50 protein-coding genes and 1 tRNA gene (2 of these 51 cut by a window edge) are annotated in these 57,671 nt (G+C 62.7%); 30 read left to right on the top strand and 21 right to left on the bottom strand.

Translation table 11 applies throughout. The features are described from left to right. The 4 genes in view from hmgA to FJ950_RS13345 are tightly spaced (at most 21 nt apart) and all read left to right on the top strand, a layout consistent with a single transcriptional unit that may run on beyond the window. A protein-coding gene (gene hmgA / locus FJ950_RS13360) for a homogentisate 1,2-dioxygenase (protein ID WP_140617108.1) crosses the window boundary here: on the top strand, positions 1–937 show its 3' portion. The gene continues 377 nt to the left of window position 1, outside the view; only the last 937 of its 1,314 coding nucleotides appear in the window; its start codon lies beyond the left edge, outside the window; the stop codon is at positions 935–937. An 11-nt stretch (positions 938–948) separates the two neighbouring features. Further along, a complete protein-coding gene (locus FJ950_RS13355) occupies positions 949–1,836 on the top strand; it encodes an MBL fold metallo-hydrolase (RefSeq protein WP_015318323.1) in 888 nt (295 codons plus the stop codon). Further along, positions 1,833–2,846, top strand: a complete 1,014-nt coding sequence (locus FJ950_RS13350) for a fumarylacetoacetate hydrolase family protein (RefSeq protein WP_015318322.1) — start codon at positions 1,833–1,835, stop codon at positions 2,844–2,846. The genes FJ950_RS13355 and FJ950_RS13350 overlap by 4 nt, the downstream gene beginning before the upstream one ends. A 21-nt stretch (positions 2,847–2,867) precedes the next feature. Then, positions 2,868–3,404 (top strand): DinB family protein, encoded by a 537-nt coding sequence (locus FJ950_RS13345; protein WP_015318321.1) that lies wholly within the window; start codon positions 2,868–2,870, stop codon positions 3,402–3,404. Positions 3,405–3,408: 4 nt separating this feature from the next. Here the strand turns inward: FJ950_RS13345 and FJ950_RS13340 are convergent, their stop codons facing one another. The 3 genes from FJ950_RS13340 to hppD form a co-directional block, all read right to left on the bottom strand. Then, positions 3,409–3,786 (bottom strand): type II toxin-antitoxin system VapC family toxin, encoded by a 378-nt coding sequence (locus FJ950_RS13340; protein ID WP_015318320.1) that lies wholly within the window; start codon positions 3,784–3,786, stop codon positions 3,409–3,411. After that, positions 3,783–4,007: a type II toxin-antitoxin system prevent-host-death family antitoxin gene (locus FJ950_RS13335; RefSeq protein WP_015318319.1), complete on the bottom strand. Its 225-nt coding sequence runs from the start codon at positions 4,005–4,007 to the stop codon at positions 3,783–3,785. The genes FJ950_RS13340 and FJ950_RS13335 overlap by 4 nt, the downstream gene beginning before the upstream one ends. A gap of 66 nt (positions 4,008–4,073) precedes the next feature. Further along, entirely contained in the window at positions 4,074–5,186 is a 1,113-nt protein-coding gene (gene hppD, locus FJ950_RS13330; protein ID WP_015318318.1) for a 4-hydroxyphenylpyruvate dioxygenase, read from the bottom strand. Positions 5,187–5,321: 135 nt separating this feature from the next. Between hppD and FJ950_RS13325 the strand changes: the two genes are divergently transcribed. Further along, entirely contained in the window at positions 5,322–5,789 is a 468-nt protein-coding gene (locus FJ950_RS13325) for an Lrp/AsnC family transcriptional regulator (RefSeq protein ID WP_041163864.1), read from the top strand. On the opposite strand, the gene FJ950_RS13320 is transcribed toward FJ950_RS13325, so the two are convergent. From FJ950_RS13320 to aztA, 4 genes are all read right to left on the bottom strand, one after another. Next, positions 5,786–6,124: a TIGR01244 family sulfur transferase gene (locus tag FJ950_RS13320; RefSeq protein WP_015318316.1), complete on the bottom strand. Its 339-nt coding sequence runs from the start codon at positions 6,122–6,124 to the stop codon at positions 5,786–5,788. The genes FJ950_RS13325 and FJ950_RS13320 overlap by 4 nt on opposite strands. 149 nt (positions 6,125–6,273) lie before the next feature. Continuing rightward, a complete protein-coding gene (gene aztC, locus FJ950_RS13315) occupies positions 6,274–7,209 on the bottom strand; it encodes a zinc ABC transporter substrate-binding protein AztC (RefSeq protein ID WP_015318315.1) in 936 nt (311 codons plus the stop codon). A 31-nt stretch (positions 7,210–7,240) separates the two neighbouring features. After that, entirely contained in the window at positions 7,241–8,116 is an 876-nt protein-coding gene (gene aztB / locus FJ950_RS13310; RefSeq protein WP_015318314.1) for a zinc ABC transporter permease AztB, read from the bottom strand. Beyond that, a complete protein-coding gene (gene aztA / locus FJ950_RS13305) occupies positions 8,116–8,928 on the bottom strand; it encodes a zinc ABC transporter ATP-binding protein AztA (protein ID WP_015318313.1) in 813 nt (270 codons plus the stop codon). The genes aztB and aztA overlap by 1 nt, the downstream gene beginning before the upstream one ends. Positions 8,929–9,148: 220 nt before the next feature. Here aztA and FJ950_RS13300 point away from each other — a divergent pair, with 220 nt between their 5' ends. Then, positions 9,149–9,493, top strand: coding sequence for a RidA family protein (locus FJ950_RS13300; RefSeq protein ID WP_023773346.1), 345 nt, complete (start codon positions 9,149–9,151; stop codon positions 9,491–9,493). A gap of 41 nt (positions 9,494–9,534) precedes the next feature. Here the strand turns inward: FJ950_RS13300 and hutC are convergent, their stop codons facing one another. Beyond that, positions 9,535–10,281: a histidine utilization repressor gene (gene hutC / locus FJ950_RS13295; protein WP_181171201.1), complete on the bottom strand. Its 747-nt coding sequence runs from the start codon at positions 10,279–10,281 to the stop codon at positions 9,535–9,537. 5 nt (positions 10,282–10,286) lie between these two features. Continuing rightward, a complete protein-coding gene (locus FJ950_RS13290) occupies positions 10,287–11,642 on the bottom strand; it encodes a formimidoylglutamate deiminase (RefSeq protein ID WP_015318310.1) in 1,356 nt (451 codons plus the stop codon). 98 nt (positions 11,643–11,740) lie between these two features. Here FJ950_RS13290 and hutI point away from each other — a divergent pair, with 98 nt between their 5' ends. The 8 genes from hutI (at position 11,741) to FJ950_RS13250 (ending at position 29,505) form a co-directional block, all read left to right on the top strand. Beyond that, complete coding sequence (gene hutI / locus FJ950_RS13285) at positions 11,741–12,976, top strand: imidazolonepropionase (RefSeq protein ID WP_140617106.1); 1,236 nt, start codon at positions 11,741–11,743, stop codon at positions 12,974–12,976. Further along, positions 12,973–14,514, top strand: a complete 1,542-nt coding sequence (gene hutH, locus FJ950_RS13280; protein WP_140617105.1) for a histidine ammonia-lyase — start codon at positions 12,973–12,975, stop codon at positions 14,512–14,514. Before hutI ends, hutH begins: the two co-directional genes overlap by 4 nt. Further along, complete coding sequence (gene hutG / locus FJ950_RS13275; protein ID WP_015318307.1) at positions 14,514–15,332, top strand: N-formylglutamate deformylase; 819 nt, start codon at positions 14,514–14,516, stop codon at positions 15,330–15,332. Before hutH ends, hutG begins: the two co-directional genes overlap by 1 nt. A 25-nt stretch (positions 15,333–15,357) precedes the next feature. Next, positions 15,358–17,031: a urocanate hydratase gene (hutU, locus tag FJ950_RS13270; protein WP_181171199.1), complete on the top strand. Its 1,674-nt coding sequence runs from the start codon at positions 15,358–15,360 to the stop codon at positions 17,029–17,031. 10 nt (positions 17,032–17,041) lie between these two features. Continuing rightward, on the top strand, positions 17,042–17,620 hold the full coding sequence (locus tag FJ950_RS13265; RefSeq protein ID WP_140617103.1) for a HutD family protein: 579 nt from the start codon (positions 17,042–17,044) through the stop codon (positions 17,618–17,620). Between the two features lie 288 nt (positions 17,621–17,908). Continuing rightward, positions 17,909–26,497 carry a glucoamylase family protein gene (locus FJ950_RS13260; RefSeq protein WP_140617102.1) on the top strand — a complete coding sequence of 2,863 codons (8,589 nt, stop codon included), beginning with the start codon at positions 17,909–17,911 and terminating at the stop codon, positions 26,495–26,497. Positions 26,498–26,867: 370 nt separating this feature from the next. Beyond that, entirely contained in the window at positions 26,868–28,640 is a 1,773-nt protein-coding gene (locus FJ950_RS13255) for a glucan ABC transporter ATP-binding protein/ permease (RefSeq protein WP_015318303.1), read from the top strand. 103 nt (positions 28,641–28,743) lie between these two features. Further along, positions 28,744–29,505 carry a heme ABC transporter permease gene (locus tag FJ950_RS13250; protein ID WP_140617101.1) on the top strand — a complete coding sequence of 254 codons (762 nt, stop codon included), beginning with the start codon at positions 28,744–28,746 and terminating at the stop codon, positions 29,503–29,505. Between the two features lie 4 nt (positions 29,506–29,509). Here the strand turns inward: FJ950_RS13250 and FJ950_RS13245 are convergent, their stop codons facing one another. After that, positions 29,510–30,568 (bottom strand): D-TA family PLP-dependent enzyme, encoded by a 1,059-nt coding sequence (locus tag FJ950_RS13245; protein ID WP_140617100.1) that lies wholly within the window; start codon positions 30,566–30,568, stop codon positions 29,510–29,512. A gap of 198 nt (positions 30,569–30,766) precedes the next feature. On the opposite strand from FJ950_RS13245, the gene FJ950_RS13240 reads away from it, so the two are divergent. Both FJ950_RS13240 and FJ950_RS13235 read left to right on the top strand, forming a co-directional pair. Next, entirely contained in the window at positions 30,767–31,453 is a 687-nt protein-coding gene (locus FJ950_RS13240; RefSeq protein ID WP_015318300.1) for a D-lyxose/D-mannose family sugar isomerase, read from the top strand. Positions 31,454–31,524: 71 nt separating this feature from the next. Further along, positions 31,525–31,926: a hypothetical protein gene (locus tag FJ950_RS13235; protein ID WP_140617099.1), complete on the top strand. Its 402-nt coding sequence runs from the start codon at positions 31,525–31,527 to the stop codon at positions 31,924–31,926. A 30-nt stretch (positions 31,927–31,956) separates the two neighbouring features. On the opposite strand, the gene FJ950_RS13230 is transcribed toward FJ950_RS13235, so the two are convergent. Both FJ950_RS13230 and FJ950_RS13225 read right to left on the bottom strand, forming a co-directional pair. Continuing rightward, positions 31,957–33,642, bottom strand: coding sequence for a hypothetical protein (locus tag FJ950_RS13230; protein ID WP_140617098.1), 1,686 nt, complete (start codon positions 33,640–33,642; stop codon positions 31,957–31,959). A gap of 134 nt (positions 33,643–33,776) precedes the next feature. Beyond that, positions 33,777–34,409 (bottom strand): hypothetical protein, encoded by a 633-nt coding sequence (locus FJ950_RS13225; RefSeq protein WP_140617097.1) that lies wholly within the window; start codon positions 34,407–34,409, stop codon positions 33,777–33,779. 352 nt (positions 34,410–34,761) lie between these two features. On the opposite strand from FJ950_RS13225, the gene FJ950_RS13220 reads away from it, so the two are divergent. The 3 genes from FJ950_RS13220 (at position 34,762) to FJ950_RS13210 (ending at position 36,474) form a co-directional block, all read left to right on the top strand. After that, entirely contained in the window at positions 34,762–35,244 is a 483-nt protein-coding gene (locus tag FJ950_RS13220; RefSeq protein WP_140617096.1) for a YidB family protein, read from the top strand. Positions 35,245–35,253: 9 nt separating this feature from the next. After that, the gene (locus FJ950_RS13215; RefSeq protein WP_140617095.1) at positions 35,254–35,730 is read left to right on the top strand and encodes a hypothetical protein; all 477 of its coding nucleotides are present in this window, start codon (positions 35,254–35,256) and stop codon (positions 35,728–35,730) included. 519 nt (positions 35,731–36,249) lie between these two features. Next, positions 36,250–36,474, top strand: a complete 225-nt coding sequence (locus FJ950_RS13210) for a hypothetical protein (RefSeq protein ID WP_140617094.1) — start codon at positions 36,250–36,252, stop codon at positions 36,472–36,474. 365 nt (positions 36,475–36,839) lie between these two features. On the opposite strand, the gene FJ950_RS13205 is transcribed toward FJ950_RS13210, so the two are convergent. Continuing rightward, the gene (locus FJ950_RS13205) at positions 36,840–37,400 is read right to left on the bottom strand and encodes an EF-hand domain-containing protein (protein ID WP_140617093.1); all 561 of its coding nucleotides are present in this window, start codon (positions 37,398–37,400) and stop codon (positions 36,840–36,842) included. A gap of 576 nt (positions 37,401–37,976) precedes the next feature. Here FJ950_RS13205 and FJ950_RS13195 point away from each other — a divergent pair. Next, positions 37,977–38,252, top strand: a complete 276-nt coding sequence (locus FJ950_RS13195) for a hypothetical protein (RefSeq protein ID WP_140617092.1) — start codon at positions 37,977–37,979, stop codon at positions 38,250–38,252. 88 nt (positions 38,253–38,340) lie between these two features. Here the strand turns inward: FJ950_RS13195 and FJ950_RS13190 are convergent. From FJ950_RS13190 to FJ950_RS13185, 3 genes are all read right to left on the bottom strand, one after another. Further along, positions 38,341–38,414, bottom strand: a tRNA-Gln gene (locus FJ950_RS13190). Positions 38,415–38,427: 13 nt separating this feature from the next. Then, complete coding sequence (locus FJ950_RS29505; RefSeq protein WP_181171197.1) at positions 38,428–38,589, bottom strand: hypothetical protein; 162 nt, start codon at positions 38,587–38,589, stop codon at positions 38,428–38,430. Between the two features lie 3 nt (positions 38,590–38,592). Next, the gene (locus tag FJ950_RS13185) at positions 38,593–39,525 is read right to left on the bottom strand and encodes a lysylphosphatidylglycerol synthase domain-containing protein (RefSeq protein ID WP_140617091.1); all 933 of its coding nucleotides are present in this window, start codon (positions 39,523–39,525) and stop codon (positions 38,593–38,595) included. A 352-nt stretch (positions 39,526–39,877) separates the two neighbouring features. Here FJ950_RS13185 and FJ950_RS13180 point away from each other — a divergent pair, with 352 nt between their 5' ends. Next, complete coding sequence (locus tag FJ950_RS13180; protein WP_140617255.1) at positions 39,878–41,239, top strand: Ppx/GppA phosphatase family protein; 1,362 nt, start codon at positions 39,878–39,880, stop codon at positions 41,237–41,239. A gap of 25 nt (positions 41,240–41,264) precedes the next feature. Then, positions 41,265–42,062: an RlmE family RNA methyltransferase gene (locus tag FJ950_RS13175; RefSeq protein ID WP_015318290.1), complete on the top strand. Its 798-nt coding sequence runs from the start codon at positions 41,265–41,267 to the stop codon at positions 42,060–42,062. 132 nt (positions 42,063–42,194) lie between these two features. On the opposite strand, the gene FJ950_RS13170 is transcribed toward FJ950_RS13175, so the two are convergent. Further along, the gene (locus FJ950_RS13170; RefSeq protein ID WP_140617090.1) at positions 42,195–43,616 is read right to left on the bottom strand and encodes an MFS transporter; all 1,422 of its coding nucleotides are present in this window, start codon (positions 43,614–43,616) and stop codon (positions 42,195–42,197) included. A 239-nt stretch (positions 43,617–43,855) separates the two neighbouring features. On the opposite strand from FJ950_RS13170, the gene FJ950_RS13165 reads away from it, so the two are divergent. The 5 genes from FJ950_RS13165 to FJ950_RS13145 all read left to right on the top strand — a co-directional run bounded on the left by FJ950_RS13165 (position 43,856) and on the right by FJ950_RS13145 (position 47,210). Beyond that, on the top strand, positions 43,856–44,101 hold the full coding sequence (locus FJ950_RS13165) for a type II toxin-antitoxin system prevent-host-death family antitoxin (RefSeq protein WP_140617089.1): 246 nt from the start codon (positions 43,856–43,858) through the stop codon (positions 44,099–44,101). Beyond that, the gene (locus tag FJ950_RS13160) at positions 44,098–44,553 is read left to right on the top strand and encodes a PIN domain-containing protein (RefSeq protein ID WP_140617088.1); all 456 of its coding nucleotides are present in this window, start codon (positions 44,098–44,100) and stop codon (positions 44,551–44,553) included. The genes FJ950_RS13165 and FJ950_RS13160 overlap by 4 nt, the downstream gene beginning before the upstream one ends. A gap of 135 nt (positions 44,554–44,688) precedes the next feature. Beyond that, on the top strand, positions 44,689–46,191 hold the full coding sequence (gene guaB / locus FJ950_RS13155; protein WP_015318286.1) for an IMP dehydrogenase: 1,503 nt from the start codon (positions 44,689–44,691) through the stop codon (positions 46,189–46,191). Between the two features lie 31 nt (positions 46,192–46,222). Further along, positions 46,223–46,765, top strand: a complete 543-nt coding sequence (locus FJ950_RS13150; RefSeq protein WP_181171195.1) for a hypothetical protein — start codon at positions 46,223–46,225, stop codon at positions 46,763–46,765. A gap of 25 nt (positions 46,766–46,790) precedes the next feature. Continuing rightward, complete coding sequence (locus FJ950_RS13145) at positions 46,791–47,210, top strand: MAPEG family protein (protein ID WP_140617086.1); 420 nt, start codon at positions 46,791–46,793, stop codon at positions 47,208–47,210. Positions 47,211–47,257: 47 nt separating this feature from the next. Here FJ950_RS13145 and rnd read toward each other — a convergent pair whose 3' ends face one another. From rnd to FJ950_RS13130, 3 genes are all read right to left on the bottom strand, one after another. Beyond that, the gene (rnd, locus tag FJ950_RS13140) at positions 47,258–48,409 is read right to left on the bottom strand and encodes a ribonuclease D (protein WP_140617085.1); all 1,152 of its coding nucleotides are present in this window, start codon (positions 48,407–48,409) and stop codon (positions 47,258–47,260) included. 75 nt (positions 48,410–48,484) lie between these two features. Further along, complete coding sequence (locus FJ950_RS13135; RefSeq protein ID WP_140617084.1) at positions 48,485–49,729, bottom strand: MFS transporter; 1,245 nt, start codon at positions 49,727–49,729, stop codon at positions 48,485–48,487. A gap of 163 nt (positions 49,730–49,892) precedes the next feature. Next, entirely contained in the window at positions 49,893–50,459 is a 567-nt protein-coding gene (locus FJ950_RS13130; protein ID WP_224642249.1) for an avidin/streptavidin family protein, read from the bottom strand. Between the two features lie 29 nt (positions 50,460–50,488). Here FJ950_RS13130 and aspS point away from each other — a divergent pair, with 29 nt between their 5' ends. Next, the gene (aspS, locus tag FJ950_RS13125) at positions 50,489–52,276 is read left to right on the top strand and encodes an aspartate--tRNA ligase (protein WP_181171233.1); all 1,788 of its coding nucleotides are present in this window, start codon (positions 50,489–50,491) and stop codon (positions 52,274–52,276) included. Between the two features lie 228 nt (positions 52,277–52,504). On the opposite strand, the gene FJ950_RS13120 is transcribed toward aspS, so the two are convergent. Next, positions 52,505–53,695, bottom strand: coding sequence for a hypothetical protein (locus FJ950_RS13120; RefSeq protein ID WP_140617082.1), 1,191 nt, complete (start codon positions 53,693–53,695; stop codon positions 52,505–52,507). 331 nt (positions 53,696–54,026) lie between these two features. Here FJ950_RS13120 and parC point away from each other — a divergent pair, with 331 nt between their 5' ends. Together parC and FJ950_RS13110 are read left to right on the top strand one after the other, a co-directional pair. Further along, positions 54,027–56,279, top strand: coding sequence for a DNA topoisomerase IV subunit A (gene parC, locus FJ950_RS13115; protein ID WP_140617081.1), 2,253 nt, complete (start codon positions 54,027–54,029; stop codon positions 56,277–56,279). Positions 56,280–56,545: 266 nt separating this feature from the next. Then, positions 56,546–57,671, top strand: partial view of an AI-2E family transporter gene (locus FJ950_RS13110; RefSeq protein WP_015318277.1) — the 5' portion only. The gene runs 83 nt beyond the window's last position; 1,126 of the gene's 1,209 nt are visible here — the first part of the coding sequence; its start codon is at positions 56,546–56,548; its stop codon lies beyond the right edge, outside the window.

The following is a 57,671-nucleotide window of genomic DNA, read 5'->3' as shown; positions in this document are numbered from 1 at the left end:
CGGCATGGCTGCCCATGTCTATGTCGCCAACCGCTCGATGACCGACGATCATTTCTTCAACGCCGACGGCGAGCTGCTGATCGTGCCGCAGGTGGGCAGCTTGCGCTTCATCACCGAGATGGGCGTCATCGAGCTTCGGCCCGGTGAAATCGCCGTGCTGCCGCGCGGCCTCGTCTTCAAGGTCGAACTGGTCGACGCCGAAGTGCGCGGCTATGTCTGCGAGAATTACGGCGCCAAGCTGACGCTGCCTGACCGCGGCCCGATCGGCGCCAATTGCCTGGCCAACCCGCGCGACTTCAAGACGCCTTGCGCCTGGTTCGAGGAGAAGGAGACGCCGTGCCGGCTGATCGTGAAATGGTGCGGCAATTTTCACGCCACCGAGATCGGCCATTCGCCGCTCGACGTCGTTGCCTGGCATGGCAACTACGCGCCCTATAAATATGATCTGGCGACCTTTTCGCCGGTCGGTGCGCTGCTGTTCGATCACCCCGATCCGTCGATCTTCACCGTGCTGACGGCGCCGAGCGGCGAGGAAGGCACCGCCAACATCGATTTCGTCATCTTCCCGCCGCGCTGGCTGGTGGCGGAAAATACGTTCCGGCCGCCCTGGTACCATCGCAACATCATGAGCGAGTTCATGGGCCTGATCCATGGCCAGTACGACGCCAAGGAGGAAGGTTTTGTCCCCGGCGGTATCAGCCTGCACAATCTGATGCTGGCCCATGGCCCGGATGCGCCTGGCTTCGAAAAAGCCTCGCGCGCGGACCTGAAACCGGTCAAGCTCGACAACACCATGGCCTTCATGTTCGAAACCCGCTTTCCGCAGATGCTGACCCGCTACGGCGCCGAACTCGAAACCCGGCAGGACAATTACATCGATTGCTGGGCCGACCTGAAGAAGCGGTTCAATGGCACGCCCGAGGGCGACTGGTCTTGAGCGGCAAGCCAATGCCGGACCGGCTGGTGCTGCTCGGGTCGAAAGGCGGTCCGGCACTGCGGCCGGGCGGGCCGTGGCCGAGCTCGACGCTGCTCGAAATCGGCGGGCGAGCCATCGTCGTCGATTGCGGGCTCGGCGTGACGCGCGGTCTGGTCGATGCCGGTGTCAGCCTGAAGGCACTCGACCTGATCTTCATCACGCATCTGCATTCCGACCATGTGCTGGAACTCGGGCCGCTGATCCACACCGCATGGACGGCTGGCTTGGCGACGCCGGTCACCGTGTTCGGGCCGCCTGGGCTTGGCCACTACTGGCGGCGCTTTTGTCAGGCGATGGAATTCGACATCGAGATCCGCATCGCCGACGAGGGCCGCCCCGATATTCGCGAGTTGGTTTCTGTCGACGAATTCGGCCAAGGGCATGTGGTCGAGCAGCGCGGACTGAAGGTGACGGCACTGCGCGTCGACCATCCGCCTGTGACCGATTGCTTCGCCTTGCGCTTCGAGCATGGGGGAAACAGCGTGGTGTTCTCGGCCGATACTGCTTTCTTTCCGCCGCTGGCCGATTTTGCCGATGGCGCTGCTATCCTCGTCCATGAAGCCATGCTGGAAGAAGGCATCGAGCGGCTGGTTGCCAGAACCGGCAATGGCGCGCGGCTCAGGGAACATCTGCTCGCCAGTCACAGCTTTGCCGAGGAGGCAGGCCGTATCGCCAGCGATGCCGGCGTCAAAAGATTGGTGCTCAATCACCTCATTCCAGCCGACGATACCGAGATCGGCGAGGTCGACTGGATAGCCGCTGTCAGGAAAACATGGGCTGGCGACTTGACGATCGCTCGCGACGGCCTTGTTGTGGAGTTAAGCGGCGCCAAGGCCGCATCAGGAGAGGGAACCGCATGAAGCTTGCCACGCTGAAGGACGGAACACGCGACGGAAAACTCGTCGTCGTTTCGCGCGACCTGACGCAATACACCGACGCCTCGTTCCTGGCGCGCACGCTGCAGGCCGCACTCGACGACTGGCGCAGGATCTCGCCGCATCTCGCGACCATAGCGGAATCGCTGGAGAACAATGCGTTGCCGGCGGCTCGTTTTCACGAGCATGACGCGCATTCGCCGCTGCCGCGCGCCTATCAATGGGCCGACGGCTCGGCCTATGTGAACCATGTCGAACTGGTGCGGAAGGCGCGCGGCGTCGAGATGCCGGCAAGCTTCTGGACCGACCCGCTGATCTACCAGGGTGGCTCGGATTCCTTCGTTGCCCCGCGCGATCCGATCCGTCTAGCGGACGAGGCCTTCGGCATCGACATGGAAGCCGAGATCGCCGTCATCGTCGACGATGTGCCGATGGGCGCCAGCCTCGAGGAAGCGCGCGCCGCGATCCGGCTGGTCATGCTGGTCAACGATGTCACGCTGCGCGCGCTGACCGGGCCGGAACTGGCCAAGGGATTCGGCTTCTTCCAGTCGAAACCGTCCTCCGCCTTCTCTCCGGTCGCGGTGACGCCGGATGAGCTGGGCGATGCCTGGGACGGCGGCAAGGTCAATCTGCCGCTGCTTGCCGACATCAACGGCAAGCCGTTCGGCCGCGCCGATGCCGGTGTCGACATGACCTTCGATTTTCCGGCGCTGATGGCTCACGCCGCCCGCACAAGGCCGCTGGTGTCAGGCACCATCATCGGCTCGGGTACGGTGTCCAACAAACTCGACGGCGGCCCGGGCAAGCCGGTCTCTGCGGGCGGAGCCGGTTATTCCTGCATCGCCGAACAGCGCATGATCGAGACCATTGTGTCAGGCGAGCCCAAGACACCTTTCCTGCGCTTCGGCGACACCGTGCGCATCGAGATGAAGGACAGATCAGGGCATTCGATCTTCGGCGCCATCGAGCAGAAGGTCGAGAAATACCAGCGGTAGGCACAATGAGAGGTTTGAGTGATGGACCTGCTGGATCATCTGCGTCGCATGGCGAAGAACAATCTCTGGTCGAACGACCGGCTCTATCGCGCCGTGCTTGCGCTGAAGCCCGGTGAATTCGAGGCCGAGCGCACCAACTTTTTCCCGTCGATCAAGGCAACGCTCAACCATGTCCTCGCGGTCGATCATCTCTATCTCGATTTTCTCGAAGACGGCCGCCTCGGTGCGGCTGCCTACGATGACTTCGTGCCTTTCGATGCCGCGCCCGAGCTTTACCTGGCTCAGCTTGCGGCCGACCGGCGGCTGATCGCCTTCTGCGATGGCCTGTCGAAGGCCGATCTCGATCGCAGCGTCGTCACCGACCGGCGCGAGGACGGCATGATCCCGGAAAAGACCGGCGATATCCTGGCGCACGTCTTCCTGCACGACATCCACCATCGGGGCCAGGTGCATGCCATGCTCGCGGGTACCTCCGTAGCACCGCCGCAGCTCGACGAGTTCCTGCTCGATTATGACGTTAAGTTGAGAACAGCGGAGGTCGAACGGCTGGGATTATGAAACGTCATGCCAGCGCGACGTCATAGAGAGCAAATTGCTTGTCCGCTGTCAGGATGGTGAGATTCTCGACCTGCGCTTGGGCGATCAGCAGCCGGTCGAACGGATCGCCATGGTGGCGGGGAAGGCGGCCGACAACATGCGCATGCTGAAACGTGATGGTCAGCGGCTGGAATTGCATTCTCGGGAGTAACGCCGGCAGGTCGTCCGGAACGTCGAGTTTGCCGATCGATCGCTTGATCGCGATTTCCCAAACGCTTGCCGCGCTGGCGTAAACGGTCGCGTCCGATGCAAGGACAGCCCGGTGCTCCTCGCTGAGTCGAGGGTCGTCCTTAATAGACCAAAGGATAATTTGCGTATCGGCAAGAAAGGAGCCGGCAGTCATTTGACGTATTCGTCCCATTCGGGACCGAGTTCGTCAAAATCGTCCGCTATCCAAATCTTGCCCTTTAAGGCGCCAATACGGGGCAGGAGATTTTCGCCGAGCGGTGGCACCAGCCGAGCCGCGATCTTGCCGTGACGTGTAAGCACGATCTCTTCGCCAGCTTGCGCACGGCTGATCAGTTCCGACAGTTTTGCCTTGGCTTCTGCAATGGAAACATTCATGGGCTCGACCTCTTATGACCAAAATTTAGGTCATAATTAGTCGAGCCGCAAGCGGAGCCGGAGAAATTACTCTGCCGCCTGAACCTTGATCACACCGCGCTTGATCTGGTCCTGCTCGATCGATTCGAACAGCGCGCGGAAATTGCCTTCGCCAAAGCCTTCGTCGCCCTTGCGCTGGATGAACTCGAAGAAGATCGGCCCGATCACGGTCTTCGAAAAGATCTGCAAAAGAATCTTGGTCATGCCGCCGTCGACCACACCTTCGCCGTCGATCAGGATGCCATGCTTCTTCATCCGCTCGATCGGCTCGTCATGGCCGTTCACGCGGTCATACGACATGTCGTAGTAGGTCTCGGGCGGGCCGGGCATGAATTTCAGCCCGTTCTCCGCGAGCTTGTCGGTGGCGGCGTAGATCTCGTCGGTTCCCACCGCGATGTGCTGGATGCCTTCGCCATTGTACTTCTTCAGATATTCGGCGATCTGGCTGGTTTCATCCTTGGACTCGTTGAGCGGAATGCGGATCTTGCCGCAGGGCGAGGTGATCGCCCGGCTGACCAGGCCCGTGATCTTGCCGTCGATGTCGAAGAAATGGATCTGCTTGAAACCGAACAAATTGCGGTAGAAATCCCACCATTTGTCCATCTGGCCGCGATAGACGTTGTGGGTCAGGTGGTCGAGGAAATAGAAGCCGACGCCTTGCGGCTTGGGGTCGCGTTCGCCGAGCCACTCGAATTCAGCGTCGTAGGCCGAGCCCTTCTTGCCATAGCTGTCGATGAAATAGAGCAGCGAGCCGCCGATGCCGACGATAGCAGGCACGTCGAGCGCCTTGTCGTCGCCTTCGTAAGGCATGGCGCCCTTCGAGACGGCATGCTCGAAAGCGTGCTTGGCATCGACCATCCGCCAGGCCATCGAGGCAGCACAGGGGCCGTGCTTGTCGGCGAATTTCATCGCATGCGAGCCGGGCTCGGCATTGACGACATAGTTGATGTCGCCCTGGCGCCAGACGGTGATGTCCTTGGTGCGATGCCTGGCTACCGCGACATAACCCATGCGGGTGAACAGCTCGGCCAGCTTCTGCGGCTCCGGATGCGCGAATTCGACGAACTCGAAACCGTCGGTGCCAGCGGGGTTGTCTTTGCTGATCGTGGCGGGCGGGGCGTCGTGCGGGAAAGGACCCATGATATCCTCCGGAAGCTGCTCGGCCTGAAAAGCCGTTCGAAACCATAATAGCGCGGAGCCCACGCACGGTGCTTGCATTCAAACGCTTGAAATGGTGATGTCATGCGCGAACCGTGCATGGTGAAGGCAAAAATCGTGGATGACGCGCGCATTGATCAGTTCGACCGCAAGATAATGGCGCTTTTGCAAGGCGACGCGCGGCTCACCAACAACGATCTCTCCGAGCGGGTGAACCTCTCTGCTTCGCAATGCTCGCGCCGCCGCCAACGGTTGGAGGAGGACGGCTACATCAAGGGCTATCGAGCGGTGCTCGACCGCGACAAGCTCGGTTTCTCGCTGGTCAACGTCATCTCGGTGACACTGGCCACCCACAATCGCGACAATGCGCGCCGCTTCGGCGAATTGGTGGCACGGCTGCCCGAGGTGCAGGAGGCTCACGCACTGACCGGCGAGATGGATTACATCCTGAAGGTCGTAACGCCAGACCTCAAATCACTGTCGGAATTCGTCAACGGCGTGCTCCTGCCGCACGAATCCGTGCAGCATGTGAAGACGGCGATCGTGCTGGAGACGCTGAAGGAGACCGGCGCGCTGCCGATTTAACCCTTCGACTGCTGGATCAGCCCGTACAGATTGGTACAGCGGGCTCCGGAGCGGCAATAGGCGAACACCGGGCCGTCGAGCTCATCGAGCGCCTCGGCCTGGTCGTCGACATTCTCTCGCGTGATCTGGCCGCTGATCACCGGAATGTAGCGAAAGGCGAGGCCAGCGGCCTCGACCGCGGCCTTGAGCGTGTCCGCCGAAGGCTGTCCCGGCTGCTCATCATCAGGCCGGTTGCAGATCACGCTCTTGAAGCCGGCTTCCTTGATGGCGGCAACGTCCTCGGGCTGGATCTGGCCCGAGACCGAATAGTCTTCACTGATCTGGCGGTATTCCATGGCTCGTATCCTCGCGATCTCTTTGACGGCAGTCTTGCCACTCCGGGAGGGGGGCGGCAATCCGCATCGAAGGAATTCTCTGCCAAATAGACATCGCGCGCCAGAAAATCCAACCGGGCCGATACGGCCCGGCTGGCCGCAGATCAAACTCAGCTGCCGAGAATGGCGCCTTTGATCTGGCGGATGTTGTTGTGCATCATGTCGATATAGGTCGAGCCGGGGCCGTCGGGCTGCGACAGCGCGTCCGAGTAAAGCGTGCCGCCGACCTTGATGCCGGTCTCGCTGGCAATCTGCTCGATCAGGCGAGTGTTGGTGATGTTCTCGACGAAGATGGCCGCAGCCTTGTCCTGCTTGACCTGCTCGACCAACTTGGCGACATCGGCGGCCGACGGCTCGGAATCGGTCGAGATACCTTGCGGGGCGAGGAAAGTCAGGCCGTATTCGTGCTCGAAATAGCCGAAGGCGTCATGCGAGGTGATGACGACGCGCTTTGCCTCGGGGATCGACTGGATCGCCGCCTTCACTTCGCCTTCCAGCGCGTCGAGCTTCTTGGTGTAGGCGGCGGCATTGGTCTGGTAGCTGACGCAGCCGTCGCTGTCGGCCGCACAGAAAGCTTCGGCGATGTTCTTCACATAGATCCTGGCATTGGCGATCGACTGGAAGGCGTGCGGATCGGTGACCGTCTTGCCGGTGCCGGCGCCTTCGGCCGCGTCGGCTTCGGCGAATTCAGGCTTGAAGTCGATCGGCGTCACACCCTTGGTCAGCGTGACGATCGAGGCCTTGGTGGCGCTGGCATCGACCAGCCGCTGCAGGAAACCTTCGAAATGCAGGCCGTTGACCAGCACGATGTCGGCCTTCGCCATGGCGACCGCGTCGGCAGGGCTTGGCTCATAGACATGGGCGTCGCCATCCGGCCCGACGATCGTGGTGATCGCGACGCGGTCGCCGCCGACGTTTTTGGCAAAGTCGGCAATGACCGTAAAGCTGGCGACCACCTTCAGCGGCGCAGCGAAGGCCGATGATGCGCCAAAGGCAGTTAATGTTATAACGCTCAATGTCAGGCCGGCACGGATCGTTTTCAGCATAAGCGGGGTTCCTTTTAGAGGGTGAGGCGGATCAGGCCGTTCTGTGGCGGTGATGGATGATGCGACCGCGCAGGATGCCGCGCGTGCCAAACAGGATCGAGGCGAAATAAACGACACCGGCCGACAGGATGATGGCCGGGCCGGAGGGCAACGACGCATGATAGGACAAGAGCAATCCGGCAATGCAGGAGGCAAAGCCGATCAGCACCGCCAGCACGCACATCGGCTCGACGCGTGCGGTCCAGAATCGCGCGGCTGCCGCCGGCAGCATCATCAATCCGACGGATAGCAAAGTGCCGAGCGCCTGGAAGCCGCCGACGAGATTGAGCACGACGAGGCCGAGGAAGATGAAATGCACCGGGCTGCCCATGCGGCTGACCGAACGCAGGAACAGCGGGTCGAGGCATTCGGCGACCAGCGCCCGCCAGAAGATGGCCAGGCTGGCCAACGTCACCGCGACGATGCCGGCAATCAGCATCAATGCCTCGTTGTTGAGCGCCAGCACCGTGCCGAACAGCACATGCATGAGATCGACGCTGGAGCCGCGGATCGACACCATCAGCACGCCGATGGCGAGCGAAATCAGATAGAAGGCGGCCATCGAGGCGTCCTCGCGCTGGATGGTGAAGCGCGAGACAGCGCCAGCACCGAGCGCGACGATGACGCCGGCGATCAGGCCGCCAATGGTCATCGGCAGGATTTCAAGGCCATAGAACAGGAAGCCGGCGGCCGCCCCTGGCAGGATGGCATGCGCCATGGCGTCACCCGACAGGCTCATGCGCCGCAGCATCAGGAAGACGCCGATGGGGCAGGCGCCGAGCGACAGCATCAGCGAGCCGAACAGCGCCCGCTGCATGAAGCCGAAATCGGCGAAGGGAGCAATGAAGAGACTGTAGAGCGCGTCCATCAGGCGGCCCTCGGTCCGGCGCCATGGTGATGGTCGTGATCATGGCCATGATGATCATGATCATGGCCATGAGCGTGCTCGTCAGGCTCGCACCAGGGGGCGTTCTCTTCCCAGGCTTCGTGGAAGCGGCGCGCGCGCAGCAGGTTCTCAGGCTTCAGCGTCTCCCGGGTATCGCCCCAGGCAACCGGCTGGCGGGCAAGCAGCAGTGTTTCGGGAAAATTCTGGCGCACCAGGTCCAGATCATGGACCACCACCATGATGGTGCGCTCTTCGCCATGCCAGCGCTTGATCAGGGCAATGAGGTCACCGACCGTCTTGGCGTCGACCGCGTTGAAGGGCTCATCGAGCAGGATCAGGTCGGCATCCTGCAACAGCACGCGGGCAAACAGCGTGCGCTGCAACTGGCCGCCCGACAGCGTGTCGATCGGCCGCTTCTCGAAGCCGCCGAGGCCGACGGCCATCAATGCTTGGCTGACGGCTTCGCGATCTTCCCTGGTATAGCGGCCGAGCATGCCGCGCTTCGGCCACAGGCCAAGCGAAACCAGATCGACGACGCGGGCGGGAAAGGAGCGATCGAGTTCCGACTGCTGCGGCAGATAAGCTGCCCGCACGCCCGACGCGCGGATGACCTCGCCGGCCATTGGCTTCAGCACGCCGACAATACCCTTCATCAGCGTCGATTTTCCGGAGCCGTTGGCCCCGACCACGGCCGTCAGCGAACCCTTGCGGATCGTGCCATCGAGGTGATGGATCGCGGGATGACTGTTGTAGCCCAGCGTCAGGTCACGGAAGGTTAGGCAGGTCTGGGTCATATCGTTCCGTTGGGAAGTCGAGCCTGGCCGCGATAGTGGCCGTTGGATATGTGATGTTATTACATTAGTCAACAGGCCAATCCGGTGGATTTGCGACCCGGCGGCTCAACTTGCCGTGAGTTTCTTCCGCGCTGGTCCAAGGAGATTTGGCGCCGGCGGCCTTGCCCGAAGCCCACGCCGACTCTAAACAAGCGCAACCCTCAAACGAAGGAACCTCGCAATGAGCATTCGTCGCATCGATGTTGGCCCGCGCATGAGCCAGATCGTCATACACGGCAACACCGTCTATCTGGCCGGCCAGGTCGGCGAGCCCGGCGGCAACGTCGCCGCGCAGACCCGCGACATCCTCGCGACCATCGACGAATTGCTGGCCAAGGCCGGCACCGACAAGACCAAGATCGTCCAGGCGATCATCTGGCTGGCCGACATGGGCACCTTCGCCGAGATGAATTCCGAATGGGACAAATGGGTGCCGCAGGGCCACACACCCGCTCGCGCCACCGGCGAGGCGAAGCTCGCCGGCCCCGAATATCTGGTCGAGATTATTATTACGGCTGCGCTGTAAAGCGGCTGTAGGTGCCGATCTTCCCCAAGCGGGAGATCGGCTTACCCCTGCGACGGCGTGAACCTTGCCACCAGCGTGTGGCTTTCCGCCGGATAGATGAAGCGCACGTGTGTAACCGGGTGCTCCGCGCTCCAGGTGCGGCGCTCCACGACCAGGCAAGGCGCGCCAGGATCGATATCGAGCACGTCGGCGATAGTCTCATCGGCGGCCACGGCGCGTATCCGATGTTCGGCCTCGCTCCACGGCACGCGGCCGATCAGCCATGGACCCGCCGCGATTTCCAGAAACTCTTCGTCCCTGGCTTCCGCGACCGCCGAAAGATTGATCAGACGTTGCTCGAGTGCGAATGGCCGTTCGCCGGCAAAATGAAGGCCTTCGACCGCCAGCACCGAACCCGCGGCGGACAATCCGAGCAACGCCCTGTCCTCCACGTTGCTGCGCCGCCTCAGGCGTTCCAGCCGTTCGTAGCGATAGGGCAGGCCGAGCGCCTCGACCTCGATCCTGATGTCGTGAAGCTCCAGCACCGCTGCCTGCGATTGCGGCTGGCGGACAAAACTGCCCGACCGGCGGCGGCGTTCAATCAGACCTGCCTTGGCCAACTGCGACAGAGCCTTGTTCACCGTCATGCGTGAGCATTTGTATTCGGCGGTCAGCTCATGTTCGAACGGGATACGGTGGCCGGGCGCCCAGGTGCCGGACAGGATCTTTTCGCGGATATCGGACAGGATGCGCTGATGCAGCGAGACGGTCTCGCTGTCGTCTATGTCCGTCCGTTCAGCCATGCTCATCTGCGTTAACCCTCGGAAAGCGCAGTCATCACGCTGCGAAACCGTGCGGCGATAGCCCCGCGCTTGGCGTGTCTGCCAGCGCTGACCTGTTTCTTGCCATGCACCCAGACGCAATCGACCTTGCTGCCATTGGCAAAGATCCAGGCATCGAGGATCGCGTCGCCGGTCTTGCCAGCCAGCGAGGGATTACCGACGTCGAGCGAGACGAGATCGGCGGATGCCCCAGTCGCGATTTGCGAGGCGCCGGCACCAAGGGCGACGCCACCGCCGTCAAGCGCTGCGTCGAACAGGGCGCGGCCTGTTGAGCCGCCGGCTACCGCAAGCACATTGCGGGCGCGGTGCGCGAGGCGCTGCGAATATTCGAGCTGGCGCAATTCGTCGGGCAGGCCGATCAGCACATTGGAATCGGAGCCGATGCCGAAGCGGCCGCCATGCTCCCTGAACAATGGCGCGGCAAAGGTGCCGTCGCCGAGATTGGCCTCCGTGATCGGGCAAAGGCCGGCAATGGCGCCGGTCTTCGCCATGCCGATGGTCTCGGCATCCGTCATATGGGTGGCGTGAATCAGGCACCAACGCTGGTCGACAGCGGCAGCCCCAAGCAGAAATTCGACCGGACGCGCGCCGGACCAGGCAAGGCAGTCCTCGACTTCCCTGACCTGTTCGGCGATGTGGATGTGGATCGGTCCGTTTGGCGCCATGGCGGTGACTTCGATCAGCTCTTCAGGCGTCGCGGCGCGCAGACTGTGCGGCGCGACGCCGACGACAGCTTGATTCAGCGCGCGAACCGATTCACGGCTTTTCTCCACAAGCCGGGCGAACCGATTCACATCGTTGATGAATCGGCGCTGGCCCTCATTCGGAGCTGCGCCGCCGAAAGAGGAGTGGGCGTAAAACACCGGCAGCAGCGTCAGGCCGATACCCGTTTCGCCAGCCGCGGCAGCGATGCGCTCGGCCATCTCGGCTGGGTTGGCATAGGGTTGTCCATCCCGATCATGGTGCAGATAATGAAATTCGCCGACGCGGGAAAAACCGGCCTCCAGCATTTCGACATAGAGCTGCGCCGCCACCGCCTCGACTTGGTCGGGAGTCATCGACAGCGCGAAGCGGTACATCACCTCGCGCCAGCTCCAGAAACTGTCGGCGGAGGGGCCTCGCAACTCGGCAAGGCCGGCCATGCCGCGCTGGAAGGCGTGGCTGTGCAGGTTGGGCATGCCTGGCAGCAGAATGGAATGGCGTTCATCACCGGGCAAGGCGGCGGCTTCAGGCTCCACGGCCGTAATGCGCCCATTGGCAAAAGTGATCCGCACATTGTCGTGCCAGCCGTTAGGAAGAAGCGCCTGTTCCGCAAAGATATCGGTCACTTTTCTCTCCGCTTTCCGGTCTCGTATGTGATGATGGCACTTGCAGTGCGTTTCAATATGTATATACATAATCGCCACCGATTGAAACGGAAAAGATGATGGCCGTAGAGAGCAGCAAAAACCACGCAGGGGGGCTTCGCCTGTGGCGCAATGCGCGTCTGGCGACCATGGCTGAAAATTCTGCCGGATTGGGTATCGTCGAGCATGGTGCGCTCGCCGCGCGCGACGGCCGCATTATTTATGCCGGTCCGCAATCCGAGATGCCCTCGGCTTTTGCCCAAGGCGAGATCATCGATTGCGAGGGCCGCTGGATTACGCCCGGCCTGATCGACTGCCACACCCATCTGATCCATGCTGGCAACCGCGCCAACGAATTCGAGATGCGGCTGGCCGGCGCCACTTATGAGGAAGTCGCCAGGGCCGGCGGCGGCATCGTCTCGTCGGTCAAATCCTTGCGTGCTGCCAGCGAGGGCGACCTGGTTGCCCAGACGCTGCCGCGCCTCGATGCGCTGATTGCCGAGGGCGTAACCACAGTGGAAGTAAAGTCGGGCTATGGCCTCGATCTCGAAAACGAGAAGAAATCGCTGCGCGCCGCGCGACAGCTGGGCAATGAACGCCCGGTGACGGTTCGCACCACATGTCTCGCAGCCCACGCGCTGCCGCCCGAAGCCAAGGGCGACAAGGATGCCTTCATCGATCTCGTTGCCAAAACGATCCTTCCCGGCGTCGTCGAGGAAGGCTTGGCCGATGCCGTCGATGGGTTCTGTGAAGGCATCGCCTTTTCGCCGGAGCAGATGGCGCGCGTTTTCGATGTCGCCCAGGCGGCTGGCTTGCCCGTCAAACTTCACGCCGACCAGCTGTCCAATCTGCATGGCGCAGAACTTGCCGCGCGCTATGGCGCGTTGTCGGCCGACCATCTCGAATATACCGACGAGGCAGGCGCGGTGGCGATGGCCAAGGCGGGGACCGTGGCGACGATCCTGCCCGGCGCCTACTACTTCATCCGCGAGACCAAGAAGCCACCGATCGGCCTGTTTCGCCAGCATGGCGTCAGAATGGCTGTTGCCACCGACAACAATCCCGGCACCTCGCCGCTGACCTCGCTGCTTCTGACCATGAACATGGCGGCCACCTTGTTCGGCATGACGGTCGACGAATGTCTTGCCGGCGTCACCCGCGAAGCCGCGCGTGCGCTGGGGCTGCTCGGCGAGACCGGCACGCTGGTATCAGGCAAATCCGCCGATTTGGCGATCTGGGACATCGAGCGCCCCGCCGAACTCGTCTACCGCATGGGCTTCAACCCGCTGCATGCCCGCATCTGGAGAGGACAATGACCGAACTGACCCTGAAGCCCGCCAATGCGACGCTGGCCGACTGGCGCGCCATATACCGTGGCGCCGTGCCGAAACTGGACGATGCCTGCCGTCCGAAAATCAAGGCGAGCGCCGAGGCCGTCGCCAGGATCATTGCCAAGGGTGAGCCGGTCTATGGCATCAACACTGGTTTCGGCAAGCTGGCCAGCGTGCGCATCCCCGCCGACGATCTCGAGACGCTGCAGCGCAACATCGTGCTTTCGCATGCCGCGGGCGTGGGCGAGCCGATGCCCGTTGCCGTTGCCCGGCTGATGATGGCGCTGAAACTTGCGAGCCTCGCGCAGGGCGCCTCCGGCGTGCGCTCGCAGACCATCGAGCTGCTTGAAGCGATGCTGGCCAACGACGTCATCCCGGTCGTGCCGGCGCAAGGTTCCGTCGGCGCCTCCGGCGACCTTGCCCCGCTGTCGCATATGACGGCGGTGATGATCGGCGTCGGCGAATGCTTTACTCCGCATGGCCGTTTCCCGGCCAAGGTTGCCTTCGTCTCGCACGGGCTGGAGCCCGTGACATTGGGTGCCAAGGAGGGCCTTGCGCTGCTCAACGGCACGCAGTTTTCGACGGCCTATGCACTGGCCGCTTTGTTCGATGCCGAGGTGCTCTACCAGTCGGCGCTTGTCGCCGGCGCGCTTTCGACCGACGCGGCAAAGGGTTCCGACGCGCCGTTCGACCCGCGCATTCATCTGCTGAGAAAGCACCGTGGCCAGATCGAGACCGCGGACGCACTGCGCGATTTGATGGCCGGCAGCGCCATCCGCGAGTCGCACCGGGTCGGCGACGAGCGTGTGCAGGATCCCTATTGCCTGCGTTGCCAGCCGCAAGTGATGGGCGCCGCACTCGATGTCCTGCGCAAGGCCGCCGATACGCTCGAAACCGAGGCCAATGGCGTCACCGACAACCCGCTGATCTTCGCAGAAGATGATACTGCTCTGTCCGGCGGCAATTTCCACGCCGAGCCGGTGGCGTTCGCCGCCGACATGATCGCGCTGGCCGTCTGCGAGATCGGCTCGCTATCGGAACGCCGCATCGCCATGCTGGTCGATCCAGCGCTGTCAGGCATGCCCGCTTTCCTGACGCCCAAGCCCGGTCTGAACTCCGGCTTCATGATCCCGCAGGTTACGGCGGCCGCGCTTGTTTCGGAAAACAAGCAGAAGGCCTACCCGGCCAGCGTCGATTCCATCCCGACCTCGGCCAACCAGGAAGACCACGTCTCGATGGCCGCGCATGGCTCACGCCGCCTGATCGGCATGGTCGAGAATGCAACCGCGGTGATCGGCATCGAGTTGCTGGCCGCCGCGCAAGGCTGTGATTTCCATCAGCCGCTGGCGTCGAGCGCAGCACTGGAAGCCGTGCGCAAGCTGGTTCGCGCCGAGGTGCCGCATCTCGATAACGACCGGCATTTCCATCCCGACATGGAAAAGGCGATCGCCATGGTGCGCAGCGGTGCGGCTGTGAAAGCCGCGAGCGCTGTGGCACTGCCCTCGATTGCCGGAGCGGCGTGATGACGGCCAGCCCCTGGCTCACGGTCACGCGCGGCACGGCGCCGCTGTTGGTGTCGATCCCGCACACCGGTATCGACCTCGCCGGCCTCGAAAACCGGCTGGTCTCGCCTTGGCTCGGCCGTCGTGATTGCGACTGGTGGATCGACAATCTCTATGATTTCGCCGCCGGTCTCGGCGCCACTGTCGTGCACACCGCGATCTCGCGCACCGTCATCGACGTCAACCGCGATCCATCCGGCGCCTCGCTCTATCCCGGCCAGGCAACCACCGGCTTGTGCCCGACCGAAACCTTTGACGGCGACCCGCTCTACCGCGACGGGGAAGAGCCGGGGCCATCGGAGATCGACGAGCGCCGGCTGAAGTTCTTTGCACCCTATCACGCCGCCTTGCAGGCCGAGATCGACAGGTTGCGCACCTTGCATGGCAAGATTGTCCTCTATGACTGCCATTCGATCCGCTCGGTGCTGCCACGCCTGTTCGAAGGCACGCTGCCGGTGTTCAATCTCGGCACGAATGACGGCAAGAGCGCCGATCCGACGTTGCAGGCGATGGTCAACCAGATCATGGCCGAAACCGGCGAGACTTTTGTCGTCAACGGACGCTTCAAGGGTGGGTGGATAACGCGCCATTTTGGCCAGCCGCTACAGGGCGTGCACGCGCTGCAGATGGAACTCTCCAATCGAGGCTATATGCGCGAGCCCGAGGGGAAGGGCACGCCGGACAATTGGCCGGTGCCCTACGACGCCGCGTTCGCCGCTCCGATCCGCGCCACGCTGACGCGAATTCTTCAAACCGCCATTGACTGGGCCGGGCACTGACGCGCCGCCTCGTCCGAAAGGGACAATGATGAACAATCCCCGTCACAACATACGCGAAGTGCGCGCCCCGCGCGGCGACAAGCTCAATGCCAGGTATTGGACCACCGAAGCGCCGCTGCGCATGCTGATGAACAACCTGGACCCGGACGTTGCCGAAAACCCCAACGAACTGGTCGTCTACGGCGGCATCGGCCGGGCGGCGCGGACCTGGAACGATTTCGACCAGATCGTTGCTTCGCTGAAGATGCTTGGCGAGGACGAGACGCTGCTGGTGCAGTCGGGCAAGCCGGTCGGCGTGTTTCGCACCCACCCGGACGCGCCACGCGTGCTCATCGCCAACTCCAATCTGGTGCCGCACTGGGCGACCTGGGAGAAATTCAACGAGCTCGATAAAAAGGGCCTGATGATGTACGGCCAGATGACGGCCGGCTCCTGGATCTACATCGGCACGCAAGGCATCGTGCAGGGCACCTACGAGACCTTCGTCGAGGCCGGCCGCCAGCATTATGGCGGCAATCTCAGGGGAAAATGGATCCTGACCGGCGGCCTCGGCGGCATGGGCGGCGCGCAGCCGTTGGCCGCCGTCATGGCCGGCGCCTGCTGCCTGGCGATCGAATGCAATCCCGACTCGATCGATTTCCGCCTGCGCACCCGCTATGTCGACGAGAGAGCCGAGACGCTCGACGAAGCCATGGAAATGATCGAGCGCTGGACCAAGGCCGGCGAGGCGAAGTCCGTCGGCCTGCTCGGCAACGCTGCCGAGATCGTACCCGAAATGTTCCGTCGCGGCATCCGCCCCGACATGGTCACCGATCAGACCTCGGCGCACGACCCCATCAACGGCTATCTGCCGAAGGGCTGGACAATGGCCGAGTGGCGCGAAAAGCGTGTCAGCGACCCCAGGGCGGTCGAGAAGGCGGCTCGCGCCTCCATGCGCGAACATGTCGAGGCGATGGTGGCGTTCTGGAACGCCGGCGTGCCGACGCTCGACTATGGCAACAATATTCGCCAGGTCGCCAAGGACGAAGGGTTTGAAAACGCCTTTGCCTTCCCCGGTTTCGTGCCGGCCTATATCCGTCCGCTCTTTTGCCGCGGCATCGGCCCGTTCCGCTGGGCGGCACTCTCCGGCGATCCGGAGGACATCTACAAGACCGATGCCAAGGTCCGCGAGCTCACCCCCGGCAACACCCATCTGCACAATTGGCTGGACATGGCCCGCGAGCGGATTTCCTTTCAGGGGTTGCCGGCGCGCATCTGCTGGGTTGGCCTCGGCGACCGGCACCGGCTGGGTCTCGCCTTCAACGAGATGGTGGCCAAGGGCGAACTGAAGGCGCCCGTCGTCATCGGCCGCGATCACCTTGATTCCGGTTCGGTCGCCTCGCCGAACCGCGAGACGGAAGCGATGAAGGACGGTTCGGACGCCGTGTCCGATTGGCCGCTGCTCAACGCGTTGCTCAACACAGCTTCGGGCGCCACCTGGGTGTCGCTGCACCATGGCGGCGGCGTCGGCATGGGTTTCTCGCAGCATGCCGGCATGGTCATCGTCGCCGACGGCACGCCGGGCGCTGCAAGGCGCCTGGAACGGGTGTTGTGGAACGATCCGGCGACCGGCGTCATGCGCCACGCCGATGCCGGCTATGACATCGCCATCGAATGCGCCAAGGAGCACCAGCTCAACCTGCCGGGCATTCTAGGCTAGCGCTGACGTCATGCGCATTCTGCGTGCCACCGACTACCGGGTCATGCCGTGGAAGAACGGCGGCGGTACGACGACCGAGATCGCCGTCTCGCCCGCTGGCGCCGGGCTCGACGATTTCGAATGGCGCGTCTCGATGGCCCGGGTCGAGACGAGCGGGCCGTTCTCCAGCTTTGCCGGCATCGACCGCACCCTGTCGGTTCTGGAAGGCGAGGGGATCGTGCTTAATGTCGCCGGCCGTCCGCCCGAGCGGATGACAGCGGCTTCCCAGCCTTTTTCCTTTCCCGCCGACCAGCCGACGAGTGCCGCGCTGATCGCCGGCCCGATTACCGATCTCAACGTCATGACCCGCCGCGGCCGCATGTTGCATCAAGTCGAACGCCTGCCGGTTTCGGCGCCTGTGGAAATCTCGACCGAGACCTGTTCCACCCTCATCCTTTGCCACAGAGGCCATGCCATTTTCGCCGGCGCCACGCCTATCCGCCTCGAGCCGCTCGACACCCTGCTACTCGGGCCGGATGTGCCTATCTTGCGGGTTGAGCCCGCCCCGGATGCGACCCTTTTCGTGGTCCGCATAATCAGGGCCGCCTGACGGGTTTGCCGCCAACGGTTACCGCCTGTTTCCAAACATGATCGCGATGCCGGCGAAATATAGCGTACACTGACGATGGCATCACGAAAAAGCCCGAATCCTCTCCGTCGATCGGTCCCGACGGGAGCGAGGGGCGCTCGTCTTTGAGTTGGTCGAAAGATGACGCTCCGTCGTGGTGCGGAAACAAACTTTCGGCATAGGGGTTGATGCAGCCGATTGCATTTGAACCGGTTTTAGGGCCATTGCCGTGGCGGTGACGCCGCTGAGTGCCCGCTTACGGAATTTTCAATGAATATTCAGACGAACCCAGCCCAGATCGAGAAGACAAGCGCGAGCTTCCCGGCCGTCACGGAAGAGCCGATACGATCGGTATTCCTGCCGGAGGAACGGCTCCGGCTGCTCGGCGAGAGCCTGGCCAAGGGCGATCTGACGGATCTGTTCGGCTTGATCCCGTTCGACTTCCAGGCCCGCATCCGTGACAGCGCCAAGAAGATCCTCGAAGTCTACCGGTCGACCAATGCCGCGCAGGGGAGGGGCGAAACCATCACGCCGGCCGCGCAGTGGCTGCTCGACAACAACTATCTGATCGAGGAAACCATTTTCCAGGTCAAACGCGACCTGCCGCGCCGCTTCTACCGGCAATTGCCAACGCTGAAACTGCCCGACGGCGGCACCGTGCCGCGCGCATTGGCTCTGGCCTGGACCTATGTCGCGCATTCCGACAGTTCCGTCTCGGCGACCATGTTCAAGTCCATCGTCCAGGGTTTTCAGTCGGTCGAGCCGCTGAAAATCGGCGAACTCTGGGCACTGCCGTCCCTTTTGCGCTTCGTGCTCATCGAAAACCTCCGCCGCCTGGCGGTCAGGGTCAACCGCACCCGCCAGATGCGCCAGATCGCCAACGACGTGGCCGACAAGGTGCTGGCGACCGACGACAATCCGGACCGGCAGGCGATCCTTGCCAATTTCAGCGCGCATGCACAGGACACCACCTTCGCCACTCAGCTGCTCTATCGCCTGCGTGACGGATCGCAGAATGCCGGCAAGGCGCTGGAGTGGCTGGAAGGCGAACTCGAAAAGACCGGCTCGGATGCCGAGGAAATCATCATTTCCGAGCACCAGACGCTGTCCAGCGGCAATGTGACCACCGGCAACATCGTTCGCGGCCTGCGCCTCATCAACGACGTCGACTGGACGGTGTGGTTCGAGGGCGTCAGTCGCATCGATACCGTGCTGCGCGAGCGCACGGATTTCGCCGCGCTCGACTTCTTCTCGCGCGATCAATACCGCACCGCGATCGAGGAACTGGCACGCCGCTCGAACCTGTCGGAGTACCGTGTCGCCGAAAAAGCCATCGAACTGGCCGGCCATGCTGTCAGCGAAACCGTCCCGGAGAGCGGTGAGGGGGTTGATGCCCAGGCTGCATCCGTTCACACCGATGTCGGTTTCTATCTCGTTGGCCCGCGTCGGCTGGAACTCGAAAAGACGATCGGTTATCGGCCCACGATCAGCCAGATCGTCAAGCGGACCTTCGCCAAGACCGGATGGCTTGGCATCGTCCTGCCCGTCTTCGCCCTGACCGTCCTGCTGCTCGTCCTATCGGGCAACGCCCTTTCCAATCTCGGCCTGTCGGTTCCGTCCATCGTGCTGATGCTGGCCCTGTTTGCCGTGCCGGCCAGCGAAGGCGCGCTCGCTTTCTTCAACACCGTGGTCTCGCTCTTCCTCAAGCCGACACGCCTGATCGGCTATGACTACAGGCACGGCGTGCCGCCCGAGGCGCGCACCCTGGTGGTCGTGCCGTCGCTGATCGGCTCGCGTGACGATGTCGAGGAAAACATCCGCAACATCGAAGTGCATTACCTTGCCAATCTGGCGGACGAGATCCATTTCGCGCTGCTTTCGGATTGGCCCGACAGCAAGATCGAGATCGATGCGGCCGATACCGAGATCTTAGACTTCGCCCGTGCCGAAATCGCCCGCCTCAATGCGCGCTATCCCTCCGAAGGCGCGCCGCGCTTCTACATCCTGCACCGCCGCCGACTCTACAATGCCGCTCAAGGGTCCTGGATGGGTTGGGAGCGCAAGCGCGGCAAACTGCACGAACTCGATCTGTTGCTGCGCGGCGACAGCGATACCACCTTCCTGCCGCTCGAAGTGCCGCTGCCGGAAAAAGTCGTCCATGTGATGACGCTCGACGCCGATACCCGCACCACCCGCGATGCGGTATCGAGCCTTGTCGGCAAGCTTTGCCATCCGCTCAACCGTCCGCATTTCGACGCCACCAGGCGCGTCGTCACCGCCGGCTATACCATCCTGCAGCCGCGCATCACCGCTTCGCTCACCAGCGGCGACGAAGCTTCGTTCTTCCAGCGCGTGTTCTCGGCCAATCGCGGCCTTGATCCTTATGTCTTCGCTGTTTCGGACCTCTATCAGGACGTCTTCAGCGACGGGTCCTTCACCGGCAAGGGTCTCTATCATGTCGATGCCTTCGAGGCCGCTTTGCAGGGCCGCATCGAGGAAAACACCATTCTCAGCCACGATCTGCTCGAAGGCGCGTTGGCGCGCGCCGCGCTGGTCACCGACGTCGAACTGGTCGAGGATTACCCGACCCGCTACTCGGTCGATGCCTCGCGCCACCATCGCTGGGCGCGCGGCGACTGGCAGCTTTTGGGGTACATCTTCAACCCGCGCTCCGGCGTTCCGGCCCTGTCGCGCTGGAAGATGGTCGACAATCTGCGCCGCTCGCTGACGCCGATCTTCTGGGTGATGGCGGCGATCGCCGGCTGGACCTTGCTGCCCTTCACGCAGGCCGCGCAGTGGCAGGCCTTGCTGATCCTGAGCCTGTTCATGGCGCCGACCTTCGACGTCGTCAACGCCATCCTGCCCAAGAGCGGCGACCAGACGCCGCGCGGCCATTTCTCGGCGCTGGCGCGCGACGTCGCCTTCGGCACCGCCATGGTGGCGCTGAAGATCGTGCTGATGGCACATAACGCCTGGATGATGGGCGATGCCATCGTGCGCACGCTCTACCGGCTGTTCGTCAGCCGGCAGAACCTCCTGGAATGGCGCACCGCCTCGCAGGCGCACAAGGCCGGCGACAACGATGTCGGCTCCTATTACGGCATGATGTATGGCGCCGTGATCATCGGCTTTGTCGGTCTCGCCATTCCGGTGCTGGCAGATTCCACCGGTGCCTTCGTCGCCTTCTTCTTTGCCTTGTTCTGGATCGGCTCGCCGGCGATCGCCAGCTGGATCAGCCGCTCCGCAGAAACCGAGGATCGGCTGCGCATATCGCAAGCCGACATCCACACGCTGCGCACCGTGGCGCGCCGTACCTGGCATTATTTCGAGAGCTTCGTGACGGCGGAGCATCACAATCTGCCGCCGGACAATTTCCAGGAGAGCCCCGCGCCAGTCGTGGCGCCGCGCACCTCGCCGACCAATATCGGCGTCTACTTGCTCTCGGTCGTCTCGGCACGCGATTTCGGCTGGATCAGCCTGTCCGATGCCATCACCCGCATCGACGCCACCATGACCACCATCGAGAGCATGCCGCGTCATCGTGGCCATCTCTTCAACTGGTACGACACCACGACGCTGAAGCCGCTCTATCCGCTCTACATCTCGGCTGTCGACAGCGGCAATCTCGCCGGCCACCTGGTGGCGGTGGCGGCTGCCTGCGCCGAATGGGCGGAAGCCCCTTCCGTCCACCTGCAGGGCGATTTCGAAGGCATCCTCGATACGGTGACCATCCTGAGCGAAAGCCTCGATGAACTGCCCGACGACCGCCGCCAGTTGCGCCCGTTGCGCCAACGCCTTGTCGATCGCCTCGACGGCATGCGGCGCGCGGTGGAGACGATCAAGGCACAGCCGGAAATGGCCTCCATCCGCACCATCAACCTGGCGGTCCTGGCCGGCGAAATCCGCAAGCTCGCCACCGCCATTCACACCGAAGCCGCATCGCCGCAGAGCGACGTCATCGTAGACTGGACGGCAAGGCTCGAAACCACCTGCGAGGCGCACGTCCACGACGCCCACAGTGACGAGAACGCCGTCGAGGCTCTGCGTGCCAAGCTGCTCACCTTGCGCGAGCGCACCCGTCGTTTCGCCTTCGAGATGGAGTTCGCCTTCCTGATGCGGCCGGAGCGCAAGCTTTTGTCGATCGGCTACCGGGTCGAGGAACATCAGCTCGACGAAAGCTGCTACGACCTTCTCGCCTCCGAGGCGCGGTTGACCAGCCTGTTCGCCATCGCCAAGGGCGATCTGCCGACCGAACATTGGTTCAGGCTTGGCCGCCCGATCGTCGAGATCGGCTTCCAGGGTGCGCTGATGTCGTGGTCCGGCTCGATGTTCGAATATCTGATGCCGCCGCTGGTGATGAAGGAGCCGCAAGGCTCGATCCTCAACCAGACGAGCAAGCTGATCATCAAGCGCCAGATGCAGTATGGCCGCCAGAAGAATGTGCCGTGGGGCATTTCGGAAGCGGCCTACAACGCCCGCGACCGGGAACTGACCTATCAGTACACCAATTTCGGCGTGCCGGGGCTTGGGCTGAAGCGTGGCCTTGGCCAGAACACGGTGATTGCGCCTTACGCGACCATCATGGCGGCGCAGTTCAACCCGCGCGAGGCGGTGCAGAATCTGACCCGGCTGCGCGAGATCGGCGCGCTTGGCCGTCATGGCTATTACGATGCGGTCGACTTCACGCCGCAGCGCGTACCGGAAGGCACCAACCACGCGGTCGTGCTGAACTACTATGCCCACCATTCGGGCATGTCGATCGCCGCCGTCGCCGACGCCATCTTCGAAGGTCGCCTGCGCGATCGCTTCCACAGCGATCCGGTCATTGAATCGGCCGAACTGCTGCTGCAGGAGAGGGCGCCACGCGACATTCCGACCGCGACCGTCCGCACCGAGGCCGACGAGCGCTCCAAGGACGAGACCGAGACCGAGAGCCCTGACACCCGCATCGTGCTCGATCCCGCGCGGGCGTTGCGTTCGACCAATGTGATGTCGAATGGCCGCTATTCGGTGATGGTGACCGCGACCGGCTCCGGCTACAGCCGCTGGGGCGATCTTTCCGTCACCCGCTGGCAGCCCGATCCGGTCGAGGATCGGCTTGGCTCCTACATCTTCCTGCGCGATGCCGCCACTGGCGACTGGTGGTCCGCGACTTCGGAACCCAGGCGCGCGGCCGAGGAAAAGACGCAGGCCCTGTTTTCCGATGACAAGGCGAGCTTCGTGAAGCTGGTCGGCACGCTGCGCTCCGAAGTGGAGTGCATCGTCATCTCCGAGGGCAATGGCGAAGGCCGTCGCATCACGCTCTACAATGAGAGCACATCCGACCGTCACATCGAGGTGACGTCCTTTGCAGAACTGGTCCTGGGTTCGGAAGCTTCCGACAACGCGCATCCGGCCTTCTCGAAAATGTTCGTGGAAACGGAAATCGCCGCCAACAACGGCGCGATCTTCGCCACGCGCCGCAAGCGTGAAACCAGCGAACCGGATGTGACGCTGGTGCATTTCGTCACCGATCCGTCGGGACCGGCGCGTGATGCCGAGGCCGAGACCGACAGGCGCGCCTTCATCGGCCGTGGCCGCACCATCGTCGATGCCGCCGCCTTCGATCCAGGCGCCAGGCTTGGCGGCCATTCCGGCTTCACGCTCGATCCCATCGCCTCACTGCGTCGTCAGGTGCGCGTACCCGCCAACAAGAAAGTATCGCTGACCTTCTGGACCGTCGTCGGGGCAAACCGTGCCGAGCTGGAGGAGGCGATAAGCCGGCTCGACCATCAGGAGAGCTTTGCCCGGCAGGCGATGCTTGCCTGGACGCGTAGCCAGGTGCAGACCCGCCATATGGGCCTCAGTCTGACCGACGCGGCCAATGTGCAGAAGCTGGCGCGCTATCTGATCTATCCCGACCCGTTCCTGCGGTTGCCGGCCGAGTCCATCGCTTCCGGGTTGGGCAAGCAGTCGAGCCTGTGGCCGACCAGTATTTCGGGCGATTACCCGATCTTCCTGGTCAGGATCGGCGACGTTGCCGATCTCGAGATCGTAGCCCAGGCGTTGCGCTTCCAGGAATACATGCGCACCCGCGGCATGATGATCGACTTCGTCGTCGTCAACGAGCAGGCTTCGTCCTATGTCCAGGATCTGCAGCGCGCGGTCGAGACGCTGTGCGAAAACAGCCGCTTGCGCGGCAAGGAACTCGGACCCCGCCAGCACATTTTCGCGGTGCGCCGCGACCTGATGGAGGAAACCACCTACAAGACGCTGCTCGCCGTCGCCCGGGTTGTGCTGCATACACGTAACGGCACCATCTTCGACCAGATCGAACGGGCCGAGGCGGCCGCGCTGCAGGCGCGCGATGGCCTGCAGCCGGCAGGATTGCCGGGCTCGCGCGAAATCGCGGCGCTCGCACCGCAGATGCATGCATTTGCCTCGCAGGCTGTGACCGACGTCAGCGCCGATGGCTCCGGCCTTAGCCTGTGGAATGGTTTCGGCGGCTTCGACGGCGACGGGCGGCACTATGTGGTGCGCCTGGCCGGCCGGCGAACGACGCCGCAACCCTGGATCAACGTCGTCTCCAACGCCTCGTTCGGCTTCCACACCTCGGCCGAGGGAGCGGCCTTCACCTGGAGCCGCAACAGCCGCGATTACCAGCTGACGCCATGGTCGAACGACCCGGTGTCCAACCGGCCGGGCGAGGGCATCTATATTTACGACCAGGCCAGCGGCAAGGCGTTCTCTCCGCTCGCAGCGGTGGTGCGCGATCCCTCGATGACCTACGAGGCCTGGCATGGCCAGGGCTTCTCGACCTTCCGCTCGAAGCGCGGACCGTTGTCGATGGACCTGACCCATGTCGTCGATCCCATCGATCCGGTGAAGATCACGCGGCTGCGCATCCAGAATTCCGGCCCGGTACCGGCTCGGCTGCGCGTCTATGCTTACGCCGAATGGGTGCTTGGCGGGCATCGGTCGCGCACCGCGGCAACCATAGTGCCGTCCCGCGACGGAGCCACCGGCGCGTTGCTGGCGCAAAATCCCTACGGGCTCGATTTCAGCGAGCGGGTGGCCTTCCTCGCCGCCGACACCGGCGTCCACTCGGTGACGTCAGACCGGGCCGAATTCCTCGGCCGGCACGGGTCCAGCGAGCTGCCACAGGCGGTGCTGAGCGGTTCGGCCCTGTCGGGTCGCGTCGAGGCCGGAGATGATCCTTGCGCGGCGATCGCTCGCGACGTCGAGATTCCGGCCGGCGCCGACGTCACACTTATCTGGCTGCTCGGCGATGCCGATTCCGCGGCGCAGGCGAGCGCGTTAGTGCAGACGCACCGGGGCAAGGACTTCGACCAGCGCCTGGCCGACAATGAGCGCGAATGGCGCGCCTTCCTCGACACCATCCAGGTCGAGACGCCGGACAAGGCACTCGATGCCATGGTCAATCACTGGCTGCCCTATCAGAGCCTTGCCTGCCGCATCCGCGCCCGCTCGGCCTTCTACCAGGCAAGCGGCGCCTTCGGCTTCCGCGACCAGTTGCAGGACACGCTCGCCTTGCTGGCGCACGACCCGACGCTGGCGCGCGACCAGATCCTCAACGCCGCGCGGCGGCAGTTCCCGGAGGGCGACGTGCAGCATTGGTGGCTGCCGCGGACCGGCGCCGGCGTGCGTACCCTGATCTCCGACGACGTGGTGTGGCTCGCCCACGCCACGTCCCGCTATCTCATGGTGACCGGCGACGCCGCCATCCTGAAGGAGCAACTGCCTTTCCTCGATGGACAGGCGCTGGGTGAAGGCGAGCACGACGCCTTCTTCACCCCGGAAATCTCGAAGAAGACAGTGTCGCTCTACGACCACTGCGCGCGTGCGCTCGACCTTGCCATCAAGCGCAGCAGTCCAGCCGGCCTGCCGCTGATCCTTGGCGGCGACTGGAACGACGGCATGAACCGTGTCGGCGAACACGGCAAGGGCGAGAGCGTGTGGCTGGGTTGGTTCCTGTTGAAGACGCTGGGCGACTTCGCCGCGGTCGCCAAGACCGAGGGCGACACCAAGCGCGCACAGGCCTGGGCAAAGCATGCCGACGCGCTGAAGCGGGCACTCGAAAGCACGGCATGGGACGGCGAATGGTACCGGCGCGGCAGTTTCGATGACGGTACGCCTTTGGGCTCGCGTACATCGCAGGAGTGCAAGATCGACTCCATCGCCCAGTCCTGGAGCGTGCTGTCGGGCGAGGGCGACCCGGCGCGGTCGACCACGGCCATGCAGCAGGCGACGAAGCTGCTCGTCGACGACCGTCTCAAGATCGTCAAACTGTTCACGCCACCCTTCTCGAAGACACAGAAGGACCCCGGCTACATCAAGAGCTATCCGCCTGGCGTGCGCGAGAATGGCGGCCAGTATACCCACGCGGCGACGTGGTTCGTCATTGCGCTGGCCGAGATGGGGCAGACCGATGAAGCTTATCGCTGCTTCTCGATGCTAAATCCGGTCAACCACGCGTTCGACGAGGCCTCGGCCGAGCACTACCGCGTCGAGCCCTACGTGGTGGCGGCCGATATCTACGCCGGCGATGACAAGGGAGGTCGCGGCGGCTGGACCTGGTACACCGGCTCGGCGGGCTGGCTTTACCGGGCGGCGGTCGAAGGCATCCTGGGCATCGAACGGCGCGGCAAGCAGATCACATTCCGGCCGAAGCTGCCCAGCCACTGGGATGGCTACCAGGCTTCACTCAAGATGCTGGGCGCCGAGATCAAGGTCCAGGTCATTCGCGACAAAAAGGCCAAGACGATCTCGCTCGAAGTCAATGGTTCGAAGACAAAATCGACGTCCTTCGCACCCAAAGCTGGTGACCAGACCGAGGTCGTGGTCAAGATACCGGCATGAAATCAGCCATTTAGTGATTAGATCGCGCGTCCTCCGGGACGCGCGACGCCGTGCATTGTTTACTTGCGCGCGGGGTGCCGACGACGTTGGCCAGCCGCCCGGGCGAAGTCATGCCGGCCTGCCGTGATTAAAAATGTGGCACAGCTCGACCACTGCCATGATTTTGCCGCAAGGCTGACATTTCACCTTTTATCTCAAACTGTTAGGTGATCACGCCAGATTTCGTATCGTCGTCATCTTTTGTTCGCTAAATGGGAACGGAAGAGATAGACGGGCATTGTTTTGCGACGCATCAACCGTTACGTGTCAGGAAAGGTGCGGTGCACAATATTGGTATTGGGCACAATAGAACGTTGGCGGAGTAGCTGAAGTGTCACTTCTGCAGATCTATTGGAGAGCGCTGGGGTATCTGGCTGCCGACAAGAAGCGCGTCGCGCTGATCTGTTCGGCCAACGTCGCTCTTGCAGCCATCGCGATCCTCGAGCCGATCATGTTCGGCCGGGTCATCGACGCGATTTCCGCGCACGGTTCGGTTTTCTCCACGCTCGCAGTGTGGGCCGGCCTCGGCGCCTTCAATGTCATGGCTTTCGTCCTGGTGGCGCGCGGCGCCGACCGGTTCGCGCACGCCCGGCGCAGCGAAGTGCTCTGTCAGTCGTTCGAGCGCGTCATCACCATGCCGCTCGCCTGGCATCATCAGCGTGGCACCTCGAATGCCCTCCACACGCTGCTGCGCGCCGTCGAGACTCTGTTCAGTCTCTGGCTTGAATTCATGCGCCAGCACTTGTCGACCGCTGTCGCGCTCGTTCTGCTGGTTCCGACGGCGCTCAGCATGGATGTGCGCATGTCGATGGTTCTGCTCGTGCTCGGCGTGCTCTACGTCGGCATCGGCCGCCTGGTGATGAAGCGCACCAAGGAAGGCCAAGCCGCGGTCGAGCGTCACTATCACAAGGTGTTCGCGCATGTGACGGACTCGGTGAGCAACGTCGCCGTGCTGCAGAGCTACAATCGTCTCGGCTACGAGGCCGAGGCGCTGCGTGGCTACGTCAAGAACCTGCTCGACGCGCAGAACCCGGTGCTCGACTGGTGGGCTATCGCCAATGCGCTCAATCGGCTGTCGTCGACGATCTCGATGATGGTGGTGCTTCTGATCGGCGCTTACCTGGTCACTCATGGCCAGCTGCGCATCGGTGACGTCATCGCCTTCACCGGCTTCGCCACGCTGCTGATCTCACGGCTCGACCAGATGTCGGCTTTCGCGAACCAGATTTCGGAAGCTCGCGCCAAGCTCGAGGATTTCTACAAGCTCGAGGACTCGGCCGCCGATACCGCCGAGCCGGATGGTCTGCGCGACCTTGCCAACGTCACCGGCCATGTCCGTTTCGAGGATGTCAGCTTCGAGTTCGCCAATTCGGGGCAGGGCGTCAGCGACGTGTCCTTCGAGGTGCAGGCCGGCCAGACCGTCGCGATCGTCGGACCGACGGGTGCGGGCAAGACCACGCTCATCAACTTGCTGCAGCGCGTCTTCTCGCCGTCCAGTGGCCGTATCCTGATCGACGGCATCGATACCCGCACGGTGACCCGCAAGTCGCTGCGCCATTCGATCGCCACCGTGTTCCAGGACGCCGGGCTTTTGAACCGCTCGATCGAGGACAACATCCGCGTCGGCCGCGCCGATGCGACCAACGACGAGATCCATGCCGCCGCCACCGCGGCCGCGGCGCAGGATTTCATCCTAGCCAAGAGCAATGGCTACGACACGGTGGTCGGCGAACGTGGCGGCCAGCTCTCGGGCGGCGAGCGCCAGCGCATCGCCATTGCCCGTGCCGTGCTGAAGGATGCCCCGATCCTGGTGCTCGACGAGGCGACCAGCGCACTCGACGTCGAGACCGAGGACCGCGTCAAGGAAGCGATCGACGAATTGCGCCGCGACCGCACCACTTTCATCATCGCCCACCGCCTGACCACCGTCCGCGACGCCGATCTGGTCGTGTTCATGGACAAGGGCAGGGTGGTCGAGATGGGTGGCTTTGCCGAACTGTCGCTGCGCAACGGCCGCTTCGCCAGCCTGCTGCGCGCCGGCGGCCTGCTCAACGACGAGGAAGTCCGGCGCCTCAGCCGGTCGGTGCAGGGCGAGGCCGCCTGAGCCGTTACGGTTCCGCCTTCTCCCGAACGGGAGGAGGCAAGACCGGACCTGCGACACCGCCGCTCGATTGCCCTGAAGGCGCCGGCGGTCTATGTAAAGTCGTATGAGTGACACCACCTCACGCTTGGGCGGCTTGACCGATCTCGCCAATCCAACGCGGTTCGTCGGGCTTGCGGACAAGCTTGTGCCGTGGCTGGCGGCGCTCGCCGCGCTCACCCTCGCGATTGGCCTCTATATGAGCTTCACCGCGCCCGAGGATTTCCAGCAGGGTATCACCGTTCGCATCATGTACATCCACGTGCCTTTCGCCTGGCTCGCCATGATGTGCTACACGCTGATGGCGGTCTCCGCGCTTGGCACGCTGGTCTGGCGCCATCCGCTGGCCGATGTCGCGCTGAAATCGGCCGCACCCATTGGAGCGGTGTTCACCGCGCTGGCGCTGATCACCGGTTCGATCTGGGGCAAGCCGATGTGGGGCACCTGGTGGGTCTGGGACGCCCGCCTGACTTCCGTCTTCGTGCTGTTCCTGATGTATCTCGGCATCATTGCGCTGACCCGTGCGCTGGATGATGCCAGCCGCGCCGCCTGGGCCGCCGCTATCATCACGCTGGTTGGCTTCATCAATATCCCGATCATCAAATTCTCGGTCGACTGGTGGAACACGCTGCACCAGCCTGCCTCGGTGTTCCGGCTCGGCGGCCCTACCATCGACCCGAGCCTGCTCTGGCCTCTGCTGGTGATGGCTTTCGGCTTTACCGTGCTGTTCTTCGCGCTGCACCTGATGGCAATGCGCACCGAAATCCGCCGCCGCCGGGTGATAGCCATGCGGCGGGTGGCGGCGCGGCAGGCGGAGCGTCCGGTCTAAAACCTCATGTCATCAGCCCGCGAGCCGCCACTGGCAGCGTTTCGAGAACCTTCTCGCCGTCTATCAGATTGACCTCGTTGAACAGGTTGGTGACGACGCAGCAGTGGTCCGGCACCACGCGCACGCGTTCGCCAATGCGCAGCCTGCCGTCGCCGGAAAGCGTGACCGTGCCGTGCTCCTCGCTCAGGCCCGTCACCAGTGCTCCGGGGACGCCCATCAACTCTCCAAAATCCTTTAGCCCTAGCGTATCGCTGGACAGGGCCTTGCTGCCGCTATCGAGAATGGCGCGCGTCGCTGTCGGATGGCTGACCACGGTTGCGAGCACCGTCAGCGCGCAATCGTCCAAGGTGCCGACGCCTTTGGCGACCTGGTAGCGATCGAGATAGATGTAGGTTCCCGGGCGATACTCCGTGACGACGGATGCATCGCCGGAGCGCCACATATCAGGCGTGCCGCCGCTCGAGATGCGCTCGCAGGCAAGCCCCGAAGCAGCCAGCGCCTGCTTGGCGGTGGCGAGCCAGGCTTCCGCTTCAGCCGCGCGGCCGGCGGCCGGATAGGTCATCAGTCCGCCGAAGGTGAGGCCACCTGCCTTGTCGATCACCCTTGCCAGCGCTACCGCTTCATTGGCTGTCTGCACGCCGCAGCGACCCATGCCGGTATCGCATTCGACCAGCACGGGCAGAGGATGGCCGGCATCGGTGAAAGCTGCCGCGAGCCCTTCCAGCGTGTCCATGCTGTCGGCCGTCACCGACAGGGTCACGCGGCCATGCAGCGCCTTCAGCCGCTCGAGCTTGGCGCGTCCCAGGATGTTGTAGGGAAGAAAGATATCGGTCAGCCCGGCGTCGGCCATTACCTCGGCCTCGCCGATCTTCTGGCACGTGATGCCGACGGCACCTGCCGCCATTTGCTTCTTCGCCCAATAAGGCAGCTTGTGCGTCTTGATGTGCGGCCTGAGCTTCAGTCCGCTCTTGTCGGCATGAGCCTGTGCACGAGCAATGTTGGCTTCGGCGCGTGCGACGTCGATCAGGATCGAAGGCGTATCGAGGTCATGGATGGTCGGCATCGGCTATCCCTGTGCAATTCGCAAGGGTTATGAGCCTCAAAGCACGCGATGTCACGCGGCCAGCGGGCCGCGATCTGTTGGCCATGACTGGCACGCGCAAGGCTCGAACAGACAGGGCTCGAACAGGCAAGGTGGATCGACACCGCACCGGCGTTCGGCTATGCGATTGTCGGAAAAATCGACACGAGGGTCATCATCATGAAACGCTCCGCCATCAACGACATCATCCGCGAAGCCGACGCTTTCATCCGCTCGTTCGGCTATATCATGCCGCCCTTCGCCTACTGGTCGCCGGAAGAGATGAAGGCGCGCCAGGTCGATTCCTCGGCCATCTTCACCTCGCGGCTCGGCTGGGACATCACCGACTACGGCCAGGGCAAGTTCGACGATCTCGGCCTGTTCCTGTTCACCGTTCGCAACGGCCGCTACGAGGACATGAAGAAGGGCATGGGCATGCTCTATGCCGAGAAGATCATGATTTCGCGCAAGGAGCAGATGTCGCCGATGCACCGGCACAACATCAAGGCCGAGGACATCATCAACCGCGGCGGCGGCAAGCTGGTGCTGGAATTGTTCATGCATGACCGCGACGGCGGCATCGACCCCAAGGCCGAGGTATCGGTGCCGGTCGACGGAACCATCCACAGGCTGCCGGCGGGCGGACTGCTGAAGCTCGATCCGGGCCAAAGCGTCACGCTCTTGCCCGGCGTCTGGCACGCCTTCTGGGCCGAGGGCAAGGATGTCCTGATCGGCGAGGTGTCGACCGTCAATGACGATCGCACGGACAACGTCTTCCGCGAGCCGATCGGCCGTTTCGCCGATATCGAGGAAGACACACCGCCGTTGCATCTATTGGTGGCCGACTATGACAAATGGCTGGGCTGACGGCATCCGTCCTCAACCCGCTTTGACCCCGATTTGCGGGGCCAGCACCCAAGCCCGAGGAGAAATAAGTCTTGAAATCAGCTCTGGTTCTAGCCATTGCCGCCTTGGCGGCGCTCAGTTTCGGTATGCCGGTCCAAGCGGCGGGCTTCACCAATATCGTCCTTTCCGCGACGAAGGACGGGGGAACGCCTCAGAGCAACTTCCCTGTCGAGACACCGGTGATCTACGTCTCGGCTGACCTTGTGGATATCGCGCCAACCTCGAAAATCACATTCTCCTGGGTTTCGGTTGATTCCCACGGCGCCGCGCCGGAAAACTATACGATCGACAAGGTCGACCTCGACGTAGGAGCCAACAATCAGGCTGATTCACAACTCACCAAACCAACGGCGGGATGGCCGGAGGGCACCTATCGGGTTGATTTGGCCATTGATGGAACGGTTGCTGAATCAGTGCCCTTCAGCATTCCATGATTGAACTGCCCGGGAAGGGCGCGATGGGCATCAATGACAACAGCTGAGTGCCGATTGCACGCCCGTCCGGCACAGGCACGATGAGCTGATCGGCACATCGGCCTTGGCCAGCGCCGTGGCGAGTTTAGCCTGCAGTACAGGCAGCTCTTGGCTCTCGCCGCGCCGCCCCAAACATTCCACCAGCCCGTGCAGCGCCCAGACATTGTCCGGGTGCTGGGCGCAGCGCTGCACATTGCCGCTCAGGCCGAGATCGTCGCGATAGACCTGCTCGGCCTCTTGCGCGTGGCCCTGGTCGAGAAGCAGCGCCGCCAGCGCATGGCGCGGCGGGTGCATCCATGCCCAGGGCTCGGTGTAGGACAGATTGTCGTCCAGCTCGACCGCTTGCCTGAGATGGCCATAGGCCTGCTCGTGCCGGCCCTGATGGTAGGCAAGCTCGCCGTCGAGCAAGGCGGCACCGACGGCGAGCGAGGCGCGGGCCGGGTTGCTGAGAAAACGCCGCTCGGCTGGAATGCCTTCGAGATGCTGGTGGAAGCGTTCACGCTCGCGCTCGGCGTCGGTGAATTGCCTCAGCGTCGCATGCGCCACGCCCTTGGCGTAATGCTGCATGGCCGCCGTCAGCACATAGAGGCCGGGCTCTTCGGTTGCCGGCTCGTCGATGATTTCCCGCCAGCGACCGAAGCGCACCAGCACGTGCGATTTCATCGCATGATAACCTTCCACGGTCCGGGTGAGTTTGGGCCGATCCTGGATGGCGACCACGTCACGCGTCACCAAGCTGCGCACCTTGTCGGCGGCCCACAGCGCCGCCTGGTACTGGCCCGACAACATGCAGGTGAACATCATCAGGTGCAGATCGTGGCAGCAGCCGAGCAGATAATAGGTCGGCTCATTGGCGTAGGCGAGATAAAGGTCGTTGGCCCGAACCGCCTTTTCGCTGGCGAGCTTCGCCTTCTCATACTCGCCGCACAGCACATAGATATGCCCCGGCATGTGGTTCATGTGCCCGGCATCGGGGCACATCTCGCCGAGCAGATCGGCCGAGCGCATGCCGCGTTCCGGGATGGTGGACATTTCCAGCAGATGGATGTGCAGATGGACGATCGCCGGATGCTGGGCGATGCCGGCCTCGTCAGCGAGCCGGATCGATCGCTCGCAAACCTCCAGCGCCTCGACGGCGTCGGAATTCGGCGCCGGTTCACCGGTCTTGAGATTCCACAGGCGCCGCACGGTGCGCATCATCAGCGCCTCGACGAGAAGCGCCATCACATCATGATCGTCGGGAAAATTCTGATAGACCCGCCGCATCGCGGCGGCATGGGCGTCGTCCCATTGCTCGAATTCCTGTGGCGTCACCCAGTGCGGTTTCCGGAAGCGGCAGGCCAACGCCTCGATCAATTGTCTTTCGACCTCGCTGGCTGCAGTCGCACTGGCGCGCGCGAGCTGGACATGCTCGAAGCAACGCTTCGTCGCGCTGTTTGCCTCGGCCTCGCCATGCTCTTTCCAGGTCAGATTGTAGAAAGGCCCGGCTGCATAGGTGATGCCCCAATGAACCATCGGGCAGTCCGGATCGGTCTCCAGCGCCATCTCAAAGCACTTGATGCCTTCCTCATGGTTGAAGCCGTAGCACCAGTTAAGACCGATATCGAACCAGCGCTGGGTCTCGGTGGAGCGGGTGGAGATCGGGCGGCGGTAGGCGCCGAGATTGAAGCGATCCATGGGGTCTCATTCAAGTCTGGTTCGCCACGAGCCAAGCCCTGGCCAGATTCTTCGCGATCAATGTGTTCCGAAATTCGTAGCCGTGGCAAACCCCATGGTTTTGGGGTGAATGTGAAGAGCGGCAGCGCGCCGTCCTAGTCGGTTGCTTCGGGCGCCGCTTCGTCTTGCCAGCCGCCTAACTCCGGCAGGTCGTCAAGCCAACTTTTCTCGGTCATCACGGCATCGCCGGCCCGCGGGGCGGCCTCGGTGGCGTTTTGAATCAGCCAGTCCACCCACTTCCGATAGGCAACCGGGTCCATCTGGGGCGGCAGCACCTTGGCCTTGAGCAGCATCCTCTTGCGGAAGCTGGTTTGCCTGCGCAGTTTGGTCGTCGTGAACTTGATAGCCTTGCCTTGGTATTCAACCGTCCAGCGGTCGCCCTCATGACCGACAAGCCTGTCTATGGCGAAACCGGCATCGACCGGTCTCTCCCGCCAGGGAAGCTCGATGGCGTTCCTCCTCAGATCGAGAGCCCATCGCCTGTAGTTGGCCCCGGGACGCTGGGGCGGCAGCACGCCGGCCTGTTCGAGCATCTTCCGTCGGAAGGTAGGCTGCTTCTTGAGCTGGCCGGTCGTCAGCTCGATGCGATGTCCACGGAATTCGACATGCCAGCGGATCCTCCCATTGCCGACATACTTCACCAGCCTGTCGATAAAGAACTCGCCATCGGCAAGCATCACGCAGCCTTGGCTGATGCTTTCGACGATGAACTCGGTGTCAGTGACCATCAGGCGGCCTTATGCAGGATTCGTTCGCGAAGCGTAGCGACCGCGATGTGCCGGATTTATGCACCAGAAAAGTGTTCCGGTTCCGATTTTCGCTAAGTGACCATTTTCATTGAAAAATGCTTGGCTGGGGTTCCTGGAAGCTTTTCGAACTTTCTGGGTCGCGCCTCAGCCTGAATTGCGGTGCTTATGGACAAAGTAGGATACTAGATTCGGGTTTGTGAGGCATCGACTTCCTGGCGCGTTTGCCCACCTCATGTGCACGTCCGGAGGTATCCACCTAAGGTTTGGTGGCCAATGCGGAACTTTTGGCAGGCCGAGAGCTTCTCCAAGCTCGAGACCACAGGAGGAACGAGTGGCCAATCTTGGAAGACTTGCGATCGCTATGCTGGGGGTCTTGGCTTATCAAAACCGCGACACGATCGCAGAGATGATCCGTGGAGCGGGAGAGCGCGATGCAAACAATCCGCAAGGGGGGATACTGGACCAGGTGTCCAGGGGCGTTGCCGGCACCGCGCTTGGCGATATTCTCGACCGTTTTAAAAATGCAGGTGCTGGCCCGAAGGTGGACTCCTGGGTTGGCACCGAGCCGAACGAGCCGATCGAGCCTCATGAGGTGGAAAAGGCTATTGACGCGCAGACGCTGGAGGCACTTTCAACGCAGACTGGCCTCTCGCGCGAGGAGCTCATTGCGAGGATCACCAGGGATCTGCCGGACGCCGTTAACCAGATGACCCCAAACGGCAAGCTGCCAGCAGATCACCGAACGAACGACTCGGTCGAGCCGACCCTACTAGACGACGTGCCACGGACCGGGAGCGGGACGCCGAAGCAATAGGAACAGGCTATGAGATATGGTCCCCATATTCTGCTGAGTTTACTTGTCACCATGGTGCCCACGTCGCTGCTCGGTGCTCAGGGATGGCAGGGCTTCGGGATCAAACATCTCGGCTTCGTGTTCGATGTTCCCCCGGGGTTTGTACTAACCCAGCGCTCCGACCAAGGGGCAGCCTTCGAGGGCAAAAACAAAGCGTTTCTCGCAGTATGGGGGGCGCAACTCGGCAAGGCGAGTTTTCGCACCGAGATAGAGCATCGCATGGCAGTGAATGAGCACGACGGCTGGAGGTTGACCTATAAGCGGGTGACGCCGCAATGGGCCAGCTATTCTGGGCTGAAGGACGGTCAGATACTGTATGTCCGGGCCGTCAAAGTATGCGACGGCCGCGCGGCATTGTTTACGGCCACCTATAGTCGTGACGAAAAGCTCCCCTACGATCCCATTGTCGTTCGCATGGTAAAATCGCTAAGGGCCGATGGTTGTTAACCAAGCTGTATACGACCCGGCTGGATGGCGCTGCTTGCATGTCCTGCTGGTAGGGCATCGCATCGATCTCCAGAGGCCAGTCCGATCAAAGCGACGTCAACGGTTCTACGCCTCCTGGTTGTCCACGCTTGAGAGTCACGGCCCTGGACGCGACCGCTCGCCGGCGAGGCCCTTCGCTGCCGGCATCCGTCGAGACGGGTACGCTTGAGCACGGCATCGAAGCTCCAGGAACAAAGTGGTTCCGCTAATGTTGGGAGAAAAATTAGCGGAGACTAATATGAAATTCTTACCCGTTCTGGAACCGTGCGACACATGGGCGGTATTCGACACCACGAGCGACGAACCGGCCGAGTTTGCAGGTGAGTGCCTCATTGGTCTGACAAAGGCCGCCGCTATTTGGCTCTCGGCAAGAGCCAGCGACGATGAAAGAAGAAACCGTTGCCGGCATGCATCGAGCATCAGCGTACTGGGTAGCGGTGGGTTTCTTCAGCAGCAACCGCGTGAACAGTCGTGGGGGTGATGAGTGACGAGGCCATGGCCGCCGTATTGGCCTCACGCGATGATGAAGTGCAGGTCCTCGGTGTATTCGACGCAGCGAACAAGAAAGAAGCCGCCCTTGAACTTCGCCGTCTTGGAGGCAGTTCACTTTTTGGCCAACGCGTCGGTATTGGGCTACGACGTTCGTTCTGCGATAATCTTTCATGGAGTTGCGGGAGCGCCAAACTTGAGGGCGAAACAATGTGAGCAACTTTGGGCGAAACACGGCGCGCTGCTGGTAAAGTCGGACTGCAGTTCTTGAGGGGCGGCTTGTCGGTGACAGACTGGCCCGACTGTGTCTGCGAGTCCTAACGGCTGGCCCGGCCTCGCTCGATCAGACTGCTTTACGGATGACCGCCTTGAACGGATCCATGTGAGGACATCTGGCCGGATGCCCCGATCAACTTGACCTCAGGTCACTGGATGGGCGATCGGGAACCGGCAGCGGCTCGGGGGAGAACGCGCCGACGGCCGTGTTGCCTCTCCCCAAAGCGCCTCATGGCGCCTGTGGTGTTCGCCAAACTCCGAGTCGCTTTTTGACTAGCCGGATTTCAAGCTAAGACACTAGCCAATCACGGCATTTCTTCACGACCGCCAGAGCCATGCGAGAAGGACTGGATTTCATCCATGTCGATCTTCCCGTCACCGTTCTGGTCGATTGCAGAGAAGATCCGGCCGACAGCCTCCTGGACCTCGTTCTCGGACAGCGATCCGTCACCATCCGTGTCCAGAAGCGCCAGTACAAGTCGCATCCCGGTGCCGTGCATCATGCGAGGACCATGATTTCCGACCATTCCATGCTCACCGGCTGGACCGCCATTGCGGTGCCGCTGCCAACCGTCTCGATGACGGGAAGCTTCCTCTTGACGGTTGTCACCCTCCTCTTGCCGATTGTTACCTTCGTTAGAGCTCCGATCCTGTTGCATTCTCTCCTGGACGGCTTCCTCAATCATCTGGCGAATCATTTCATGCGTCGGCCCACCCGCCTGTCCGTTCACATCCGGCAGTTGCCCAGCTCCGGGCTGTTGGGTCGCCGGGGTTGGTGCAGGTGTTCCGTTCGTCTGGGCGAGCGCAGGGAAGGCCGCGAACATCAAAGCGGCGGCCGCGGTGGTCGTGCAGCGTGGAAATCTCATGACATGCTCCATTGGTTGGTCGTGGTCTGCCTCAAGCTGATTGGCTGGCCCCCAACTTGGAGTTCATTCCGATTGTTCCTCCCTGGAGATCGGGTCACGATGAAGTTACACGACCATGGAGGATGGGCTTCAACATACTGTGCCGACAGCAGCCGCACGTCATGGCCACGTGCAGTCAATTCTCGCCCAACGATGCGATGAGCTGCAGGCTTCGATCCCGACCAAGCAGCGTGGCAGGCTCTCGAAGAATGGCAGCACGCGCCCACGCGTCAGCTTCTTGCGAACGACAATGTCACCTCGTGGACTTGCAGAATCGGCAGCTGCAACGGCCTCATGCGAACCGACCGGGGCGAAATCATCCGTAGGACATCCAGTTTGGCTGGGGAACCTGGATCTTCGGTAATCCGGCCGACGATGTGGTGACGCTGGAACCCTAACCGGCCGGATCCTCGACGCCGACCAGAAGCTCGCGCTCACCACGGCGGGCTTTTCATTGCCTCGCCGTTCCCGTCATGCTCGACCGGACCAAGGCGCTGCACGAAACCGAGAATTCATAATCTTGTTGCAGCGTAGGGAATGAACAAGAAAACGAAGATCATTTCTTATGCCGTGGTGCTGGCGTGCCTCGCCTTCGCAAGCTGGCGGCTTATTTTGCTTGTCTCGGCCGGCCAGTGGAAGGGAAGATTCGGCGGCTGGAGAGAATGTGAAACGTTTTGGTGCTATTCGACGGGCATGTTGTCTTATGCGAGCGTGGTTGCGTTCTGCCTCATCGCGCTCTACCTGTTGCGCTACCGCGAAAACTATGTCGCGAAGCTCTATCGAGACTACCACGAAATGAAGGGAAAGGGCTGATGCCCCGCGTGAGACATCCATTTGGGGTGTAACACCTAGCAATTTCTAATGTTCGCTAAGCAGCTGAAAAACAATGATCAAAGAGGTGTGGCTGGGGAACCTGGATTCGAACCAGGACTAACGGAGTCAGAGTCCGTGGGTCTACCGTTAACCTATTCCCCAGCAGGCGTGACTATCACTGTAAAAAGTGAAAACCGCGCGGGCTGAGCGGCTGAGCCGCTTGAGCGCTGCCTTGTAGCCGCCAGTGGAAAATAGTCAAGTCTGCTTTGCGGTTCAATTGCCAGGTTTCATCACCGGTTCCGAACACCAGCTTTTCCCGTGGCGTGCGAATCTCCAAGCCTCAGCTCTCCTTGCGGCTGAACTGCGAGCGTTCGAAGAACAGCACGATGCCCAGGCCCAGAAACAGCGGAACGATGAGATAAAACAGCCGGAACACCAGCAGCGCCGCCACCACGCCGACCGGATCCATCTCGGAAAGCCCGGCCAGGAACACCACCTCGAACACGCCGAGGCCGCCTGGCGCGTGCGAGATCTGGGCGACCGAGAAGGAGACCAGGAAGACGCCCAGCACGACGAAATAGCCGGGATTGTGCACCTCGGGCAGGGCGAAGAAGATGATCGCCGCGGCCGCGAGCAGCTCGATCGGGCCGATCAGCAACTGCCTGGCGACGATCGGCAGCGCCGGATAGTGCAACTGAAACCCGGCGATCCTCAGCGGGCGCAGGTGCAGCCAACTGCCGAATACATAGGCTGCGATGAGGACCAGCATCGCAATGCCTGCCGCCTCCGACAGGCCGTGATGGGCAATGCCGGAAAAGCGGTCGATGATCCGCGGCTCGAACACCAGCACAAGGCCGGAGGCGAGTAACGTCGACAGCACGAAGGTTATCCAGCAGATCGCCACCAGCACGCCGACTTCCTGGCCGGTCAGCCCCCTTGTGCCGTAGGCACGGTAGCGAATGACGGCGCCGGAGAACACCGAGCCGCCGATATTGTGCGACAGCGCGTAGGTGGTGAAGGAGCAGAGTGTCACGAACAGCCACGACACCTTTTTGCCAATATGCAGCAGCGCGATGTGATCGTAGCCGGCTAGCGCGGCATAGGCGACGACTGAGCTCAAGCCCGCCAGCATCCAGCCACGAGTTGGAATGGCCGCCAGCCCATCCCAGACGTCGTCGAGCGAGATGCCGCGCAATTCATGCCAGAGCAGCAGCAGCGAGAAGATCACCGCGCCGATGCCGACGACCGGCCAGAAATAGCGTTTCCAGTTCATTGCCCGACTGCCATGCGTTGCGTATCCGCTTCCTTTCCGTCGAGAGGCCGTCCGCCCTGGATTCCCCATTCATTTCAGAGATGCCTCATTGAAGCCGGCTATTCAACCGCGAACACTTGTCGCGCCTGACGCCGTCCCTGTTTGCCGCGCGCCGCGACGGTGTTTCGCTACTAGCCCAGCCTTGCCGGTACATTACGCCAGGGCAAAAACAAGCCCGCGCACCCGGTCGGCAAAATTCAGCGTGCGGCTCTTGGTGATCGGGCACGGCACTGTTAGTCTGGCGACAACTTGAAACATGCCAAAGCGCCTGCTGCGTCCTTCACCGGTTCGCGCGGCGCCGGAAGGAACGACAGTGGAAGACCGCGACACCGGCGCAGGCGCGCCGGAGGTGGGCGCGTCCAGCGCTTCCCTGGGGCCATCAGGCCCGGGGACAGCCGGTTGGCAGCAACGCCGCCCGACGGAGCCTCGCTCCGTGAATGGGCAGGCTGGCGACGCGACCCAGAAGGGCAAGCCCAAGAAACGGCGCAAGCGAAGGCGTGGACGCAAGGTTTTTGCGCGTGACGAGGCGCGCCCAGGGGACAATCAATCGCCGGTGCAAGGCAAGGCTCATGTTGCGGTGGTGGATTTGAAGCCTGTTGCCGCGGCGACAATCTCGCCCGCCGCTTCATTGCCTCGCCCCGAACAAGGCCACCGCCGGCCGCCGGTGCACGAGCTTCCCGTCTTCGCCGCGCTGGACCTCGGCACCAACAATTGCCGGCTGCTGGTCGCCGTTCCCACGCGTCATGGCCAGTTTCGCGTCATCGATGCCTTCTCGCGCATCGTCAGGCTGGGCGAGGGGCTCACCGCCAATGGCCGGCTCGGTCAGCCGGCGATGGACCGCGCGGTCGAGGCGCTGAAGGTCTGCGGCGATAAATTGCGCGGCCGCAAGATCAGGAAAGCAAGGCTGATCGCCACCGAAGCCTGCCGAACAGCCGAAAACGGCGTGGAGTTCCTCGATCGCGTCGAACGCGAAGCCGGCCTGAAGCTCGAGATCATCGACCGCCAGACCGAAGCCCGTCTCGCGGTTTCCGGCTGCGGTTCGCTGGTCGAGCGTGACACGCAGGGCGTCGTCCTGTTCGACATCGGCGGCGGGTCTTCCGAGATCGCGCTGATCGATCTCACCGGCCGCCGTTCGCCGCGGCTGGCCAATCACATCGTCTCGTGGACGTCGCTGCCGGTCGGTGTCGTCTCGTTGGCGGAACGCTTTGGCGGCCGCACCGTGACGCGCGAGATATTCACCGCCATGGTCGACGACGTCGCCGGCAGGCTGGCCGCTTTCGATGGCCGCGATCGGTTGAGCCATCTCAAGGCCAGCCCGAATTTCCATCTGCTGGGCACTTCGGGCACGGTGACGACGCTGGCCGGCGTCCATCTCGACCTCGAACGCTACGACCGCCGACGGGTCGACGGCCTATGGATGGACCGCGACAGCGTCGACCGCATGGTGGAGAAACTGGTCGGCTGGGACTTCCAGCAGCGCTGCGCCAACCCCTGCATCGGCGCCGACCGCGCCGATCTCGTGCTGGCCGGTTGTGCTATCCTCGAAGCGATCCGCGCCGTCTGGCCCTCGGAGAGGCTGCGCGTCGCCGACCGGGGCTTGCGCGAAGGAATATTGAGTGAGCTGATGGCCGATGACGGCGTCTGGCGCAATGACGGGCGTGCTAGGGCATCATGATCATGCTCAAACAAGAAATCAGGCAATGACGAAGAAACCGGAAAAGCCAGGGTCCGCCAGCATTCGCGTGCTGAAGACGCGGATCAAGAAGAAAAGCGGTCTGAAGGAATCGTCGCGCCGCTGGCTGCAGCGCCACATCAACGATCCGTATGTCCAGCGCTCCAAGGCCGACGGCTATCGCTCGCGCGCGGCCTACAAGCTGATCGAGATCGACGACAAGCACCATCTCTTGAAGCCCGGCATGAAGGTGATCGATCTGGGTGCCGCCCCTGGCGGCTGGTGCCAGGTCGCGGCCGCGCGCACGAAATCGACGGCTGAAAACCCGCATGTCATCGGCATCGATTATCTCGAAATGGACGCCGTGCCCGGTGCGCCGGTGCTGCTAATGGATTTCCTGGACGCCGACGCGCCGCAAAGGCTGGCCGAAGCGCTGGGCGGGGACCCGGATGTCGTGCTGTCCGACATGGCGGCGCCGACCACCGGCCACAAGCGGACCGACCATATCCGCACCATGCATCTGTGCGAGGTGGCGGCCGATTTCGCGTTGTCGGTCCTCAAGCCGGGCGGCCATTTCCTCGCCAAGACCTTCCAGGGCGGCGCCGAAAATGAGTTGCTCTCGATGCTCAAGAAGAATTTCCGCTCCGTCCATCACGTCAAGCCGCCGGCCTCACGCGATGAATCAGTGGAGCTCTATCTGTTGGCCAAGGATTTTAAGGGGCGAGAGTCCGGTCCGCCGCCAGGCGGATCGGAACGTCCAGTGGACGTTCCGAAGGACTCGAGCGCCCCGAGCCATAGCGAAGGGCCGGGGGACGCCGACGGCTGAAAGGCCAGCTCCCCGCCGGTCCGCCGCCAGGCGGAGCGGAACGTCCAGTGGACGTTCCGAAGGACTCGAGCGCCCGGAGCCATGGCGAAGGGCCGGGGACGCCGCGGCTGATCGCTCTACGGCGACTTTGCCTCACTCTCCCGGCGATCTGACGGGTTCCAGCGTCTTCGGCGTCGTCAGCCGGCCATGGCCGGAGACGGCGTTACCGGCGTCGGGCGCCATCCGCATGAACGACAGCGACGCCGCCGCCGACACCGCCGCCACGATGAAGAAGGCGGTATGGAAGTCGCGCAGCGTCAGCGGGCCGCCATGGATCGAGGTCGAGACTTCCAGAATGCCGCCGGCGAGCGCCACGCCGAGCGCGATCGAGAGCTGCTGGAACACCGCCGTGATCGGCGTTGCCTTGCTGGTATCCTCGGCCGACACCTCGGCATAGGAGAGCGCGTTGACGCCGGTGAAGAACATCGAGCGGATGAAGCCGCCGACCAGCAATATGGCCAGCATCAGCGCATAAGGTGTTTCAGGGGTGAAGAGGCCGTAGATGGCGATCGATGCGGCAGCGACTAGCGAGCCGACGATCAGCACGCGGCGAAAGCCGACAACGCGGAAGATCAGCGCGGTGACGAATTTCATGCCGATGGCGCCGATCGCCGAGACAAAGGTGATCATGCCGGACTGGAATGGTGTCAGCCCGAAACCGATCTGGAACATCAGCGGCAAAAGGAACGGCACGGCGCCGATGCCGATGCGAAACAGCGAGCCGCCAAGCACCGACGACCGGAACACCTGGTTACGGAAGAGTTCGAGCGCCAGCAGCGGATTTTTGGCGCGGCGCGCATGCATGAGATAGAGCGCGCCCGACAGCAGTCCCACGGCGATCGTGATGAAGCCGGTCGCCGGCGGCAGATAAGGCAGGCTGACCACCGACAGGCCAAAGACGACGCCTGAAGCGGCCAGCCCGCTCAGGACGAAACCGACGAAATCGAGCGGCGGCGTCTCGGTTGCCTCGGTTTCCGGCAGGAAGCGAGTGGCAAGCCAAATGCCGATCAGGCCGATCGGGACGTTGATCAGAAAGATCCAGTGCCAGGTGAAGTAGGTGGTGATGAAGCCGCCGATCGGCGGACCCACCAGCGGCCCGACCAGCGCGGGAACGGTCAGCCACGACATGGCGGCGACCAGTTCGCTCTTGGGCGTGGCGCGCACCAGAACCAGGCGCCCGACCGGGGTCATCATGGCGCCGCCAATGCCTTGCAGGAAACGCGCGACTACGAAGGCGGGCAGCGAACCGGAGAGGGCGCACGCCACCGAACCGGCAATGAACACTGCAATCGCGGCACGAAAGATGGTCTTGGCGCCGAAGCGGTCGGCCATCCAGCCGCTGATTGGAATGAAGATCGCCAGCGACACCAGATAGGCCGTCAGCGCCAGTTTGAGCGCGATCGGGCTGGTGTGGATGTCGATGGCGATCGCCGGCAGCGATGTCGCGATGACGGTCGAATCCATGTTTTCCATGAAGAGAGCGACCGCCAATATGAGCGGAATGGTGCGGTTCACAAGACGCGTCCGGACTGATTCTCTGTCGTCGGCTGAGGCAAGCCGGCACGCAGGGCGGTTATCACGGCCAGAGGGTGATGTCGTGTTAAATTGCTGTCACTTTTGTGCGACTGCAAGGATGCGGCCTTTCGCTTTGGCATGCCCCATGCCGGCAGAGATCCCTGCCAGGCAAGGGACACCTTGCATGGAACGACACACATCATTATTGTAGTGAATATAACTACTATGGGGACATTGCCATGGAAAAAGGTGTTTCGGCGGCCGATGCCAATCGCAGGTTTTCTCTCCTACTGCGCGGCGTTCGCGAAGGACAAAGCTACGTGGTGACCAGTCACGGGCGTCCGGTCGCTCGGATCGTGCCCGCGGATCATCAGGAGGGTGTGGCTGCCCGATCGCGCGCGGCGTTGTTGTCGCGCCTTGAGCGCCAGCCTGTCATGAATGCCGGGCAGTGGACGCGCGATGAGCTTTATGAGGACGAGCATTGAAGATCGCGCTCGATACGAATATCCTTGCTTACGCGGAAGGGGTGAACGGTGCGGAGAAGCGCGACATCGTTCTCGAATTGCTGCGCGATCTCCGGCAAGATGACGCGGTTATTCCTGTTCAGGTTCTTGGTGAACTCTTCAACGTTTTGGTCCGCAAAGCAGGAAGACCGCCCCTGGAGGCACGGGATGCCCTTCTGAGCTGGAGCGACGCATTTTCCGTTGCCGCGACGACGCAGGACGTGATGATGATGGCCGCTGATCTGGCTACCGATCATCGACTCAGCATTTGGGACTCGGTCATTCTCTCCACGGCCTCGCAAGCTGGCTGTCGGCTGCTGGTCTCGGAAGATCTGCAAGACGGCTTCACATGGGGCGCGGTCACTGTCGTCAGTCCTTTCGCAGCGCCGCGTCACCCATTGCTTGATGCTCTAGCGGGGAAGTCTGGCGACTAGAACGCGGAACGACGCAACGATCGGCTTTTCATCCGTCCCGCGACGTGTTACCAGCCACCGCCAATCCTGAAAGGGAATAACGAGTCGGCGCTGTCCATTCTGGTCCAGCGCTTTTTCGCATTCAAAGGGCTGGCCATGGCAAAAATCATCGAAACGTCCACCGGCGCACTGGCGCTGACCTTTGACGACGTGCTTTTGCAGCCCGGTCATTCCGAGGTGATGCCCGGCCAGACCGACATCCGCACCCGCATCGCCGGCGACATCGATCTCAACGTGCCGATCCTGTCGGCGGCGATGGACACGGTCACCGAGGCAAGGCTTGCCATCGCCATGGCGCAGGCCGGCGGCATCGGCGTCATCCATCGCAATTTCTCGCCCGCCGAACAGGCCGAGCAGGTGCGGCAGGTCAAGAAATTCGAATCCGGCATGGTGGTCAACCCGGTCACGATCGGACCCGACGCCACGCTCGCCGACGCATTGTCGCTGATGCGCACCTATTCGATCTCGGGCATTCCGGTGGTCGAGAATGGCGGCGCCGGTGGCCACAAGACCGGCCGGCTGGTCGGCATCCTGACCAACCGCGATGTGCGCTTCGCTTCCGATCCGGCGCAAAAGGTCTACGAATTGATGACCCGTGAGAACCTGATCACGGTCAAGGAGAACGTCGACCAGGACGAGGCCAAGCGGCTTCTGCACCAGCACCGCATCGAGAAGCTGGTGGTGGTCGACAAAACGGGCAATTGCGTCGGGCTGATCACCGTCAAGGACATCGAGAAGTCGCAACTCAACCCGCACGCCACCAAGGATGCGCAGGGGCGCCTGCGCGCCGCGGCCGCCACCAGCGTCGGTGATGACGGCTTCGAGCGCGCCGAGCGTCTTATCGAGGCCGGCGTCGATCTTTTGGTGATCGACACAGCGCATGGCCACTCGCAGCGCGTGCTGGACGCGGTGACGCGGGCGAAGAAGCTTTCCAATTCCGTGCGAATCCTGGCCGGCAACGTCGCCACCGCGGAAGGCACACGGGCGCTGATCGACGCCGGCGCCGACGCCGTCAAGGTCGGCATTGGTCCGGGCTCCATCTGCACCACCCGCATTGTGGCCGGGGTCGGCGTTCCCCAGCTTTCGGCCATCATGTCGGCGGTCGAGACAGCGCACAAATCAGGCGCCTCGGTGATCGCCGACGGCGGCATCAAATATTCCGGCGATCTCGCCAAGGCACTCGCCGCCGGCGCCAGCGCCGCCATGATCGGCTCGCTGCTTGCCGGAACCGACGAAAGCCCGGGCGAGGTCTATCTGCACCAGGGCCGCTCCTTCAAGGCCTATCGCGGCATGGGCTCGGTCGGCGCCATGGCGCGGGGCTCCGCCGATCGCTACTTCCAGGCCGAGGTGCGCGACACGCTGAAACTGGTGCCGGAAGGCATTGAAGGGCAGGTTCCCTATAAAGGACCTGTGTCTGGCGTGCTGCACCAGCTTGCGGGCGGGCTGAAAGCCGCTATGGGTTATGTTGGTGGCCGCGACCTTGCCGATTTCCGCGACCGCGCCACCTTTGTGCGCATATCCAACGCCGGACTTCGTGAAAGCCACGCCCATGACGTCACGATTACCCGCGAAAGCCCCAACTATCCCGGCGGAGCCTGATTCTTCCGGGCTTTGGGCGAACTTGACCGCCATGGTGCTGCGCTTGTCGCGCCATGCCGGGGCGCTCTGCTTCCTCTCGGTGGCGGTTTTTGTCGCCATGACGGGGATGGAGTTCTTCTATTTTCGTCGACTGAGCGGGGGCCTGGCTTCGCTCGACATGCGTTATTTCGGATTCACGCCCGACGAAGGCATGGCCTGGCTGACGGCGCTTGGCCGGCGCGGCAGCGAGATCATCCTGGTCTGGCACTACCTGACCTTCGATCTTCTGTTTCCGACGCTGTTGTCGCTGACGCTGGTCAGCCTGATCCTGGCAACTGGCCGGCGCCTGAAGAATTTCCGCGTGCTGCCGGCGCAGATGCAGGCGGTCTTCGCGCTGATCCTGGTGCTGCCCTATACGCTCGCCGACTACGCCCAGAACATCGCCGTGGCGCGCCTTCTGTCCGATTTCCTCTACGCCAACCCGGACTCGCTGTCCGTTGCCTCGGCGCTGATCGTCACCAAATTCGCGCTTCTCGCCGTCCCGGTCATCGTCATTGCCGCTTTCTGGCTGGCAGGCCAAAGACGTCGGAGTTGAAGCGGAGCAGGGCAGGGGCGGCTTCATGAACCAGACCACGATCTTCTGGCCTGTGCTGGCTCATGTGCTGCTGATCTACATCGTCTATATCGTCATGGGCCGGCGCCGCTATGTTGCTGTCAAGTCGGGTGAAGCCAAGGTCGGCCAGTACAAGGTTCGTTCGACCGAGCCGGCCTCTACTGTCACCGTCGCGAACAATTTGATCAACCAATTCGAACTGCCGGTGCTTTTCTACGTGCTGTGCCTGACACTGCACATGACCAACGGCGTCAATTACATCACCCTCGCACTGATGTGGATTTTTGTCGCGTCGCGCTATTTTCACGCCTGGTTTCACCTGACCAGCAACAAGCTGCTGGTGCGCAACCGCTCCTTCGTGTTGGGCGCGGTGGTGCTGGCGCTGGGCTGGATCTGGCTGGCCCTGCACTTGCTCGCAATCGTATGAGCTGCGCCTAATCACCTTCTCGAAAAAGGAAGAGGAAAGGCCGGCGCCTATAGATCGAACACCGCGATCTTGCGATTGTCGAACTTGATGCCGATCTCGCCGCGTACCAGCTTCAGCGCGTGTTCGCCGAACACGGCGCGCCGCCATCCTTGCAGCGCGGGCACATCGGCATCCTCGCCCTCGGCGGCGATGCGATCGATGTCATCGCTGGAGGCCAGCACCTTCGAGGCGACGCCCTGTTTTTCGGCGACGATCCTGAGCAGGACCTTCAACAGTTCCGCGGCCGCATTCGAGCCCTCGGGCGGCTGGAAGTTTTTCGGCAGTTTCGGCATCTGCTCCTTGGGCAGGGCGAGCGCGGTGTTGACCGCGCCGAGCAATGCCGTCGCTGTCGAGGAGCGTTCCCAGCCTTTTGGCGTGGTGCGCAGCTTGGCAAGGGCTGCCGCATCGCGCGGTCCTTGTTGTGCGATCTCGTAGATCGCGTCGTCCTTGAGCACACGGCCGCGCGGCACGTCGCGCTCGCGCGCCTCGCGTTCACGCCATGCCGCCACGGCCTGCACGATCGCCAGTTCCTGGGGCTTGCGAAGCCGCATCTTCAGCCGCTTCCAGGCATTCTCGGGGTGCGGATCGTAGGTCTCGCGCGAGGTCAGGACATCCATCTCCTCATTCAGCCAGTGGGCGCGGTTTTCCCGCGCCAGCTCGGCGTTGAGGTGCTGATAGACCTCGATCAGATGGGTGACGTCGGCCAGCGCGTAATCGAGCTGCTTGTCGGACAGCGGCCGATGGCGCCAGTCGGTGAAGCGCGACGACTTGTCGAGGCGCGCCCCGGTGATGCGCTGTACCAGCTGATCGTAGGAAACGCTGTCGCCGAAGCCGCAGACCATCGCCGCCACCTGGGTATCGAACACCGGGTGCGGAACGAGGTCGCCGAGATGGACGATGATTTCGATGTCTTGGCGTGCCGCATGGAAGACTTTGACCACCGCTTCGTTGGCCATCAGCCTGAAGAAGGGTGCCAGATCGATATCGGGCGACAGCGGATCGATCAGCGCCGTTACGCCGGGAGCGGCCATCTGGATGAGGCACAGGATAGGCCAGAAGGTCGTTTCACGGATGAATTCGGTGTCGACGGTGACGAAATCCGACTTTTCGAAAGCGGCGAGAACGGTCTCGAGTTCTTTCTGGGTGGTGATGACGTGCATCAAATCGCTTTTGGCAGGAGTAGGGTCTTCCTAGATTTCAGCCGGGAGGGCTTTCGTCAAGCTGTGGCGCCACCGTCACGGTCCTTCCGGACTGTCTGGATCGCTATTTCTCCTCGCCAGCCGTGCGAAAATGGTCGACGTGCGCAACAGCGCCGTGAAGCGGCTGCGCTTGCCTGCCGGTACTCCAGAGCGTGCCTGCATGCGGTAGAGGATGACGGCGATGAAGATCGCGTAGACCACGGCGCTGAAGACGAACAGCGCGCTTGGCCCGAAATACTGCATCGCGGTCGAGGCCGCGAAAGGGCCGCCAATAGCGCCGAAGGAATAGAACAGCATCAGGGCGGCGTTGATCAGCACGAACTCGCCGGCATCCGCGCGGTCGTTGGAATGTGCCGCCGACAGCGAATAGAGCGGCATGGCGAAACAGCCGAAGATAAAGATGATGATGAAGTTGAGCAGCGGGTTGCTGCCGGCGATGAACACCAGCGCCAGAGCCGAAAGCATCGCGCAGCAGGTCGTCATCAGCAGCACCCGGCGCCGATCCCAGCGGTCGGAGAGGTAACCGAGCGGATACTGGATGATGGCGCCGCCGAAAATGCCGACGCTGACGAAGGTGACGACATCGCCGACCGACATGCCGATCTGCTCCGCATAGACCGGCGACAAGGTGCGAAAGGCACTGTTGGTGACGCCGACGGCGATGCAGCCAAAGCAGCCCAGAGGCGAAATCCGCCAGACGCGGGCCAGATCGAGCTTGACCTCTTCCGGCGGCGTCGGGTTGGAGCGGTCGCCGAGCGAGACGGGCACCAACGAGAGCGTGATCATGATCGACATGATTGCGAAGATGGCGAAGCCACCGGCGCCGAAGACGGGAATCAGGAACTGGGCTGATGTCACCGATCCGGTATCGACCATCCGGTAGATCGCCAGCACGCGGGCGCGGTCGCGGTTGGTGACGCCGGAATTCAGCCAGCTTTCGACGATGGTGAACAATCCGGCGAAACAGAAGCCGCCGGCAAAGCGCACCGCGCACCACATCACCGGATCGAGAACCAGCACGAGCAGCAAGGTGCCGACGGAGGCGATCGCCGCCAGCGCCGAAAACGCCCTGATATGGCCCACCGCCTTCATGATGCGGGTGATGGCCAGGCAGCCGAGCAGGAAGCCGGCGAAATAGAAGGTGCCCATCAGGCCAATGTCGGAAGCCGAAAACCCTTCCTGCGCGCCACGCAGCGCGATCAGCGTGCTCTGCAGCCCATTGCCGCCGAGGAGGATGCCTGCGGCGAGAAGAAGCGGGATCAGGGGACGGATGGAGGACATAAGGAATACAGCCGCTCATCGTTGATCCTTTTTGGACCATCGTCTCCGTCGATGCCAGCGGCATTTGCCAATGAAAAGGCAGCAAGGCCTCGGCCCGAATTCAGCTCGGCGGATGAAACAGATGTCGATGGCGACCGGCAGCGCCGGTTAATCGGTCAGAGTATCAATCGACCCGCTCAAATGTGTCTAGGCTGGTCCCGAAGGCGCGCCATGTTCCAACCGTGGTCAACTTTGCGGGCTCACCCTCGGCATCGGCTGAAAGAGCCAGGCCAGCCACCGTGTGCCACAACATCTCGATCTTGCCGTCTCGAAAAATGCCGGTATAGCTGACCGCCGCCGGCCCCGTCTTTCCTGACGCCGCGGAAGTAAAGCCGATCACATCCCCATGAGCGGCCCCGTGAAGAGGCACTTCCATCCCGGAAAAGCTGCTGTCGGGCAACGCTGTCTTGAAGACACCGCGGATCAAACCCTCACTATCGTCCTCAATAATTACAACCGAACCGTATTGATTGCGCCAAGTGCCCGCCAGGAAAACATGCTTGCCTCCTCTCAGTCCATCATGCGCTAACGCGACAGGCGGTTCACCGTTCCGCCACATGACCGACCATAAATTGAAAGCCGAAGTTCCAAGCTGAGAGATCGCCCCTCCGTCCCTTTGCCTTGACAAACCATGCCTCTCATGCGCTTTTCGCGCAAATTTTGGGCTGGGCTGCGATGCTTTGGCCCGCAACTCACAATCCCGGACTTTTATCCATGACCATGCACCGTTACCGCAGCCATACCTGTGCCCAGTTGCGAAAGAGCGACGTCGGCAATTCCGTTCGCCTGTCGGGCTGGGTGCATCGCGTGCGCGACCATGGCGGCCTGCTGTTCATCGACCTGCGCGACCATTACGGCCTGACCCAGATCGTCGCCGATCCCGATTCGCCCGCCTTCAAGGTCGCCGAGACCTTGCGCGGCGAGTGGGTGATCCGCGTCGACGGCGAGGTCAAGGCGCGTTTGCCCGAGACCACGAACGCCAATTTGCCGACCGGCGAGATCGAGATTTTCGCCCGCGAGATCGAGGTGTTGTCGGCGGCCAAGGAATTGCCGCTGCCGGTGTTCGGCGAGCCCGATTATCCCGAGGACATCAGGCTGAAATACCGCTTCCTCGACCTGCGCCGCGAGACACTGCACAAGAACATCGTGGCGCGCACGAGGATCATCGCCGAGATGCGCAAGCGCATGGGCGAGGTCGGCTTCACCGAATTCTCGACGCCGATCTTGACCGCCTCGTCGCCGGAAGGCGCGCGCGACTTCCTGGTGCCGTCGCGCATCCATCCCGGCACCTTCTACGCGCTGCCGCAGGCGCCGCAGCAATACAAGCAGCTGATCATGGTGTCGGGCTTCGACCGCTACTTCCAGATCGCGCCCTGCTTCCGTGACGAGGACCCGCGCGCCGACCGCCTACCCGGCGAATTCTACCAGCTCGACCTCGAAATGAGTTTCGTCGAGCAGGACGACGTGCTGTCGACCATGGAACCGGTGATGCGCGGCGTCTTCGAGACCTTCGCCAACGGCAAGCCGGTGACGCAGAAATTCCAGCGCATCCCCTATGATGTCGCCATGCGCAAATACGGCTCCGACAAGCCGGACTTGCGCAACCCGATCGAGATGCAAGCCGTCTCCGACCATTTTCGCGATTCCGGCTTCAAGGTGTTCGCCAACATCCTGGCCAACGATCCGAAGGCCGAGGTGTGGGGCATTCCGGCAAAGACCGGCGGCAGCCGCGCCTTTTGCGACCGCATGAATAGCTGGGCGCAAGGCGAGGGCCAGCCGGGCCTGGGCTACATCTTCTGGCGCAAGGAAGGCGACAAGCTCGAAGGCGCCGGCCCGCTCGCCAAGAACATCGGCGAGGAACGTACCGAGGCGATCCGCTTGCAACTCGGTCTTGCCGACGGCGACGCCGCTTTCTTTGTCGCCGGTGATCCGAAGAAGTTCGTGTCGTTCGCCGGCGCGGCGCGCACCCGTGCCGGCGAGGAGCTGAACCTCGTCGACCGCGAACGCTTCGAACTGTGCTGGATCGTGGACTTCCCGTTCTTCGAATGGAACGAGGAGGAGAAGAAGATCGACTTCGCCCACAACCCGTTCTCGATGCCGCAGGGTGGCATCGATGCGCTGAACGGCGAGGATCTGCTCGGCATCAAGGCCTTCCAGTACGACATGGTCTGCAACGGTTTCGAGATCGCCAGTGGCGGTATCCGCAACCATCTGCCCGAAACCATGGTCAAGGCGTTCGAGACGGTCGGGCTCGACCGCGCCACGGTCGAGGAGCGCTTTGGCGGCCTCTACCGTGCCTTCCAGTATGGCGCGCCGCCGCATGGCGGCATGGCCGCCGGCGTCGACCGCGTCGTCATGCTGCTGGTCGGCGCGAAGAACCTGCGCGAAATCACCATGTTCCCGATGAACCAGCAGGCTTACGACCTGTTGATGAACGCGCCGTCGGAAGCCTCGCCGCAGCAGCTTCGCGAACTGGCGCTGCGGGTAGCGCCGACCAAGAAGGACTGACGGGTGCAACTGCCCTTTCTCCCCGTCACTATACGGGGAGAAATGTCCGGCAGGACAATGAGGGGCAGCGCGGATGCTGGGGATTTGCGAGCGATCGTAGCAGCCGAGGCCTTCTGACAGGCAATCGTTTCAGACTGGAATTCATATTCGCAAGCGTCGGCGCTGCCCCTCATCCGCCTGCCGGCACCTTCTCCCCGTATAGTGACGGGGAGAAGGCAGCTAATTCGATCAGTCCTCGTTCGCCTTGACGGTCACGCCGAGCGTCTTCGGCAGGTCGAGCGGGTTGGACATGGCGCCCGCCATGATCAGCGCGAACGGCACCGATGCCGGCGGCTCGGCCGAGATTTCGAGGCTCTTCGGATCGTCGAGATATTTGCTGACAGCCGCCGTAACCTGGGCCGTCAGCTCGGGATTGTTGAGCTGCGCCATGCCGAACGGCACGATTGCCTTGGCCTGGTTGGCGATGTCCTTGGCCGACATGCCCTGCTGCTTGCCGACATAGTCCAGCACCTTGCCGGTCAGCGAATCGTCGTCGAAGCGGATCGATGCGCTGTTGAACGAAAGCTGCTGCAACAGGCCGAGCATGGCCATGCCTTGCGCCGAATTGTCGGCGCCTTCCGGCTGTGCGGCCATCTTCTTCTGCATTTGCTGCAGCGACTTGATGAAGTCGATCGTGTAGCCGCCGAGGTCGAAGGTCATGCCGAGCGTGCCGGCATTCTCGACGGATATGTCGTATTTCGACAGCTCCATCTTGCCGTCCGACGGCTGCCAGGTGCCGGCCATTTCAAGATTGCCCGAAATGTTCTGGTAGCCGAGCGCGTTGATGACCTCCTTGGACTTGGGGTCCTCGACCAGCGAGAGATCGGCCGTGAATTTCTCCGTGTTGGCGGTAAATTCCATCGCCTTGCCGTCGGCGGGCGGCGTGATCTGGATGGCAAGCCCGTCCATCGAAAAAGCGGTCTTGTCGGCGACCTTGACCGTCATGTTCGAGAGTTCAGCGGATTTGTACATCATCAGCGAGCCAAGCGGGCTGGTGGAGCCGTCGGCCGGCACCGTCATGTCGTGGATGACGAAGGGGCTGAGATCCAGGGTGACGCCGTCCTTGCTGTGTTCGAAGGCCGAGGTCGACACGGTGCCGATATCATAGCCGCCATTGGCTTCGGTGACGTTCTCGAGCTTGACGTCGCCGATCGTCAGCGCTTCCTTTTCCGCGGCCGGTTTCACGGACACGCCCTGCAGCACCATGCTGGTGTTGTCGCCGGTCACGCCGGTCCAGGAGATGTCGACGCCCTGGGCGGAGAGTGCTGCCTTCAGCCGGTCCGCGACCGCCGCGTCCTGGGCAAGGGCCGCATTCAGCGGCAGCGTGAGCAAGAAGGTCGAAAGTGCGAATTTCCGGAGAGTTGAGCGGTTGATTGTCATCGCAAGGTCCCTGAGAGTGTCCTGAAATTATTTTTCAATTCTTTGCGCCATCACCATTCCGTGACGAACTGGACGGGAAAAAGGCGTGTCCCGGCACAATGGTCGAAAATCGCGCTGAAAGGCAAACCCGATCCGAACGCTATTGGAGAATGCAGTGAATTTGGCATGAAGGTCGGGCCGCCAGCGTGCTTCGCAATAGATGCGGCATGTAACAGATTGATGTTGGCCGGCAACCTCGACCTTGCGGTTTTCTGTTGCAGAATTGCGCGCAAATCGACTGGCCCGGTGCGCGCCTCTTGCCGCGAATCACCCGCTCGGCTAGGTGCAGCCCATGGGAAAAAGGCTTTTGCCGCCTGACAATGGCGGCGGCGATCATATCGAACCGGTCGACCTGAAGAAGGCGCTGGAAGAGCGCTATCTCGCCTATGCTTTGTCGACCATCATGCACCGGGCGCTCCCGGATGTGCGCGACGGACTGAAGCCGGTCCATCGCCGCATCATGCACGCCATGCGCCTGTTGCGCCTCAACCCCGACCAGGGGTTCGCCAAATGCGCTCGTATCGTCGGCGAGGTGATGGGCAAGTTCCACCCGCATGGCGACCAGTCGATCTATGATGCGCTGGTGCGGCTGGCGCAGGATTTTTCGATGCGCTACCCCTTGGTCGACGGCCAGGGCAATTTCGGCAACATCGACGGCGATAACGCCGCCGCCATGCGCTACACCGAAGCGCGTATGACCGACGTGGCGACCGACCTGCTTGCCGGCATCACCGAAGACGCGGTCGACTATCGGCCGACCTACAATGAAGAAGACGAGGAGCCGGTCGTGCTCCCCGGTGCCTTCCCCAATCTCTTGGCCAACGGCTCGTCCGGCATCGCGGTTGGCATGGCGACCTCGATCCCGCCGCACAATGCCGCCGAGCTCTGCGACGCGGCGCTGCATCTGATCGAGCATCGTGATGCGCCGGTGGCGAAGCTGATGGATTTCGTCCAGGGCCCGGATTTTCCGACCGGCGGCATCATCGTCGACAGCCGTGCCTCGATCCTCGAAGCCTATGAGACCGGCCGCGGCGGGTTTCGCGTGCGGTCGAAATGGAACCAGGAAGACCAGGGCAGGGGCACCTGGAGCATTGTCGTTACCGAAATCCCCTATGGGGTGCAGAAGGCGCGGCTGATCGAGAAGATCGCCGAGCTGTTGATGGCCCGCAAGCTGCCGCTGCTCGAGGATATCAGGGACGAAAGCGCCGAGGACATCCGCGTCGTGCTGGTGCCGAAGAGCCGTTCGGTCGACCCAGGCATCCTGATGGAATCGCTGTTCAAGCTGACCGAGCTCGAAAGCCGTTTCCCCCTCAACATGAATGTGCTGTCGCGCGGCAAGGTGCCCAACGTGCTGTCGCTGAAGGGCGTGCTGCAGGAATGGCTGGACCACCGCCGCGACGTCCTCATCCGTCGCTCGAAATTTCGCCTCGGCGAGATCGAGAGGCGGCTGGAAATCCTTGCCGGCTACCTGATCGCCTATCTCAACATCGACGAGGTGATCAGGATCATCCGCGAGGAGGATGAGCCCAAGCAGGTCATGATGGCCCGCTGGTCGCTCACCGACACCCAGGCCGAAGCGATCCTCAACATGCGGCTGCGCGCCTTGCGCAAGCTGGAAGAATTCGAGATCCGCAAGGAATTCGACGGCCTGACCGCGGAGAAGAAGCAGATCGAGGCACTGCTGGCGTCCGATGCCAAGCAGTGGTCGACCATCAAGTGGGAAGTCACTCAGGTTCGCGACAAGTTCGGTCCGGAGACCGAGATCGGCAAGCGCCGCACGCAGTTCGCCGACGCGCCCGAGCACGACCTGACCGATATCGCGCACGCCATGATCGAGCGCGAGCCGGTCACCGTGGTGGTTTCGGAAAAAGGCTGGCTGCGGGCGATGAAGGGCCATCTGGCCGATTTTTCGACGCTGACCTTCAAGGAGGGCGACAGCCTCAAGCTCGCCTTCCATGCCCAGACGACGGACAAGGTTCTGGTCTTCACCACCGGCGGCAAGTTCTACACGATCGGCGCCGACCGGCTGCCGGGCGGCCGCGGCCATGGCGAGCCGATCCGCATCATCGTCGACATGGACAATGACCAGGACATCGTCACCGCCTTCGTCCACGATCCCAAGCGCAAGCTGCTGCTCGCCTCTTTCGACGCCAACGGCTTCATCGTTCCCGAGGAAGAGGTGGTCGCCAACACCCGCAAGGGCAAGCAGGTGATGAACGTCAAGGCGCCGGACGAGGCCAAGCGCTGCGTGCCGGTCACCGGCGATCACTTGGCCATCGTCGGCGAGAACCGCAAGATGCTGGTGTTCGCGCTCTCGGAAATTCCGGAGATGGGTCGCGGCAAGGGTGTGCGGCTGCAGAAATACAAGGACGGCGGCCTGCTCGACCTCAAGCCGTTCACGCTGGAAACCGGTCTCTCCTGGCAGGATTCGGCCGACCGTACCTTCACCCGGTCGCGCGAGGAATTGGCTGAATGGATCGGCGCCCGGGCGTCGGCGGGACGGATGGTGCCTAAGGGATTCCCAAGGACTGGGAAGTTCGGCTAGAAGCTGCCGATCTCCTCCCTCGTGGGGGAAATGGCCGGCTGGCCAGAGGAGGCGCTGTCCCGCCAGCGCATCAAATGGCTGGCTACACCTCTCGCAATTCTCGGTCCTTAAGATCAGATCAGAGGTTCACGCCCCCCTCTGTCCTGCAGGAGATTCCCCACGAGCGGGGAGATTGGCAGCTCCGCCATCACCATTTGGAGTATCGTCACGATTGCTGCACTATATCGGTGCATAACTGACCGGATGGGCCGGGGAGAACAGGGCGTTTGAAGGAAGCAAAGATCCAGAAGCCGGAACGGCAGCAGCGCCTCTTCGGGCTGTCCACACCGCTTCGTTCGGCCGTCATACCGCCGCTCTCGGCGGCGCGCTGGCTGCTGGTGCTGATCGTTGCCGCCGGCGTCTATTTTTTCCACGGCTTCCTGTTCCCGGTGCTGGCCGCCCTCGTTATCGCCTTCGCCAGCTGGCCGCTCTACCGACGGCTGCTGGTCGGCGTCGGCGGCAACCGAACCATCGCCGCCACATTTGCCATCCTGTTCATCCTGGCCTTCCTGGTGATACCGATCGCGCTTGCCGGCACCTATGCCATCAACGAGGTGCGCGAATGGGTCGGCTGGGCGATAGAGACCAACCGCCACGGTGCGGTGACGCCGCACTGGATCGCCACCCTGCCTGTGGTGGGTGAGTGGCTGAACGAGCAGTGGACGACCAATCTCGGCCATCCCGGCGGCATCGGCGAACTGATCCAGCTGGTCAGCGGCGCCAATATAGGCAGCATCTACCGCGGTGCGCTCGCCGCCGGCGGCAGCGCTTTCAGCCTCTTTCTGACGCTGCTGTTCATGATGATCGCCCTGTTTTTCGCCTATCGCGACGGCGAGAATTTCGCCGGCCAGATCGATCGCCTCGGCGAGCGCATCCTGCCCACCCGCTGGGAGCGGATTTCGCGCGTCGTGCCGGCGACCATTTCCTCGACCGTGACCGGCATGACGGTAATCGCCATCGGCGAGGGACTGGTGCTGGGCATCGCCTACTGGCTGGCTGGTGTGCCGTCGCCGGTGACGCTCGGCGCGCTGACCGGCGTGATGGCGCTCATCCCCGGCGGTGCGCCATTGTCCTTCACATTGGTCTCGATCTACCTCGCCGCCAGCGGCTCACCGATGGCCGGCCTGGCGCTGTTCATCTGGGGCACGGTCGAGTTGTTCGTCGTAGACAAGACGTTGCGCCCCAAACTCGTCGGCGGCCCGATAAAACTGCCCTTCCTGCCGACCTTTTTCGGTTTGATCGGCGGCGTCAAGACCATGGGTTTTCTCGGCCTGTTCATCGGCCCGGTGCTGATGGCGCTGCTGGTCGCGATCTGGCGCGAGTGGCTGCGCGAGGTGGAACTGGCCGACGAGA

Source organism: Mesorhizobium sp. B2-3-14 (genome assembly GCF_006442175.1).
Classification (GTDB): domain Bacteria; phylum Pseudomonadota; class Alphaproteobacteria; order Rhizobiales; family Rhizobiaceae; genus Mesorhizobium; species Mesorhizobium australicum.
Note: the sequence above shows the minus strand (reverse complement) of the source record. Positions and strands in the feature narration are given on the sequence as shown.

What these genes read in the sequence shown, in the direction of transcription:
- aztB (WP_015318314.1), bottom strand. Translation starts at nt 8,116, where the DNA reads ATGGACGCGCTCTACAGTCTCTTCATTGCTCCCTTCGCCGATTTCGGC.
- FJ950_RS13320 (WP_015318316.1), bottom strand. Translation starts at nt 6,124, where the DNA reads ATGGAATACCGCCAGATCAGTGAAGACTATTCGGTCTCGGGCCAGATC.
- FJ950_RS13120 (WP_140617082.1), bottom strand. Translation starts at nt 53,695, where the DNA reads ATGACAATCAACCGCTCAACTCTCCGGAAATTCGCACTTTCGACCTTC.
- FJ950_RS13165 (WP_140617089.1), top strand. Translation starts at nt 43,856, where the DNA reads ATGGAAAAAGGTGTTTCGGCGGCCGATGCCAATCGCAGGTTTTCTCTC.
- FJ950_RS13345 (WP_015318321.1), top strand. Translation starts at nt 2,868, where the DNA reads ATGGACCTGCTGGATCATCTGCGTCGCATGGCGAAGAACAATCTCTGG.
- FJ950_RS13135 (WP_140617084.1), bottom strand. Translation starts at nt 49,729, where the DNA reads ATGTCCTCCATCCGTCCCCTGATCCCGCTTCTTCTCGCCGCAGGCATC.
- parC (WP_140617081.1), top strand. Translation starts at nt 54,027, where the DNA reads ATGGGAAAAAGGCTTTTGCCGCCTGACAATGGCGGCGGCGATCATATC.
- guaB (WP_015318286.1), top strand. Translation starts at nt 44,689, where the DNA reads ATGGCAAAAATCATCGAAACGTCCACCGGCGCACTGGCGCTGACCTTT.
- FJ950_RS13350 (WP_015318322.1), top strand. Translation starts at nt 1,833, where the DNA reads ATGAAGCTTGCCACGCTGAAGGACGGAACACGCGACGGAAAACTCGTC.
- rnd (WP_140617085.1), bottom strand. Translation starts at nt 48,409, where the DNA reads ATGCACGTCATCACCACCCAGAAAGAACTCGAGACCGTTCTCGCCGCT.
- FJ950_RS13175 (WP_015318290.1), top strand. Translation starts at nt 41,265, where the DNA reads ATGACGAAGAAACCGGAAAAGCCAGGGTCCGCCAGCATTCGCGTGCTG.
- FJ950_RS13230 (WP_140617098.1), bottom strand. Translation starts at nt 33,642, where the DNA reads ATGGATCGCTTCAATCTCGGCGCCTACCGCCGCCCGATCTCCACCCGC.
- FJ950_RS13225 (WP_140617097.1), bottom strand. Translation starts at nt 34,409, where the DNA reads ATGGTCACTGACACCGAGTTCATCGTCGAAAGCATCAGCCAAGGCTGC.
- hutI (WP_140617106.1), top strand. Translation starts at nt 11,741, where the DNA reads ATGGCCGTAGAGAGCAGCAAAAACCACGCAGGGGGGCTTCGCCTGTGG.
- FJ950_RS13260 (WP_140617102.1), top strand. Translation starts at nt 17,909, where the DNA reads ATGAATATTCAGACGAACCCAGCCCAGATCGAGAAGACAAGCGCGAGC.
- FJ950_RS13300 (WP_023773346.1), top strand. Translation starts at nt 9,149, where the DNA reads ATGAGCATTCGTCGCATCGATGTTGGCCCGCGCATGAGCCAGATCGTC.
- FJ950_RS13195 (WP_140617092.1), top strand. Translation starts at nt 37,977, where the DNA reads ATGAACAAGAAAACGAAGATCATTTCTTATGCCGTGGTGCTGGCGTGC.
- hutC (WP_181171201.1), bottom strand. Translation starts at nt 10,281, where the DNA reads ATGAGCATGGCTGAACGGACGGACATAGACGACAGCGAGACCGTCTCG.
- FJ950_RS13150 (WP_181171195.1), top strand. Translation starts at nt 46,223, where the DNA reads ATGGTGCTGCGCTTGTCGCGCCATGCCGGGGCGCTCTGCTTCCTCTCG.
- FJ950_RS13145 (WP_140617086.1), top strand. Translation starts at nt 46,791, where the DNA reads ATGAACCAGACCACGATCTTCTGGCCTGTGCTGGCTCATGTGCTGCTG.
- aztC (WP_015318315.1), bottom strand. Translation starts at nt 7,209, where the DNA reads ATGCTGAAAACGATCCGTGCCGGCCTGACATTGAGCGTTATAACATTA.
- FJ950_RS13240 (WP_015318300.1), top strand. Translation starts at nt 30,767, where the DNA reads ATGAAACGCTCCGCCATCAACGACATCATCCGCGAAGCCGACGCTTTC.
- FJ950_RS13250 (WP_140617101.1), top strand. Translation starts at nt 28,744, where the DNA reads ATGAGTGACACCACCTCACGCTTGGGCGGCTTGACCGATCTCGCCAAT.
- FJ950_RS13265 (WP_140617103.1), top strand. Translation starts at nt 17,042, where the DNA reads ATGCGCATTCTGCGTGCCACCGACTACCGGGTCATGCCGTGGAAGAAC.
- FJ950_RS13355 (WP_015318323.1), top strand. Translation starts at nt 949, where the DNA reads ATGCCGGACCGGCTGGTGCTGCTCGGGTCGAAAGGCGGTCCGGCACTG.
- hppD (WP_015318318.1), bottom strand. Translation starts at nt 5,186, where the DNA reads ATGGGTCCTTTCCCGCACGACGCCCCGCCCGCCACGATCAGCAAAGAC.
- aztA (WP_015318313.1), bottom strand. Translation starts at nt 8,928, where the DNA reads ATGACCCAGACCTGCCTAACCTTCCGTGACCTGACGCTGGGCTACAAC.
- hutU (WP_181171199.1), top strand. Translation starts at nt 15,358, where the DNA reads ATGATGAACAATCCCCGTCACAACATACGCGAAGTGCGCGCCCCGCGC.
- FJ950_RS13340 (WP_015318320.1), bottom strand. Translation starts at nt 3,786, where the DNA reads ATGACTGCCGGCTCCTTTCTTGCCGATACGCAAATTATCCTTTGGTCT.
- aspS (WP_181171233.1), top strand. Translation starts at nt 50,489, where the DNA reads ATGCACCGTTACCGCAGCCATACCTGTGCCCAGTTGCGAAAGAGCGAC.
- FJ950_RS13185 (WP_140617091.1), bottom strand. Translation starts at nt 39,525, where the DNA reads ATGAACTGGAAACGCTATTTCTGGCCGGTCGTCGGCATCGGCGCGGTG.
- FJ950_RS13205 (WP_140617093.1), bottom strand. Translation starts at nt 37,400, where the DNA reads ATGAGATTTCCACGCTGCACGACCACCGCGGCCGCCGCTTTGATGTTC.
- FJ950_RS13215 (WP_140617095.1), top strand. Translation starts at nt 35,254, where the DNA reads ATGAGATATGGTCCCCATATTCTGCTGAGTTTACTTGTCACCATGGTG.
- FJ950_RS13210 (WP_140617094.1), top strand. Translation starts at nt 36,250, where the DNA reads ATGAGTGACGAGGCCATGGCCGCCGTATTGGCCTCACGCGATGATGAA.
- FJ950_RS13245 (WP_140617100.1), bottom strand. Translation starts at nt 30,568, where the DNA reads ATGCCGACCATCCATGACCTCGATACGCCTTCGATCCTGATCGACGTC.
- hutH (WP_140617105.1), top strand. Translation starts at nt 12,973, where the DNA reads ATGACCGAACTGACCCTGAAGCCCGCCAATGCGACGCTGGCCGACTGG.
- hutG (WP_015318307.1), top strand. Translation starts at nt 14,514, where the DNA reads ATGACGGCCAGCCCCTGGCTCACGGTCACGCGCGGCACGGCGCCGCTG.
- FJ950_RS13335 (WP_015318319.1), bottom strand. Translation starts at nt 4,007, where the DNA reads ATGAATGTTTCCATTGCAGAAGCCAAGGCAAAACTGTCGGAACTGATC.